This window comes from Rhizobium indigoferae (assembly GCF_034554815.1).
In the GTDB taxonomy this organism is placed as follows: Bacteria; Pseudomonadota; Alphaproteobacteria; order Rhizobiales; family Rhizobiaceae; genus Rhizobium; species Rhizobium leguminosarum.
This window is the reverse complement of record NZ_CP140636.1, coordinates 513605-571275: the sequence shown is the minus strand read 5'-3', so window position 1 is coordinate 571275 and position 57671 is coordinate 513605. Positions and strand designations below refer to the sequence as shown.

At 61.8% G+C, this 57671-nt stretch carries 47 protein-coding genes (2 of these 47 running past the window's edge); 18 read left to right on the top strand and 29 right to left on the bottom strand.

The window, feature by feature from the left end; all coding sequences use genetic code 11:
* The 3 genes in view from U5G49_RS26500 to U5G49_RS26490 are tightly spaced (at most 21 nt apart) and all read right to left on the bottom strand, a layout consistent with a single transcriptional unit that may run on beyond the window.
* Nucleotides 1-380, bottom strand: the 5' portion of a protein-coding gene (locus U5G49_RS26500) for an NAD(P)/FAD-dependent oxidoreductase (RefSeq protein ID WP_193443865.1). 847 nt of this gene lie to the left of the window's left edge; the window shows 380 of its 1227 coding nt (coding positions 1-380); the start codon lies at nucleotides 378-380; its stop codon lies off the left edge, out of view.
* 11 nt (nucleotides 381-391) lie between these two features.
* Nucleotides 392-706: a MocE family 2Fe-2S type ferredoxin gene (locus U5G49_RS26495; RefSeq protein ID WP_193443863.1), complete on the bottom strand. Its 315-nt coding sequence runs from the start codon at nucleotides 704-706 to the stop codon at nucleotides 392-394.
* 21 nt (nucleotides 707-727) lie between these two features.
* Nucleotides 728-1816 (bottom strand): fatty acid desaturase family protein, encoded by a 1089-nt coding sequence (locus U5G49_RS26490; protein ID WP_193443860.1) that lies wholly within the window; start codon nucleotides 1814-1816, stop codon nucleotides 728-730.
* Between the two features lie 131 nt (nucleotides 1817-1947).
* Between U5G49_RS26490 and U5G49_RS26485 the strand changes: the two genes are divergently transcribed.
* Nucleotides 1948-2976 carry a LacI family DNA-binding transcriptional regulator gene (locus U5G49_RS26485; protein WP_130748260.1) on the top strand — a complete coding sequence of 343 codons (1029 nt, stop codon included), beginning with the start codon at nucleotides 1948-1950 and terminating at the stop codon, nucleotides 2974-2976.
* Between the two features lie 162 nt (nucleotides 2977-3138).
* A complete protein-coding gene (locus U5G49_RS26480; RefSeq protein WP_193443858.1) occupies nucleotides 3139-3951 on the top strand; it encodes a TIM barrel protein in 813 nt (270 codons plus the stop codon).
* Nucleotides 3952-3972: 21 nt separating this feature from the next.
* On the opposite strand, the gene cobM is transcribed toward U5G49_RS26480, so the two are convergent.
* Both cobM and cbiE read right to left on the bottom strand, forming a co-directional pair.
* Entirely contained in the window at nucleotides 3973-4731 is a 759-nt protein-coding gene (gene cobM, locus U5G49_RS26475; protein WP_193443855.1) for a precorrin-4 C(11)-methyltransferase, read from the bottom strand.
* A 4-nt stretch (nucleotides 4732-4735) separates the two neighbouring features.
* On the bottom strand, nucleotides 4736-5968 hold the full coding sequence (cbiE, locus tag U5G49_RS26470; RefSeq protein WP_130653826.1) for a precorrin-6y C5,15-methyltransferase (decarboxylating) subunit CbiE: 1233 nt from the start codon (nucleotides 5966-5968) through the stop codon (nucleotides 4736-4738).
* On the opposite strand from cbiE, the gene U5G49_RS26465 reads away from it, so the two are divergent.
* The gene (locus U5G49_RS26465; RefSeq protein WP_193443853.1) at nucleotides 5967-6737 is read left to right on the top strand and encodes a cobalt-precorrin-6A reductase; all 771 of its coding nucleotides are present in this window, start codon (nucleotides 5967-5969) and stop codon (nucleotides 6735-6737) included. The two genes, cbiE and U5G49_RS26465, sit on opposite strands and share 2 nt — an antisense overlap.
* Here the strand turns inward: U5G49_RS26465 and U5G49_RS26460 are convergent.
* From U5G49_RS26460 to cobF, 5 genes are all read right to left on the bottom strand, one after another.
* The gene (locus U5G49_RS26460) at nucleotides 6701-7465 is read right to left on the bottom strand and encodes a precorrin-3B C(17)-methyltransferase (RefSeq protein ID WP_193443851.1); all 765 of its coding nucleotides are present in this window, start codon (nucleotides 7463-7465) and stop codon (nucleotides 6701-6703) included. The genes U5G49_RS26465 and U5G49_RS26460 overlap by 37 nt on opposite strands.
* Nucleotides 7462-8193 carry a precorrin-2 C(20)-methyltransferase gene (locus U5G49_RS26455; protein WP_130653823.1) on the bottom strand — a complete coding sequence of 244 codons (732 nt, stop codon included), beginning with the start codon at nucleotides 8191-8193 and terminating at the stop codon, nucleotides 7462-7464. The genes U5G49_RS26460 and U5G49_RS26455 overlap by 4 nt, the downstream gene beginning before the upstream one ends.
* Nucleotides 8190-8822 carry a precorrin-8X methylmutase gene (locus U5G49_RS26450; RefSeq protein ID WP_018517795.1) on the bottom strand — a complete coding sequence of 211 codons (633 nt, stop codon included), beginning with the start codon at nucleotides 8820-8822 and terminating at the stop codon, nucleotides 8190-8192. Before U5G49_RS26450 ends, U5G49_RS26455 begins: the two co-directional genes overlap by 4 nt.
* A gap of 2 nt (nucleotides 8823-8824) precedes the next feature.
* On the bottom strand, nucleotides 8825-10207 hold the full coding sequence (gene cobG / locus U5G49_RS26445; protein ID WP_130748253.1) for a precorrin-3B synthase: 1383 nt from the start codon (nucleotides 10205-10207) through the stop codon (nucleotides 8825-8827).
* A 73-nt stretch (nucleotides 10208-10280) separates the two neighbouring features.
* Nucleotides 10281-11045 carry a precorrin-6A synthase (deacetylating) gene (gene cobF, locus U5G49_RS26440; protein WP_130653821.1) on the bottom strand — a complete coding sequence of 255 codons (765 nt, stop codon included), beginning with the start codon at nucleotides 11043-11045 and terminating at the stop codon, nucleotides 10281-10283.
* Nucleotides 11046-11248: 203 nt separating this feature from the next.
* Between cobF and repA the strand changes: the two genes are divergently transcribed.
* From repA to U5G49_RS26420, 4 genes are all read left to right on the top strand, one after another.
* Nucleotides 11249-12445: a plasmid partitioning protein RepA gene (gene repA / locus U5G49_RS26435; protein ID WP_065276215.1), complete on the top strand. Its 1197-nt coding sequence runs from the start codon at nucleotides 11249-11251 to the stop codon at nucleotides 12443-12445.
* On the top strand, nucleotides 12442-13437 hold the full coding sequence (gene repB / locus U5G49_RS26430; RefSeq protein WP_065276214.1) for a plasmid partitioning protein RepB: 996 nt from the start codon (nucleotides 12442-12444) through the stop codon (nucleotides 13435-13437). The genes repA and repB overlap by 4 nt, the downstream gene beginning before the upstream one ends.
* 154 nt (nucleotides 13438-13591) lie before the next feature.
* A complete protein-coding gene (repC, locus tag U5G49_RS26425; RefSeq protein ID WP_193443849.1) occupies nucleotides 13592-14806 on the top strand; it encodes a plasmid replication protein RepC in 1215 nt (404 codons plus the stop codon).
* Nucleotides 14807-14986: 180 nt separating this feature from the next.
* The gene (locus U5G49_RS26420; protein WP_130653817.1) at nucleotides 14987-16120 is read left to right on the top strand and encodes an RHE_PE00001 family protein; all 1134 of its coding nucleotides are present in this window, start codon (nucleotides 14987-14989) and stop codon (nucleotides 16118-16120) included.
* Nucleotides 16121-16343: 223 nt separating this feature from the next.
* Here the strand turns inward: U5G49_RS26420 and U5G49_RS26415 are convergent, their stop codons facing one another.
* The 3 genes from U5G49_RS26415 to U5G49_RS26405 are packed head-to-tail and all read right to left on the bottom strand — an operon-like array spanning nucleotide 16344 to nucleotide 18367.
* Nucleotides 16344-17054 (bottom strand): Bax inhibitor-1/YccA family protein, encoded by a 711-nt coding sequence (locus tag U5G49_RS26415; protein ID WP_018246224.1) that lies wholly within the window; start codon nucleotides 17052-17054, stop codon nucleotides 16344-16346.
* 19 nt (nucleotides 17055-17073) lie between these two features.
* Nucleotides 17074-17841 (bottom strand): anti-sigma factor family protein, encoded by a 768-nt coding sequence (locus tag U5G49_RS26410; RefSeq protein ID WP_018246225.1) that lies wholly within the window; start codon nucleotides 17839-17841, stop codon nucleotides 17074-17076.
* The gene (locus U5G49_RS26405) at nucleotides 17828-18367 is read right to left on the bottom strand and encodes a sigma-70 family RNA polymerase sigma factor (RefSeq protein WP_018246226.1); all 540 of its coding nucleotides are present in this window, start codon (nucleotides 18365-18367) and stop codon (nucleotides 17828-17830) included. The genes U5G49_RS26410 and U5G49_RS26405 overlap by 14 nt, the downstream gene beginning before the upstream one ends.
* Nucleotides 18368-18549: 182 nt before the next feature.
* Here U5G49_RS26405 and U5G49_RS26400 point away from each other — a divergent pair, with 182 nt between their 5' ends.
* Nucleotides 18550-18858, top strand: a complete 309-nt coding sequence (locus tag U5G49_RS26400; protein ID WP_065276211.1) for a hypothetical protein — start codon at nucleotides 18550-18552, stop codon at nucleotides 18856-18858.
* A 19-nt stretch (nucleotides 18859-18877) separates the two neighbouring features.
* Here the strand turns inward: U5G49_RS26400 and cueR are convergent, their stop codons facing one another.
* From cueR to U5G49_RS26375, 5 genes are all read right to left on the bottom strand, one after another.
* Nucleotides 18878-19267, bottom strand: coding sequence for a Cu(I)-responsive transcriptional regulator (gene cueR, locus U5G49_RS26395; RefSeq protein WP_065276210.1), 390 nt, complete (start codon nucleotides 19265-19267; stop codon nucleotides 18878-18880).
* A 9-nt stretch (nucleotides 19268-19276) separates the two neighbouring features.
* Nucleotides 19277-21802, bottom strand: a complete 2526-nt coding sequence (locus tag U5G49_RS26390; protein ID WP_113541701.1) for a heavy metal translocating P-type ATPase — start codon at nucleotides 21800-21802, stop codon at nucleotides 19277-19279.
* A gap of 107 nt (nucleotides 21803-21909) precedes the next feature.
* Entirely contained in the window at nucleotides 21910-24519 is a 2610-nt protein-coding gene (gene treY, locus U5G49_RS26385) for a malto-oligosyltrehalose synthase (protein WP_193443847.1), read from the bottom strand.
* A 136-nt stretch (nucleotides 24520-24655) separates the two neighbouring features.
* A complete protein-coding gene (gene pbpC / locus U5G49_RS26380) occupies nucleotides 24656-26734 on the bottom strand; it encodes a penicillin-binding protein 1C (protein ID WP_193443844.1) in 2079 nt (692 codons plus the stop codon).
* Nucleotides 26731-32199, bottom strand: a complete 5469-nt coding sequence (locus tag U5G49_RS26375) for an alpha-2-macroglobulin family protein (RefSeq protein ID WP_193443842.1) — start codon at nucleotides 32197-32199, stop codon at nucleotides 26731-26733. The genes pbpC and U5G49_RS26375 overlap by 4 nt, the downstream gene beginning before the upstream one ends.
* Before the next feature lie 199 nt (nucleotides 32200-32398).
* On the opposite strand from U5G49_RS26375, the gene msrA reads away from it, so the two are divergent.
* The 4 genes from msrA to U5G49_RS26355 all read left to right on the top strand — a co-directional run bounded on the left by msrA (nucleotide 32399) and on the right by U5G49_RS26355 (nucleotide 36571).
* Nucleotides 32399-33100, top strand: a complete 702-nt coding sequence (msrA, locus tag U5G49_RS26370; protein ID WP_193443840.1) for a peptide-methionine (S)-S-oxide reductase MsrA — start codon at nucleotides 32399-32401, stop codon at nucleotides 33098-33100.
* Between the two features lie 651 nt (nucleotides 33101-33751).
* Nucleotides 33752-34198 (top strand): hypothetical protein, encoded by a 447-nt coding sequence (locus U5G49_RS26365; protein WP_193443838.1) that lies wholly within the window; start codon nucleotides 33752-33754, stop codon nucleotides 34196-34198.
* Nucleotides 34199-35425, top strand: coding sequence for an HlyD family secretion protein (locus tag U5G49_RS26360; RefSeq protein ID WP_018246236.1), 1227 nt, complete (start codon nucleotides 34199-34201; stop codon nucleotides 35423-35425).
* Nucleotides 35426-36130: 705 nt separating this feature from the next.
* Nucleotides 36131-36571: a response regulator gene (locus U5G49_RS26355; RefSeq protein WP_026188739.1), complete on the top strand. Its 441-nt coding sequence runs from the start codon at nucleotides 36131-36133 to the stop codon at nucleotides 36569-36571.
* A 27-nt stretch (nucleotides 36572-36598) separates the two neighbouring features.
* Here the strand turns inward: U5G49_RS26355 and U5G49_RS26350 are convergent, their stop codons facing one another.
* The gene (locus U5G49_RS26350; RefSeq protein WP_193443835.1) at nucleotides 36599-37339 is read right to left on the bottom strand and encodes a TetR/AcrR family transcriptional regulator; all 741 of its coding nucleotides are present in this window, start codon (nucleotides 37337-37339) and stop codon (nucleotides 36599-36601) included.
* Between the two features lie 271 nt (nucleotides 37340-37610).
* Here U5G49_RS26350 and U5G49_RS26345 point away from each other — a divergent pair, with 271 nt between their 5' ends.
* Nucleotides 37611-38810 (top strand): multidrug effflux MFS transporter, encoded by a 1200-nt coding sequence (locus U5G49_RS26345; RefSeq protein WP_193443832.1) that lies wholly within the window; start codon nucleotides 37611-37613, stop codon nucleotides 38808-38810.
* A 142-nt stretch (nucleotides 38811-38952) separates the two neighbouring features.
* On the top strand, nucleotides 38953-40242 hold the full coding sequence (locus tag U5G49_RS26340) for an MFS transporter (RefSeq protein WP_193443829.1): 1290 nt from the start codon (nucleotides 38953-38955) through the stop codon (nucleotides 40240-40242).
* A 33-nt stretch (nucleotides 40243-40275) separates the two neighbouring features.
* Here U5G49_RS26340 and U5G49_RS26335 read toward each other — a convergent pair whose 3' ends face one another.
* From U5G49_RS26335 to U5G49_RS26315, 5 genes are all read right to left on the bottom strand, one after another.
* On the bottom strand, nucleotides 40276-41313 hold the full coding sequence (locus tag U5G49_RS26335) for a LacI family DNA-binding transcriptional regulator (RefSeq protein ID WP_112908820.1): 1038 nt from the start codon (nucleotides 41311-41313) through the stop codon (nucleotides 40276-40278).
* Between the two features lie 135 nt (nucleotides 41314-41448).
* The gene (locus U5G49_RS26330) at nucleotides 41449-42489 is read right to left on the bottom strand and encodes a LacI family DNA-binding transcriptional regulator (RefSeq protein ID WP_193443826.1); all 1041 of its coding nucleotides are present in this window, start codon (nucleotides 42487-42489) and stop codon (nucleotides 41449-41451) included.
* Nucleotides 42490-42708: 219 nt separating this feature from the next.
* Nucleotides 42709-43023 carry a hypothetical protein gene (locus U5G49_RS26325; RefSeq protein ID WP_193443824.1) on the bottom strand — a complete coding sequence of 105 codons (315 nt, stop codon included), beginning with the start codon at nucleotides 43021-43023 and terminating at the stop codon, nucleotides 42709-42711.
* A 199-nt stretch (nucleotides 43024-43222) separates the two neighbouring features.
* Nucleotides 43223-45121: an ABC transporter ATP-binding protein gene (locus U5G49_RS26320; protein ID WP_193443822.1), complete on the bottom strand. Its 1899-nt coding sequence runs from the start codon at nucleotides 45119-45121 to the stop codon at nucleotides 43223-43225.
* 91 nt (nucleotides 45122-45212) lie between these two features.
* Nucleotides 45213-47174 (bottom strand): ABC transporter ATP-binding protein, encoded by a 1962-nt coding sequence (locus U5G49_RS26315; RefSeq protein WP_193443820.1) that lies wholly within the window; start codon nucleotides 47172-47174, stop codon nucleotides 45213-45215.
* A 123-nt stretch (nucleotides 47175-47297) separates the two neighbouring features.
* On the opposite strand from U5G49_RS26315, the gene U5G49_RS26310 reads away from it, so the two are divergent.
* From U5G49_RS26310 to U5G49_RS26300, 3 genes are all read left to right on the top strand, one after another.
* Nucleotides 47298-47915 carry a flavodoxin family protein gene (locus U5G49_RS26310; RefSeq protein WP_193443818.1) on the top strand — a complete coding sequence of 206 codons (618 nt, stop codon included), beginning with the start codon at nucleotides 47298-47300 and terminating at the stop codon, nucleotides 47913-47915.
* Between the two features lie 362 nt (nucleotides 47916-48277).
* Nucleotides 48278-49684 (top strand): FAD/NAD(P)-binding protein, encoded by a 1407-nt coding sequence (locus U5G49_RS26305; RefSeq protein WP_193443816.1) that lies wholly within the window; start codon nucleotides 48278-48280, stop codon nucleotides 49682-49684.
* A gap of 70 nt (nucleotides 49685-49754) precedes the next feature.
* Nucleotides 49755-51683 (top strand): hybrid sensor histidine kinase/response regulator, encoded by a 1929-nt coding sequence (locus tag U5G49_RS26300; RefSeq protein WP_193443813.1) that lies wholly within the window; start codon nucleotides 49755-49757, stop codon nucleotides 51681-51683.
* 52 nt (nucleotides 51684-51735) lie between these two features.
* Here U5G49_RS26300 and U5G49_RS26295 read toward each other — a convergent pair whose 3' ends face one another.
* From U5G49_RS26295 to cyoA, 5 genes are read right to left on the bottom strand one after another with little or no spacing between them, the layout of a single operon-like run.
* Complete coding sequence (locus U5G49_RS26295; protein ID WP_193443811.1) at nucleotides 51736-52545, bottom strand: SURF1 family protein; 810 nt, start codon at nucleotides 52543-52545, stop codon at nucleotides 51736-51738.
* Nucleotides 52542-52943: a cytochrome o ubiquinol oxidase subunit IV gene (cyoD, locus tag U5G49_RS26290; RefSeq protein WP_018246250.1), complete on the bottom strand. Its 402-nt coding sequence runs from the start codon at nucleotides 52941-52943 to the stop codon at nucleotides 52542-52544. Before cyoD ends, U5G49_RS26295 begins: the two co-directional genes overlap by 4 nt.
* On the bottom strand, nucleotides 52940-53560 hold the full coding sequence (gene cyoC / locus U5G49_RS26285; RefSeq protein ID WP_018246251.1) for a cytochrome o ubiquinol oxidase subunit III: 621 nt from the start codon (nucleotides 53558-53560) through the stop codon (nucleotides 52940-52942). The genes cyoD and cyoC overlap by 4 nt, the downstream gene beginning before the upstream one ends.
* A gap of 6 nt (nucleotides 53561-53566) precedes the next feature.
* The gene (gene cyoB, locus U5G49_RS26280) at nucleotides 53567-55570 is read right to left on the bottom strand and encodes a cytochrome o ubiquinol oxidase subunit I (RefSeq protein WP_018246252.1); all 2004 of its coding nucleotides are present in this window, start codon (nucleotides 55568-55570) and stop codon (nucleotides 53567-53569) included.
* Between the two features lie 42 nt (nucleotides 55571-55612).
* Nucleotides 55613-56797 carry a ubiquinol oxidase subunit II gene (gene cyoA / locus U5G49_RS26275; protein ID WP_193443809.1) on the bottom strand — a complete coding sequence of 395 codons (1185 nt, stop codon included), beginning with the start codon at nucleotides 56795-56797 and terminating at the stop codon, nucleotides 55613-55615.
* 378 nt (nucleotides 56798-57175) lie between these two features.
* Here cyoA and U5G49_RS26270 point away from each other — a divergent pair, with 378 nt between their 5' ends.
* Nucleotides 57176-57671, top strand: the 5' end (the start) of a protein-coding gene (locus tag U5G49_RS26270; RefSeq protein ID WP_018246254.1) for an MFS transporter. The gene runs 836 nt beyond the window's last position; 496 of the gene's 1332 nt are visible here — the first part of the coding sequence; its start codon is at nucleotides 57176-57178; its stop codon lies off the right edge, out of view.

Here is a 57671-nt window from a genome sequence, read left to right as displayed (position 1 = left end):
GTCCGCAGCGAACGAATATGCGGGCTGCCTTCCGGTGCGCCGGGGAATGACCGCGCGGCGGCACCCGTCGCAAGCAGAAGCTTGTCGTAGGAAAGCACCGTCCCGTCCGAAAGCATGACGGTTCTGGATCCGGTGTCGAGATCCCTTGCCTCCAGGCCGGTCAGCAGCCGGATGCCGTTTTCGATATATTTTTCCGCCGCGGCGATGAATTTCGGATCGCTTGCATGGGTGGAGCCGGCCTTCGAAAGCGGCGGCCGTTCATAGGGCGGAAGCGGCTCGGCACCAACAAGCGTTATCTCGCCGGCAAAGCCCTTTTCCCGCAAGGCGAAGGCGGCGCGCGCACCGCATTCGCCCGCGCCCAGGATGACGAAATGAGCCACGTCCACCTCCCTTAGACGGAGATGAAGACGGCGCCGTCTTCGATCTTGACAGGATAGGTCTTGAGATTGACGCAGACCGGCGCACCCTTGGCTTCGCCCGTCTTGTAGTTGAAGCGGCCATTATGCTTTGGACATTCGATGATCTCGTCCATGACAAGCCCGTCGGCAAGGTGGATATGTTCATGCGTGCAGAGGCCGTCGGTCGCGAAGAATTCGTCGTCCGGGCTGCGATAGACCGCGAAGGTGCGCCCATCGTGATCGAAGCGGATGACATCCTCCTCGTCGATCTCGTCCTTGTCGCAGACCTGGATCCAATTTCCGCTCATCTTGTCCTCCCTTGATTGTCGTTATTGCGCGGCCGGGGCCAGCTCGTTGTGGAATTCCCCGCGATAGGGCCGCGCGGTGGCCGGCAGTTCGCGCTTCAGGAAATAATCCTCGTTGCGCAGCTGGCGCAGGAAGGCCGGGATCATCTCGCGATAGCCGGACCAGATCGATGGGTTCGGCGCCGGCAGGTCGTGCTTGATCATCGCGTGCAGCTGGGGCAGCGCGTGGTAGGGCACCATCGGAAACATGTGATGCTCGACGTGGTAATTCATGTTCCAGTAAATGAAGCGGCTGATGGGGTTCATATAGACCGTGCGGCTGTTCAGCCGATGGTCGGTGACATTGTCGGCGAGGCCGCCATGCTGCAGCAGACCGGTCAGCACATGGTGCCAGGCGCCATAGAGGCGCGGCAGGCCGATCAGCATCAGCGGCAGGATCGAACCCATGACGATCGCGACCGCGATCGTCGCGATATAGATCGCCAGCCAGATGCGGGCGATGCGGATGGCCTTTGGCTGCTCCATCTCCGGGATGAAGGTCTTTTCCGCCGCGCTGACGCCGCCGAAGGCATTGCGCAGCATGTCGAAGATCGCATGCCAGGCGTCGAGGATGCCGAAGAAATTAAGTACCAGCCGGAAGAGATCAGGCGGCCGCATGACGGCGATCTCGGGATCGCGGCCGACGATCACCGTATCGGTGTGATGGCGCGCATGGCTCCAGCGCCAGGTCACCGGATTGCGCATGATCATGAAGCAGGCAATCTGGTAGACGACATCGTTCATCCAGCGCGTCTTGAAGGCGGTGCCATGGCCGCATTCGTGCCAGCGGCTGTCGGAGGCCGAGCCGTAGAGCACGCCATAGGCGAGGAAGAAGGGCAGCGCGATCCATGAGCCCCAGAAATAAATGCCGAGCCCGGCAAGGACGACCATGCTGCCCAGCCAGAGGGCCGTGTCGCGGATCGCCGGCGCATCGCAGCGCTGCATCAGCGCCTTCATCTCCTTGCGGGGAATGTCGGTGTGATACCATTCGGCTGCCGCCAGCCCCGTCTCGACGGCGGTGCGGCCGCTTTCGCCGAGAAGGTCGTAGTCGCGCTTCTTTGTCTGGGTCGCCATTATCCGCCTCCCGTTGCCCTTGTCTGGGAGAATAGGTTGACTTTGGAAAGCGCTCAATGCAGGCTTGATATATTCTATCAAAAGCCATCATGAATGGCTTGCATTCATGATTGAATCCATCAGGAACGCCCATGCGCCGTCCCACCATATCCGATCTCGCCCGCGCCTCCGGCGTCAGCGTCGCCACCGTCGATCGTGTTCTCAACGCGCGCCACCGCGTGCGCGAGGAAACGGCGCGAAGGGTCTATGATGCGGCGCAGTCGATCGGCTATCACGCCGTCGGCCTGATCAAGCAGCGCGTCTTCGAGGATCTGCCGCAATACAGGCTCGCCTTCCTGCTGCAGAAGCCGATGCAGCCCTTCTATCAGAGCTTCGTGCGCGAGATCGAAACCGCCGCGCGCGCGCTGACGAGTGCGCGCATCCAGACGCAGATCGACTTTCCGTCAGCCGCGACACCGGCTGCGATCGTCGAAAAGATCAAGACGCTCGGCGCCCGCAACCAGGCCGTGGCTCTCGTTGGCCCGGATTATCCGGCGGTGACGACGGCGGTCGAGGAGTTGAAGGAGCGCGGTATTCCGGTGTTCTCGTTGCTCTCCGATCTCGCCACGGGCGTGCGCGACGCCTATGTCGGTGTCAACAACCGCAAGGTCGGGCGTACTGCCGCCTGGACGATTGCGCGCACGGCACACACGCCCGGCAAGGTCGCCTGTTTCGTCGGCAGCCACCGCTTCCACGGGCATGAGCTGCGCGAAATCGGTTTTCGCTCCTATTTTCGCGAGAATGCGCCTGAGTTCGATGTCGTCGACACGCTGATCAATCTCGAGACTGCCGAGATCACTCATGAGGCGACGTTGACGCTGCTGCAGAAACATCCCGATCTCGTTGGCCTCTATGTCTGCGGCGGCGGCATGGAGGGGGCAATTTCGGCATTCCGCGAAGAAGGCGTCGGCGGCAAGATCGTCCTCGTGGTCAACGAGCTGACGCCCGACAGCAAAGCCGGCCTTGCCGACGATATCGTCGCCATGGCGATCGGCACCCCCCTGCCCGCACTCTGTAAGGAGTTGATGGTCCTGATGACCGGCGCCATCGAAAACGGCGAAACGGCTGTTCCCGGACAGCTCTTCCTGCCTTTCGATATTCATATTTCCGAGAACATCTGAGGCGTGATGGAATTCCATCATTCCGTTCGAAATTCTCTCAGCAATGAAAGCCGGGCACCGGCGATGACGGATGGATTGCGACGCGAATTCCGATAGAGATTCGCTGACCCATTCACGAGGACCGCTCCGCCCTGACGCGGAGATCAGGAGGAAATACCTATCATGACTTCGATCCGTTTTGCGCTCAACCATATGGCCGCGCCGTTGCTTGCCATCGACGATTTTTTTGCTCTGGCCCGATCGCTCGGCATCGATGCCGTCGAGATCCGCAACGACCTTTCCGGCAATGCCATCCTCGACGGCACCAAAGCTGAAACGATAAAGGAGGCTGCTGCCCGCCATGGCGTGACGATCATCTCGATCAACGCCCTGCAGCGCTTCAACGAGTGGAATGCGACCCGGGCCGCCGAAGCGCAGGAACTGATCGATTATGCCGGCGCGTCGGGCGCCAAGGCGCTCGTCCTCGTTCCGAAGAACGACGGCACCGGCTGCGCCGATGGCGAACGGCAGGCCAATCTGCGCCAGTCTCTGGTTGCGCTGAAGCCGATGCTGGAGGAAGCCGGCATTATCGGTCTCGTCGAGCCGCTCGGTTTCGAGATCTGCTCGCTGCGCTCGAAGACCGAGGCGGCCGAGGCCATCAAGGAACTTGGCGCGGAATCGACCTTCAGGCTTGTCCACGACACCTTCCACCATCACCTTGCCGGCGAAGCGGCGACCTTCCCTGAGCTGGCCGGCCTCGTACACATTTCCGGGGTCAGCGATCCCTCCGTTTCCGTTGCCGATATGCGCGATTCCCATCGCGTGCTCGTGGACGGCGACGACCGGCTCGACAATGCCGGACAGGTCAGGGCGCTGCTGCAGGCCGGCTATACCGGCCCGTTCTCCTTCGAGCCCTTTGCAGCGGAAGTTCATGCGCTGAAGGATCCGGCCGGTGCGCTGCGCGCCAGCATGGAGTATCTCAGCGCGCGGGTCTAAAAGCCGCGCGGTCGCTTGACGCTACTCTCTACCTCTGAACCGGCGCTGATAGGCCGGATCGTAGAGCGAGCTTTCGCGGAAATCTTCCGCTGCCAACGAGGGGCCGACGAAGATGATCGCCGTGCGTTCGATCGGTTCGGCCCCAACCTTTGCCTCGATATTGGCGAGCGTGCCGCGCAGGATGCGCTCGTCTGGGCAGGAGGCCTTGACGACGATCGCGACCGGGCAGTCGACGCCGTAAAGCGGCGTCAACTCTTCGACCACCTGCTTCAGCGCGTGGATTGCCAGATGGATTGCCAGCGTGGCACCCGTCGCGCCGAATTTCGCCAGTGTCTCGTCGTTCGGCATTGGTGACGCGCGGCCGGAAACGCGGGTCAGCACCAGGCTTTGCGCCACGGCCGGGATCGTCAGCTCTCGGCCGAGGGCTGAGGCTGCGGCGGCAAAGGCCGGAACGCCTGGCGTCATCGTATAGTCGATGCCGTGTTTTTGAAGCCGGCGCACCTGTTCGGCGACCGCACTCCAGACCGAGAGATCGCCGGAATGCAGCCGGGCGACATCCTGGCCCGCCGCGGCAGCGCGAAGATATTCTGCCTCGATCTCGTCGAGCGACATCGGCGCCGTATCGACGATGCGCGCGCCCGCCGGACAATATTGCAGCAGTTCGGCCGAGACGATCGAGCCGGCATAAAGGCAGACCGGGCACCGGGCGATGAGATCGCGGCCACGCACCGTGATCAGATCCGCAGCACCTGGTCCCGCGCCGATGAAATGCACCGTCATCTCGTCATCCTTTCGTCCAGCGCCACTGCGTTACCGGCATGGACGGCCGCCAGCCGGTCATGCCGCCGACGGGCTGAGCGCGCGATATTTCGATCCGCGTGAGGAAGCCGCCGCGTTTGGCATGTTCACTGAGCAGCACCGCTTCCATCTCCAGCGTCACGGCATTGGCAACAAGCCGCCCTCCCCGCTTCAGCGCGGCAATTGCAGTATCGACAACACCCGGCTCGCTGCCGCCGCCGCCGAGGAAGATCACATCCGGTTCCGGCAGGCCCTTCAGCGCGTCGGGCGCCGTACCTTCAATGACGGCGAGATGCGATACGCCGAAGGCGGCTGCATTGCGGGCGACCCGTGCGGCCCGTTCCGGCGATTGTTCGACGGCGATTGCCTTCAGGCTGGGATCGGCCAGCATCCATTCGATGCCGATCGAGCCCGAGCCTGCGCCGATATCCCAGAGCAGTTCGCCGTGACGCGGCGCGAGTGCGGAAAGCGTCATCGCCCGGATTTCACGCTTGGTGATCTGTCCGTCATGCTCGAACTGCTCGTCTTCGAGCCCGGCGGCAAAAGGCAGGATGCGAGCCCCCTCCCCTGCCGCAACATCGACGGCGCAGACATTCAGGGGATCGATGTCCAGGAGATCGAAATCCGCAGCCACCGAACTTCTCTGGCGTTCCCGAGCGCCGCCAAGCGCCTCGAGCACCGTAAGTCGCGACTGACCGAAGCCAGCGGCAGTCATGAGGGCAGCCAGTTCGCCGGGCCCATTCTCGTCTGAGGTCAGCGCGATGATGCGCCGCCCGGGGTGCAGATGCGGCCGGATCAGGTCGATCGGCCGTCCATGCAGCGAGATCGTCGCGACGTCCTGCAGTGGCCAGCCAAGGCGGGAGGCAGCAAGGCTGAAGGCCGAGGGTCCGGGAATGGCGCGCATCTCGTCTGCGGCCACGTAGCGGGAGAGCGTTGCGCCGACGCCATAGAGAAAGGGATCGCCAGAGGCGAGCACGACAACAGGCGTGCCGCGCCTTTCAAGGATGGCCTCGACCGAGCGCTCGAACGGGCTCTGCCAGGAAAGCCTTTCGCCTGTGATCAGCGAGGCAGCGAGTGCGTGGTGTCGCGCACCGCCGAAGACGGCGGGTGCGGTCGCGATCAGCCTCTTCGCCGCCTCGCCCAACCCTTCTGGACCATCTTCGCCGATGCCGATAATAGTCAGCCAGCGCTGGCCGGACGGAGGAGCGACATCAGACATGGGACGACCCCGCATCTTGATCCTCGGCGGCACCAGCGAGGCGCGGCTGCTGGCCGAGGCGCTCGCGGCGCGGGATGATTGCGATGTTTTGTTGTCGCTTGCCGGACGCACCGAAAAACCGGCCACGCAGCCTGTTCCGGTGCGCATCGGCGGTTTCGGCGGCGCTGCCGCACTTGCCGATTTCCTGAAGGCCGGCGGATATGACCTTTTGATCGACGCCACGCACCCTTTCGCCGAGCGCATTTCGGCCAATGCCGCTTTCGCAGCTGGGACCACCGGCATTGCTGCCATCGCTCTGCGCCGTCTCGAATGGCAACGCCGGCCGGGCGATCGCTGGCGGGACGTGCAGAGCATTCCGGCTGCCATCGAAGCGCTTGGCCCCTCCCCCCGCCATGTCTTCCTGGCGACGGGCCGGCAGGGCGCGTATCATGCGGAAGCCGCACCGCAACATCACTATCTCATTCGCAGCGTCGATCCCGTCGAACCGCCGCTTGCGCTTGCGAATGTCGACTACATCCTCGATCGGGGTCCGTTCACGCTGGACGGTGAATGCGATCTGCTGAGACAGCACGATATCGACATCATCGTCGCCAAGAACAGCGGCGGTGCCGCCACCTATGCGAAGATCGAGGCAGCCCTCCTGCTCGGTATCGAGGTGATGATGGTGGCGCGCGCTCCGGCCTCGATCGTCAAAACGGTCGAAACTGTCGAGGCGGCGCTGGCGGCGATCGATCACCTGTTTCCTCCCGCCATGAAACGCGGCGTATAGACGAGGTCCAGTCGGCCTGGCCGCGTGACGATGCGTGTCTCGGCCGAGCCGATGATGATGCAGGTCGCCATATCCGCAATCGACGCATCTGCCTGCGACAGCGGCTGGACGGCGATGCGCTCGTCCGGGCGCCCGGCCGCGCGCCCGAAAATAACCGGCGTTGCTGGGGGCAGATGGTTGCGCAACAGCTTGAAGGCGTCGCCGAGCTGCCACGGCCGCGCTCGGCTGATCGGATTATAGAGCGCGATGACGAAACCCGCTTTTGCCGCCAGTTCAAGGCGGGTTTCTATTATATTCCAAGGCTTTAGATTGTCAGATAGCGAAATGGCGCAGAAATCGTGGCCAAGCGGGGCACCGGCTCTTGCCGCCACGGCCAGCATCGCGGTGATGCCGGGCAGAATGGTGAGATCGACCGAGCGCCAGGCGGCCGGCCCGTTCTCGATTGCCTCGCAGACCGCGGCAGCCATGGCGAAGACGCCGGGGTCGCCGCCGGAGACGACGCAGACTTTCGCGCCGTCAGCCGCCATGGCGAGGGCTGCCCCTGCCCTGTCGAGCTCCTCGCGATTGTCCGAGGCATGGCGCAACTGATCGTCGCGGAGCTGCAGCCTGTCGAGATAGGGTCCGTAGCCGAAGAAATCCGTTGCCTGGTCGATGACGGTCAAAGCCTCCGGCGTCATCTGCTCGGGATTGCCGGGACCGGTGCCGATCACGAAAAGCCTGCCGCTCATCGGTTGCCCTCCCAGCCCGGGACCAGCACCAGCGAAAAATACGGCGCGTCGCCATCGGTCCTGTCGGCGAGCTTTTCCATCGCCGCATTCGCCATGGTGCCGCGCTCGACATAGACGGCTTCAGCAAGCCGGCCGGCCGCTGCCAGCGCCCGGCGGATCTTCGGCAGATTACGGCCGACCTTCATGATGACGGCGGCTTGCGTATCGGCGAGGCGGCGCGTCAGCTCGGTCTCAGCCATCGTACCGGGCAGTACGGTAAGCACGTCGTCGCCCTGGACGATCGGCATGCCGGCAAGTGACCAGCAGCCTGACATGGCGCTGATGCCGGGGATCACTTCCGTCGGGTAGCGCTGGGAAAGCCTGACATGCAGGTGCATATAGGAGCCGTAGAAGAGCGGATCGCCTTCACTGAGAACGGCGACGGTCAGCCCGGCATCGAGATGCCCGGCGACCGCTTTGGCAGACAGATCGTAGAATTGGGTGATCAGGCTCTGGTAGCGTTCGTCGTTCTTGTCGATCTCGGTCGTCACAGGATAATAGAGCGGCAGCAGCGTCACCGTGGATTTCAGCAGCGGCTCGACGATCGCCTTGCCGTTGCCGCCCCTGCCCTGCTTGGCGAAATAGGCAATCACATCAGCACCTTCGATGGCGCGCACGGCTTTGAGGGTGAGGAGCTCCGGGTCGCCAGGACCCGTGCCAACGCCGATGAGACGGCCGCTTGTCGTCATAGGCCTGGCCTCGCCAATGCATTGATGGCGGCTGCCGTCATGGCGCTGCCGCCAAGCCGGCCGCGGACGATGGCAAAGGGTACGCCGTAGGAATTTTCCGCCAATGCATCCTTCGATTCCGCCGCGCCGACGAAGCCCACAGGCATGCCGAGGATCGCCGCGGGTTTTGGTGCGCCGTCGCGCAGGAGTTCAAGCAGATGGAAGAGGGCGGTCGGCGCATTGCCGATCGCGACAACGCTGCCGCCGAGCCGATCGAGCCAGAGATGCATGGCGGCGGCCGAACGGGTATTGCCGGTCTCGCGCGCAAGCTCCGGTGTCGCGGGATCGCGCAGCGTGCAGATCACCTCGTTCAGCGCCGGCAGCCGCGCCCGGGTGACGCCCTGGGACACCATTTCCGCGTCGCAGAAGATTGGCGCGCCACCCTTCAGCGCATCGCGCGCAGCGCTGACGAAATCGGCGGCAAACAGGAAATGTTCCGCTGCCTCGACCAGCCCGCAGGCATGGATCATGCGCACGGCGATTTCGGCTTGATCGTCGGTGAAGCGCGAAAGATCGGCCTCGGCACGGATAATGGCAAAGGAACGCTCGTAGATCGCATCGCCGCTGCGGATATAATCGTAGTCTGGCATTCCTATTCCTGTCGCAGCGCCTTCGAAACACCGGTTGCGCCGAGCCGTGTAAGGCAGGCGGCGGTCGATTCGCCAGCGTCTTTGTTGTCTTCGATGGACCGGGCGAGCCTCTCTATAGCGAAATCGATCCGACCGCCAGCGATCCGTTCGTCCGGCTGATCCGCCGCAAGCCCATTGAGGATGAGCCCATAACCTTCCGCTGAGCCCGTCAGGGTCAGCGCCGGCCGGGCATGAGCGCAGCCCTTGGCGCAGCCGGATAGATGCAGCGTCAGCGAACCGTCGAAAAGGGCAGGTGCTGCGGCAATGAGACGGCGCGCAAGGGTCCGCGTCTCGTAGAAAGCGGAACCGCAGGCGCCGGCGCCGGCACAGGCGGCGATATGCTCGGTATTCTCGCCAGGCTGGCTGCTGAAGCCATGTCTGGCTGCGGCGATCTGCATAGCCAGCACTGCATCGTCGGAAAGCCCGATGAGGAAGAAACCGCGACCGGGCGCAAGCCGGATGGCTGTTGCGCCACGGGCCTTTGCCAGATCGAGCAAAGCGACCAGATCGGGCGCTCTCATCTGCCCGAATTCCGGCCTGACGCCGAGTATGATTTTGCCGTCGTCAAGCCTGTGCGAGCCGGCAAGCGGCATGACTGCCGCGCGAGACGAAATGAATTGAATGCCATCCATCGCGGGAAAACGCGCCCGCAGAAGCGTCGCGTCGATATCCTTTGCTCGCCTGCCCTGCCCGAGGGTCGCCAACAAGCTCAGAATTTCGCCAACGGCTGATATCGCCGCCTCCGCAGGACCGATCGCGACTGGGATTGCAGTTTCACCGTCGCCATTGATCGCGACAAGCCAATCCGCGCCGAATTGCGCGACGACACGAATGTCGGCGGACAGTGCTGACAATCCGAAGGAACCGCCGCCGTCGACGATAAGCGAGAGCTTCGGCGCGAGCCGCGGCGAGGCAAGCAGATCGTGGAGCGTAGCACGCAAGGCCATTTCCATCACGGCCGGATCGCTTATCTCTTCCGGGTCGATGCCGTGCAGCGGCGATGTCTCGATTGCCGGCCCTTCCGGCACGGTGATACCGGCGGCATCGATATCGGTCGCGAGCTGTCCGACGGTCTCGGCCCGAAGGCCTCGGATCTGCAGATTGCCGCGGGCGGTGATTTCGAGAATGCCGTTTCCATGTGCTGCGGCGGAGCGGGCAAGGCTTGCGAACTGCGACAGCGTCAACGTGCCGCCGGTCGGCCGCAGCCGTACCAGCAAACCGTCGCCGGTCGGCATCGGCGCGGCAAGGGCGGGGCAGGCGCCGCGTCTACCCATCTTTGCCGCCGGGCGACCGTGCAGATCCGCCTCGCCTGTCCTGTCGCTTGCCTTTGCGGCCTTAATGCTCATTCTCGATCCTCTGGCCACTTCTTACATGATCGCAGCCGGGCCGGCAAAGCATGCTGGAAAGGCTTCGCACTGGCTAATCGTCGAAATCCCGTCCCTTGCGCAGAAGATAGATGTCCATGATCCAGCCGTGCCGCTGCCTGGCCTCGGCCCTGAGCGTCAGAATGTCGGTGGCGATGTCGCCAAGTCGTCCTGATCTGACGATCTCGTCCTTGGTGCCGAGATAGGCGCCCCAGAAGATCTCGGCATCGGGATCGTCGATCTTCGCAAAAGCCTGTTCGCCGTCAAGCATGACGACGGTGGTGTCGGTTAGAAGTCCATCCTGTGCCAGCCTGCGCCCTGTGGTGATCTCGATCGGTTTGCCGACGAGGTTGACGGGGATTCTGTGGCTGGCCGCCAGCGCCTGGATGCTGGTGATGCCGGGGATGACGCTGTAATCGAAATCCAGGCTGCTTTCCTGCCGCACGCGTTCGATGATGCGGATCGTGCTGTCGTAGAGACTGGGATCGCCCCAGACGAGAAAGGCGCCGCTGCCATCATCAGGGAGACCGGAGATCAGTTCTGCATAGATGCCGGCGATCTCACCGTGCCAGGCGTCGACGCTCCGCACATAGGTCTTGTCTGCCGTCTGCCTTTGCGGCACCGCGAACTCTGAAATCCTGCCGGCCGGCCGTGTGAAATAGCGGTCGCAGATATCCCGCCGGATTTCGGCGAGCTCTTCCTTGCCGACGCCCTTGACCGGCAGGAAGACCACGTCGGCTGCGTTCATAGCGTTGATGGCCTGTATGGTCAGGTGCTCCGGGTTGCCCGTGCCGATGCCGATGATATGGATATGCTTCAAGCGGATGCTCCCCGTTGAGTCCTGGCGGTCATGCCGAAAAAGCTTGGACGTCGCAAGGGCTGAACGATGAGTTGGCCGCGGCCAACCGGGCCTGTGGATAGCGGCTTAGCCCTATTGTTGCTGCGAATCCCGAATCGTGTCACTTTTGATACGCTTTTTGACGCTATGTTGACAGAAAAGCGCATCGAAAAGGATTGGGTGTTTTGGACAACATTAGCGTATCGACGACAGATGTACGGATCGAGCGGCATGCGAACCAGCTTTCGCGGCAACTGAAGCTCCTCCGCGACAAGCTGTTTCCGCCGCTCTCGCAAAAGACGCTACGAACATTCTCCTCCGGCGAGGCTGCCCAGATGATCGGCGTCTCCGACGGCTATCTTCGCCAGCTTTCACTGGATGGCAAGGGACCGCAGCCGGATCTTGCCCAGAATGGCCGGCGTTCCTACACGCTCGGCCAGATCAACGAATTGCGCCAGTATATGGCGAAGCTCAAGCCGAAAGACGCGCTTTCCTATCAGCCGTGGCGCCGTCCTGGCGAAAAGCTGCAGACGGTTGCCGTGACCAATTTCAAGGGCGGCTCGGCCAAAACAACAACGACGCTCTATCTGGCGCAGTATCTGGCGCTGGCGGGTTACCGGGTGCTTGCGATCGATCTCGATCCGCAGGCTTCGCTTTCCTCAATGCTCGGAGTTCAGCCCGAATTCGATCTTTCCGAGGGCGATACGCTCTATGGCGCAATTCGTTACGATGAGGGCCGCAAGCCGCTGAAGGAGATCGTCCGCAAGACCTATTTCGACGGACTGGATCTGGTGCCGGGCAATCTCGAGCTGATGGAGTTCGAGCACGAGACGCCACGGGCACTGAACGATCGGCAGCGGGCGGGTGAGCTGTTCTTCCGTCGCGTTGGCGTTGCCATTGCCGAGGTAGAGGCCGATTACGATATCGTGGTGATCGACTGCCCTCCGCAGCTCGGTTACCTCACGCTTGGCGCCGTTTGCGCCGCCACATCGCTGCTCATCACCATCCATCCGCAGATGGTCGACGTCGCTTCCATGTCGCAGTTCCTGCTGATGACTTCGGATCTGCTTTCCGTCGTACGCAAGGCCGGCGGCGACCTGCAGCATGACTTCATCAAATATGTCGTCACTCGTCACGAACCCTTCGATGCGCCGCAGTCGCAGATCGTTGCGCTGCTGCGCAGTCTCTTTAGTGATGACGTGTTGACGGCGACCATTCTCAAATCGACGGCAATCGCCGATGTCGGTCTGACCAAGCAGACGCTCTACGAGATCGAGAAAGGGCAGGTGCGCCGCTCGACCTATGACCGGGCGTTGGAATCGGTCAATGCCGCCAACAGCGAGGTTCTCGCCGGTATTCACAAAGCCTGGGGCCGCACATGAGCAGACGCGATCGCCTGAAAGGTCTTTTCGACGATACGGCGCAGGAGTTGGCCGCGGCCAACTACGAGGAGCCATCTTCGCGCGGATCGGCCGGGCCGGTTCGGACGATGGCGCTGACTCTTGGCCGCATGGAGGAAGAGAGCAGGGCGATGCAGGAGGCCTTGCTCTCCGGTGAACGCATCGTCGAACTCGATCCTGATCTGATCGATTCCTCTTTCGTCCGCGACCGCCTTGCCGACCAGCCGCTCGATACGGAAGACGAGCTGGTGCAGTCGATTGCTGAGAACGGCCAGGAAGTGCCGATCCTCGTTCGCCGCCATCCCAATGATGAGGACCGCTACCAGATCGCCTACGGCCATCGCCGCCTGCAGGCGGTCAAGCTGCTCGGGCTCAAGGTTCAAGCGATCGTCCGTAAGCTTGACGATACCGATGTCGTCATCGCGCAGGGCATTGAGAATTCGGCGCGTCGGAACCTTTCTTATATCGAGCGCGCGGTCTTTGCCCTCAATCTCGAGCTCAAGGGTTTTGAGCGTCCCGTTATCATGAAAGCGCTGTCGACGGATAAGACGGAGCTATCGAAGCTGATATCCGTCGCAAAAGCCATCCCCGCCGAAATCGTCAGGTCGGTCGGAGCCGCGCCTGGCATCGGGCGACGCAGGTGGATGGCGCTTGCCCAGGACTGGAACGGGATGACGGCCGCCCGGCTTGCCAAGCTCATTGCTTCGGGAAGTTTCCTGGGGGAAGAGAGCGATCGCCGATTCGAGCTTTTGGTTGCCGAGCTCGCCAAGAAAGAGGCGAAGCCCGAAACCACGGAATATGACTGGAAGCCGAAAAGCGGCGGCAAGATTGCCGGCCGAATCAAGAGCGCCGGCAATTCCTTCACGATCGCGTTGAAGACCGGCGATGCGCCGGATTTCGGCGCTTACATTTCACGCCGTCTCGATGAGCTTTACGAAGCCTATCGGGCCGGCAAATTGCAAGCAGGAGAATAGGCCGCAAAAGAAAAAAGCCTCCGAACGTTGCCGTCGCGGAAGCCTTTCTCATATCTGGACAATCTGAGAATCGCACTTCCTCGAATCACTGTCAAGCATCTTCGGCATCCTTTTGGGTGGTAGCTTTCTTTTGCCTTGAGAAAAGGTGAGGGACATGGAGCCTCAATATGTATCGACGCCCTTTGGGCGGCGATCGATGACGCTTGGCATGCTGGCAAGCCAGGAAAGCGCCAGCAAGGTCGATCCGGACGCATCGGTCGACAAGTGGAAGATCTTTCGTGCGCTCTGCGAAGCAAAGGACATGGTCGGCGTATCGGACCGTGCCCTGGCTGTTCTCAATGCGTTGTTGACCTTCTATCCGAAAAACGAGATTGCCGAGGCCAACGGCTTCGTCGTCTTTCCGTCGAACGAGCAGCTGTCGCTGCGCACGCACGGCATGGCTGGCACGACGTTGCGGCGGAATCTGGCGAATCTGGTCGAAGCGGGCCTGATCATCCGGCGGGATAGTCCGAACGGGAAACGTTTTGCCCGCCGCAACGGCGAAGGCGGGCTTGGTGAGGCCTTTGGCTTCAGCCTGGCGCCACTCCTGGTGCGCGCTCGCGAGATCGAGGCGCAGGCGGCTCAGGTGATGGCCGCCAAACTCGAATGGAAGCGACTGAGGGAGCGCCTGACACTTTGCCGGCGTGACATCACCAAGCTCATCGAAATCGCGCTGGAAGAGGAAATTGCCGGCGAATGGATCGAGATGCAGAAGCATTTCAATCTGCTTTCCGCAAGCCTGCCGCGCCGCCCGTCGGCTGCCGAGATGGAAAGCCTACTGGCTGATCTCGAAGCTTTCCGGGAATTGATCGTCAAGACGCTGGAATCGAAGTCGAAAACAGAAAAAACAGACGCCAATGATAACCAAAACGGTCGGCACATACATAATTCAAACCCACACGCTATATCTGAACTTGAACCAAGCTTCGAACCGAAGCAGGGCGCAAAGTCGGAGGAAGAACCGCAGGCGTGGCGGGAGCCGCCGAAATCCTTCCCCCTTGCCATGGTGCTGCAGGCTTGCCCGGAGATCATCGCTTACGGACCGGGCGGCGGCATTGGCAGCTGGCGCGATCTGATGGCCGCGGCCGTCATCGTCCGTTCCACTCTTGGCGTCAGCCCCAGCGCCTATCAGCTGGCCTGCGATGTCATGGGGCCGGAAAACGCCGCCACGGTGATCGCCTGCATTCTGGAAAGGGGCGGACATATCAACTCGGCCGGCGGCTACCTGCGTGACCTGACGCGGCGGGCGGAGCGTGGCGAATTTTCGCTCGGACCTATGCTGATGGCGCTGATGCGGGCAAATGGTCCGAAGGCGAGGAAAACCGGATGAACGGCTATAAAAAAGCTTCGCGCCAGCTGCGACGGCTAGAAGGATGTGCCGCCGGTCGATCTGCCATCTCAACGGCCTCCTTCCCCCGACTTTTGTTGAAATACACCATTAACCATGTCATACATGGCGGAAGGAAACACCCATTTGGCTTCCATTTGTGAAAAACCGTAAAGCTTAACAATGCGCTACGATCTCGACGGTGCAATGCTTCAAACCTTGCTTCCCTCCATTGCCGCGGCGGAGGATGCGGTAGCGCGGCTGGACGAGCGGGTGTTGCGCTCGGTGGTCGGCGAGGGATTTGCCGAACGCAGCCATTTCTTCGACGCCGCCGGCGCGCTCTGGGTGGCCGGCGAACTCGTGCATGTCGAGGATCTCGTTTTACATGATGCCCATATGGATAGCCGCGCTCCCACCCACGAACTGACGATCGCTCATTCCGTGCTGCGGGCACGTCGGCGCATCTGGACCGGCGACCCCTCCTGGGCACTCGGCGTCTCGGGCCTTGCGACGCTGACTGCGACTGGCGGGGAAGGGGAGGGGAAAGCACAGGAAGCAAAAAGCCTGGGAGTTCCACTCGAGACCGACGGAGAGGGCGAGGATGAGGACGGGCCGCTCGCTGCCGAGATGGCGGAGATCGATGCGCTTCTTGCCCGCTCGCAGAAGCTGCTCGATGTCCATGCTGGGAAAACGCCGGCAAGCGAGACGGTGGCCCTTGCTCCAGCAAAACGCAACGAAGATCCTCTCGGCTTGCTCGGTGACGACGAGTGGGACGAGGAACAGCGGCTTACCGAATGGCGAATCGTCCAGCCATTGGCCGATAGCTTGCCGCCGGTTCTCGGCGCCATCATCCTCTTCGAAGCCTGGGAAAGGATCGAGCCGCTGCGGCGTCAGCACTGGCTCGGCGGGCTTCTGGTCGCAAGCCATCTACGCGCCCGCGGCAAGGTCGCCTCGCATCTGTTTTCTTTTTACGGCGGCCTGAAGCTGGTGCGCCATGAGCGTCGTCGGGCGCGCGATCGGGCCACGCGGTTGCAAGCCTTTCTGGAGGCGGTGCATCTGGGTGCCGTGGCCGGCCTCAAGGAAATCGATCGCCTGTCGCTGGCGCGCACGCAGATGGAGCTGCGCTTTCGCGGCCGCCGTTCAAACAGCAGCCTGCCGGAACTTGCCGATTTCATCCTGTCGCGGCCAATGGTCTCGGCGGCGATGATCGCCCGTCATCTGCGCATCACGCCGCGCGGGGCGCTGAACCTAGTCAACGAGATCGGCATTCGTGAAATTACAGGCCGAGGCCGCTATCGCGCCTGGGGTATCATCTAATGCATGTCGCCCCAAAGTGTGCATGCGGCTTTGGGACAGCGACATGCATAAAGCAAAGACCTAAAGCGCGTCGCATGATTCCGATTTGACGCGATGCGCTTTAAACGAAAACGGCCGGGCGTTGGCCCGGCCGTTTTCGTTTAGGCGAGCACCCAGTCCGCCATCCTGTCACAGACTGCAGACCAGGCGCTCTTGCGCTTCCTTTGCCCCCAGAAGCGCAGTCCTATTCCCGCTCGCCGGTGAAGTTGAGCAGAAGCTGGAAGATGTTGACGAAGTTCAGGTAGAGCGAGAGCGCACCGAAGACGGCGAGCTTCTGGTTCGATTCCTGATCAAAGTTTTCCGAATACTGTTCCTTGATGTTCTGCGTGTCGTAAGCGGTGAGACCGACGAAGACGACGATGCCGATCACCGAGATCGCAAACTGCAGCGCGCTCGAACCCAGGAAGATGTTGACGACCGAGGCGATGATGACGCCGAAGAGGCCCATCATCAGGAACGAGCCCATGCGCGAGAGATCGCGCTTCGTCGCATAGCCGTAGAGGCTGGTGGCGCCGAACATCGTGGCGGTGATGAAGAAGGTCCGCGCGATGCTCATCCCGGTGAAGACTAGGAAGACGGAAGCGAGCGACAGGCCCATCACGGCGCAGAACGCCCAGAAGGTGATCTGAGCGGTGCTGGCCGACATCGTCTGGATCTTGAACGAGAAGAAGAAGACGAAGGCGAGCGGGGCAAGCATCACCACCCACTTCAGCGGCGAGCCGAAGATCGGGACGTAGAGTGCCGGCGTCGAGCCGACGACAAAGGCGACGAGGCCTGTTATGACGAGGCCGAGAGCCATATAGTTGTAGACGCGCAGCATATGCTGGCGCAGGCCTTCGTCGAAGAGGGCCTGGGAGCCGGCGACGGCACCGTAGCGGGGATTGATCGGGTTCATGCTGATCTCCTCGGTTTGATTAATAGAGCGAGCGGGCGAGCCGTTCGGCCGCCTGGTCGAGATTGAGACCGCTATCGTCAGCGATCAGCGCATAAGCGACCTCGCCGATCTGCCAATAGGCGGCTTCTGCTTTTTCCAGCGTGAGATGACTGACCGGCTTGACCTCGAAGGCGCCCGGACGGACGGCAAAAAGCGACAGTCGCTTTCCATCTGCTTGTTCGATCGCCATCTCGACGCTGGGGCCGAATTCGGACGGGAAGATCTGCACGTCGGCGACCTTCCAATCCCTAGGCAGTTCGGGCATCACGATCGCGGTGGCGGCGCGAATATCGTCAGCGCTATAGCTGGCCGGCGTCTGCGGAGGCATCGATTGGCGCAGAGCCGCGGTCTGATAGGCGCGGACGGCATCCTCGACATAGGCGGGTGCCGGAACCGATGCCACCACCTCAGTCGCCGAGAAGGCGCCGAAGGAATTGTGCGCCACCCAGCCGGCGGCGATCAGAATGCCGACGGCGGCAACGCGCTGCATGGAATGGAAGATGCGGCCATAGGAAAGGCCACGTTCCAGCCGCCGGGCGGCATCGCGGGTCTCGGGGCGGCCAAAGGCACTTTCGCCGGCAAGCGCCAGACGCAGTTCGCCCCTCACGCTGAGGTCGGCCATGACCTTGGCGGCAATCGCCGGATTCTCGGAAAGATAGGATTCCACCTGGATGCGACGGGCGACATCGAGCTCGCCATCCACATAGGCGTTAAGATCGGCATCGAGGATCGGATCAATTGCTTTCATTGCCGTTCCCTCCGATTATTCTCAGATGCGAAACCCGCGGCGTCTTCTCCTCGAATTCGCGAAGCTGAGCGCGCGCGCGGGAGATGCGCGACATCAGCGTCCCCACGGGAATGCCGAGCGCCTGGGCGGCTTCCTGGTAGGAAAGGTCTTCGATCGCGACGAGATGCAGCGCCTCGCGCTGTTCCTCCGGGAGGTCGAAGAAGGCGTCGCGCACCTGCTGCAGGCGCACGGCGTGTTCCTGGCCGGCCGGAAGCGACTGCTCGGCTTCGACAGCCGCCTCATCGTGGCGGCGCGTCAGCGATCGGTTCCGGCGAAGACGATCGATATGGGCATTGTGCAGGATGGAGAGCAGCCAGGTGCGCAGGTTGCCGCCGCTGCGGAAGCTCTTTCGCTTCTCGAAGGCGCGCACCAGCGCATCATGCACCAGATCCTCCGCCTCGTCCGAATTGCGCACCAGCGAGCGAGCGTAGCGCCTCAGCGCTGCAAGCTGTCCGATGACGTCGAAGGGGCGTTCTTTGCGTTCCATGATTGAGTATACGCAAGTGAGGCGGGTTTTATTCCCGCGGCCGTAAAAAAATCAAGCGGACCGAGACCGTCGCTGGATTCATCAAATATCCTTCCCCAGCGGAGGGCGCCTCAAATCCGCGATTGTTTATGACAATTACATGACAGATCATGACGCCGCCGATTTGCGGGGGAAAATAAAGAATGAAGGAAAAGAAGCGGGTCTACGAAGCTCTCGTGGACGGCGCCATGGAAGGGCTGACGGATGAGGCGCTCTATGATTTCGTCAAGGCGCGTTGTCCGAAGGCCACCAGCAAGAAGATCGTCCGGGCCTCGCTTCTCGCCCTGATGGATCCTCATCTCAGAGACCGCAATATTCTCGACGTGATTTATGCACTGGCGATCAAGCATCGGCTGGATGACGGCGTGCTGGACGACGGCGAAGACGAGGAGCCCGACGAGCGGGCTCAACCCTCGCCGGCAGCCAACCAGAACATGCCGCAGCTTTCCTGATGCAGGTCGCCTGAAATGGTCAGCCGCCGTCCGAAAGCTCTTCGAGGATCGGACAGTCCGGCCTGTCGTTGCCGTGGCAGGCATGCACGAGGTGCTCAAGCGTCCGGCGCAGCTCCGTCAGCTCGCGGATCTTGCGATCGATCTCGGCAAGCTTTGTCTGAGCGATATCCTTGACGTCGGCACTCGCCCGGTCCTTGTCCTCATAGAGTGCCAGCAATTGCCGGCATTCTTCGACGGAAAAGCCGAGGCCGCGCGAGCGCTGCAGGAAGCGCAGCTTGTGAACGTCGGTTGCGGCATAGTCGCGATAGCCGTTTCCGCCCCTTTCGGGGCGGATGAGGCCAATATCCTCGTAGTAGCGGATCGTCTTCGAAGGCAGGCCGGACCGTTCCGATGCTTCGCCGATATTCATCGCCATCTCCTATAATTTTGCAAAGCGCAGTCTCAGCGCATTTGATATGACCGAAACGGACGAGAGGCTCATTGCTGCTGCGGCGATCATCGGCGAAAGCAGCAGCCCGAAGATCGGATAGAGCAGGCCGGCCGCGATCGGCACGCCGAGCGCATTATAGCCGAAGGCGAAGCCGAGATTCTGGCGGATGTTTTGCATCGTCGCCTCCGCCAGCCGCCGTGCCCTGACGATGCCGTTCAGGTCGCCCTTCACCAATGTGATGCCGGCGCTTTCCATCGCGACGTCGGCGCCGGTCCCCATGGCGATGCCAACATCGGCGGCGGCGAGCGCCGGGGCGTCGTTGACGCCGTCGCCGGCCATGGCGATGATGGCGCCCTTGCTACGCAATTCGTCGATCAGCGCCTTCTTGCCTTCCGGAAGCACATCGGCGCGAACCTCGTCGATGCCGAGGCTTTTTGCCACCGCACGCGCCGTGCGCTCGTTGTCGCCGGTCGCCATGATGATCTTCAACCCGCTGTCGTGCAGTGCCTTGATGGCGGCTGTTGTCGTCGGCTTGATGCGGTCGGCAACGGCGACGAGACCGGCAAGCGCGCCATCGAACACCACGAACATCACCGTCTTGCCGTCGCCGCGCAGGGCCTCGGTCTTCTCGGCAAGTACCGCCGGATCAATGCCGAGATCGGTAAGCATCGCGGCATTGCCGAGCGCCACCGTCGTGCCGCCGGCACGGCCCTGAACGCCCTTGCCGGTCTTTGCCTCGAAACCGGTGACCTCCACGAAGGGGACGCCGCGCTCCTCGGCGCCGGAAACGATCGCTTCGGCCAGCGGATGTTCGGAGCCGCGCTCCAGGCTTGCCGCCAGCGACAGCAGCCGGTCTTCGCCGACCCCACCGAAGGCGATGACATCGGTAAGCTTCGGCTTGCCTTCAGTCAGCGTGCCGGTCTTGTCGACGATCAGCGTGTCGACCTTGGAAAAGCGCTCAAGCGCTTCGGCATCCTTGATCAGCACGCCTTCCTGCGCGCCGCGCCCGGTGGCGATCATGATCGACATTGGCGTTGCCAGGCCGAGCGCACAAGGGCAGGCGATGATCAGAACGGCGACGGCGGCTAGCAGTGCATTCGCCATGCGCGGCTCGGGCCCGATCGCGGCCCAGACAAGGAAGGCAAGGATGGCAGCAGCGACCACCGCCGGCACGAAGACGGCCGACACCCGGTCGACGGCGCCCTGGATCGGCGCCCGCGAGCGTTGCGCCTTGGCGACCATGTCGACGATGCGCGACAGCACCATATCTGCGCCGACCTTTTCGGCGGCCATGACGAAGGTGCCGTTCTTGTTGATCGTGCCACCGGTCAGCGGGTCGCCTTTCGACTTCTCCAGAGGCAGGGGCTCGCCTGATATCATCGATTCGTCGACGGTCGACTGGCCTTCGAGGACGGAGCCATCCACCGGCACCCGCTCGCCAGGGCGAACGCGCAGCTGGTCACCGGTCTGGATATCGCCAACAGGCACGTCGCGCTCGCTGCCGTCGGCATCGATGCGCCGCGCCGTCTTCGGCGCAAGGTCGAGCAAAGCGCGGATTGCCGAGCCGGTACGTTCGCGCGCTTTCAATTCCAGCACCTGGCCGACGAAGACGAGCGCGACGATGACGGCTGCTGCCTCGAAATAGACGGGCACGGCCGCGCCGTGGCCATGGAAGCTCATCGGGAAGATGCCGGGTACAAGCGTGGCGACGACGCTGTAGACATAGGCGGTGCCGACGCCGAGACCGATTAGCGTCCACATATTCGGGCTGCGGTTGACGAGAGACGCCCATGCGCGGCGGAAGAAGGGCAGGGCTGCCCAGAGCACCACCGGCGTTGCTAGCAGCAGTTCGATGTAGGTGGCCTGCGGCTCGCCGATCGTTTCGCGAAGCGGCAGGCCGAACATCGGCCCCATGCTCAGCGCCAGCAGCGGCACGGCAAGGATGGCGCTGACCCAGAGCCGCCTGACGAAATCGACGAGTTCCGGGTTCGGACCTTCGTCAGCAGGCGGAATGCCCATCGGCTCCAGCGCCATGCCGCATTTCGGGCAGTCGCCGGGACGGTCGCTGATGACTTCGGGATGCATCGGGCAAGTGTAGAGCGTGCCCGTCGGCGCCGGCTTTGCCGGCGGGTGCTTGCCGTCGCGATAGGCTGAGGGGTCGGCTTCGAATTTCGCATGGCAGGCGGCCGAGCAGAAATAGAACTTTTCACCGTCGACTTTCAGAAAGTGTTTCGCCGTCGAGCGATCGACGGTCATGCCGCAGACGGCGTCCTTCGCGGCCAGATAATCCGCAGGTGCCGCCGCAAACTTCGTCCGGCAGCCCTCGGAGCAGAAATGATAGGTGCGGCCGTCATGCTCAAGCGATGGCTTGCCGGCTTGCGGATCGACGGTCATGCCGCAGACAGGATCACGGATCACGGCATCGGCAGCCTTCTCCTGATCATGGCCGCAATGGCAATGATCATCGCCATCGTCGTGGCTGTGGTGGTGGTCGTGCTGGTGCTTGATATCCATGACTATCTCCTGTGCCCCGGAGGGCCGTTGGATAGGCTTATCCACCTTCCAGCGACTGGAAGGTCAAGCACTATTTTCATGGACTCGATTTTAGCGACGGCTGGTCCTCAGATCGGGGTGATCAGCCCGACCGGCTGGCTCCCGAGCAGGGCGGCGACCGAGATGCTGCCCCCGGGCTCGATCGTCTTTCCGGTCAGCAGGTCCGCCTTTAGACCGTGAAGCGGGGAGGGGACGGCGATCGCCGTATCCTCCCAGAATTCCGGGCCGGCAAAGAGCACGCCGGGGTCGAGCCAGCCGAACATCAGCCGTGGCGCTGCGATGATGGCGAAATCATCCTTGTGCACCCGGGCATAAGCGAGGATGTGGTCTCGCCGGGCGCCCGTCACCTTCAGGGGCAGATAGTCGCCTCTGGAAAAGAGGTCCGCGTGCCGCTGGCGCAGCTGCAGGCCGATCCCGACGATGCGCTGCTTCAACGCCGCCGCCTGCAGCTTGGCGATCGGTCCGGCTTCATCAAGCCATGCCTTCAGCCGCTCATGATCGACCGGTCGGCGGTTGTCTGGATCGACGAGGCTGAAGTCGAAGCTTTCGGCACCCTGGTAGATATCGGGAATGCCGGGGGCCGTCAGCTTGAGCAGTGTCTGCGACAGGCTGTTGAGATACCCCGCCGCTATGAAAGGCTGCAGCACCCTTTCGAAATCCTCGAGGAAGACGTTATTGTCAGGCGAAACCAGGGCCGCGGCATAGGTCGCGACCGCTTCCTCGTAAGCGGCATCCTGTTCCGTCCAGTCGCTGCGCAGTTTCGCCTCGCGCACGGCCTTGACGGCGTAATCGGTGAAGCGTTCGCGGAGTTCTTCCGTCTGTCCTCTATCGAAATCTTCCGGCCAGATGCCGGCCAGAGCCTGATAGAGCATCCATTCGACATTTGGCTCCGGCGCTGCGCCATCTGCCAGATCCTTCAGCCACGGCCGGTTCATGTCGCGCCACCGCTCGACCGCCTGTGCAAAAACATCCGCGCCCTCGCTCAGCGCATAAAGCCTTGCACGCCCATCCTCGCCGCGTTTGGTGTCGTGGGTCGCGCTTGTCGAAAGCCCATGCGGCTGCAGTCGCGCCCGCTCTGCCATGCGGCGGTGGAATTCCTCCGGGCCGCCAGGCGCTTTGCCCGGTTCACCGCCCACTTCGTTTGCGGCAAGCAGCCTGTTATAGCGGTAAAAAAGCGTATCCTCGGTCGCCTTCGCCATTACCGGCCCGCTCAATTGCTGGAAGCGGATACGGAACTCGTGGGCCGCGTCACCCTCGACCTTGCCTTCGAGAAGCTTCAGCACATGGTCGACGGCGTGTCGATCGTCGAGCAGCGCCATGGCTTGCGAAGCGGTCGCCGCAAGCACCGCTGAATCCTGCCAGGAAAGCGGGCCACCGTCGCCATAGGTGCGGTAGACGGGAAAGGTGATCAGCAGTTCGCTGAGCGCGGTGGCGATCTCGTCTCTTTTTGCCTCGGGAAAGATGCCTGCGGCGATCGACACCAGCCTATTGGTCTCGCCGGCGAAATTACGTTCGACCATCAGTCGCTTGGCAATTCGCCGGCCCGCCTCGAGATCACCCGCGTCGGCGGCGATCCTGCGATAGGCATCGTCCAATATGCGCAGGCCTCCGGCGTCGATGAACAGCTCGCTTAGCGCGGCGATGAATTCATATCCCGTGGTCCCGGCAACCGGCCAGCTCTCCGGCAGGACCTCGCTGGCCCCGAGGATCTTTTCGACGACGATATAGGTGTCCGGTCCCACCGCCTCCCGCAACCTGTCGAGATAGGCCTTAGGCTCGGCGAGCCCGTCGACATGGTCGATGCGCAGGCCCTGCACCTTGCCATGGCGCACCAGCTCAATCACCAGCCGGTGCATGTCCTCGAACACCGGGGGATCTTCGACGCGGGTGCCGACCAGTCCGGTCACCTCGAAAAAACGGCGATAGCTCAGATGTCGCGCCGCCGTCTTCCAGTGCGTCAGCCGCCAATGCTGTCCCTCATGCAGGCTTCTCATGAAATCGCGATCGGCCGAGACGTCATTGAGCTTCTGCTGGAGGGCGGCTCGATCGCCGCCTTCGAAGAGGATATCGCGCATCGCGCGGTTGAAGTTCTCGCCGGAGGTGACGGCCGCAGCCTCCGCCATTCTGGTGGCAACCGGATCGTCGAGCCGATCTGCGATCGCTCCGTAACTCGCCGGGTTCAGCGGCAACAGCGTCTCAAAATAACCGAACGCGAAGTTACCGTGCGTTTCGTCGAGCGCGATGCGAAGCTCGCCACCGGCGAGTGCTCCCTCGAAGTCCTGAACGAGCTGCGGCAGGGTCAGCGGCTCGCTCCAGTCGATGTCGAAGTGGCTGAAATAGGCGCTCTGTCGCCCAAATATCAGCACGTCGCGCCACCAGCCGTTTTCCGGCGAGGCCGCCATGTGGTTCGGCACGATGTCGAGGATCAATCCCATGCCTGCGGATGCAAGGCTTTCCGCCAGCCGCTCGAATCCGGCCCGGCCGCCGAGCACCGGGTCGATTTCGTTGGCGTCTGTCACGTCATAGCCGTGGGTCGAACCGCTCACGGCGGTGAAGATCGGCGAGGCGTAGAGGTGGCTGATGCCGAGCGTCTTGAGATAGGGGACGAGGTCGCAGGCGCGATCGAAGGTCATGCCGTTGCGGAATTGTATCCGGTAGGTCGCTGTCGGGAGTGTCATGAGGCCGCTGATGTTGGAAAGGGACCTTCCGGAACGGTTGCAGCCGGGTTTTTGTTCCTTGCAACGCCGCGCGTCTTTTGACACGCCTAAGGGACGTTGCAACATTTTGAATTGGTGGGTCGTGCGTTCGGATGTTCTAGTCGATGAAAACGCCGACGCTTGCGGCGCGTCCGGCCGAGTCGATGACGGTCAGTTTCGAGTAGCCGCCGCCATCAGGCAGCCATTGCTGAATACGCCGGCGGGACAGATCAGGCAGCGGCTTGCCATTGGCAAGCCAGCGGAAGGGGGCTCGGCCACCCTGGAGCTTCAGCATCAGCGGTGACAAGTTCCCTTGACCAGCGCCGAGATCGACATGCGCGCCCTCGGGCGGATAGATGATCTCAGGCGCGGCCTCGCGGCCGGAGGCGAGCAGCCCGCTGGCATTGAGGGCGAAGCGCCGCTGGCTGATCGGCAGCTCCGACTGGGCGATGCGCACGGCGCCCGCAGGCGGGCGGGGCAGCGGCGTCGTCGCGAGGCCTGACTTGGCGAACCCTTCGAAGAGGATGGGCGCGGCGGTGCCATAACCGGTCAATCCCGGCACGGCGCTGTTGTCAGGTCGCCCGACCCAGACGCCCAGCACATAACGCCCATCATAGCCGACCGACCAGGCATCACGGTAGCCGTAGCTCGTGCCGGTCTTGTAGGCGATGCCGCGCTGCGGTGCGCCTGAGGGAGGAATGACGCCGGAGAGAATATCGGCGACGTTCCAGACCGCGACCGGTTCCAGCAACGGTTCGCCGTCGAGCTTGCCCGGTGCGCCGCTGACGCCGTCGCCGAGCCTTGCCGGCTGGCCGCGATTGGCGAGGGCCGTATAGAGTTGCACCAGATCCTTCAAAGTGATGCCGACGCCGCCGAGACCGATCGCCAGTCCCGGCGTCTCATTCGGCGGCAGGACCGGGCGTACCTCGGCGCGGCGGAAGCGCACCATCAGCCGCGACGGCCCCACGGCATCGAGCAGCTTGACGGCCGGCACGTTCAGCGAAAGTTGCAGCGCCTCGCGCACGGTGACGTCGCCCTGGTAGCTCATGTCGAAATTGCGCGGCCGGTAGCCGAAGAAATCAGCGGGCCGGTCCTCGATGATCGTTTCCTGGGACACCAGGCCCTGTTCGAAAGCCAGCCCATAAATGAAGGGCTTCAGCGTTGAGCCCGGCGAGCGGTTGACGCGCGTCATGTCGATCCAGCCAGAGCGGCTGGCATCGAAATAATCGGCCGAGCCGACCTCGCCGACAATCGCACCGGTTTGCGCATCCGCCATCACCATGGCAAGCGAAAGCTTCGGCCCGAGCTTGAACGCCGCTGCCCGCGCAACCGCTTCCAGCCCCTGCTGCACCTGTTTCTTCAAGGTCGTCTGATGCTTGAGGACATCAGGCTCCTTGCGCAGTGCGGCTTCGGCGACATGGGCGGCAAGTGCCGGCAATTGCATGCGCCGCGACGGGACCGCGACGCCTTCAGCCCGCTCCGCTTCGCCGTCACCAACGGCTCTAGCGACCGCTACGCGGCCAAGCACACGCTCGCGTGCAGCTTCGGCCGCCTTGAGATTGCGGTCCGGCCGGCGCCGTTCCGGCAATTGCGGCAGGGCGACGAGCAAAGCCGCCTCGGCGACCGTCAGGCGTCGCGGTTCCTTGCCGAAATAGGCAAGGCTTGCGGCGCGCACGCCTTCCAGATTGCCGCCATAGGGCGCGTGCGTCAGATAGAGGTCGAGAATCTCTTCCTTCGACAGCCGCCGCTCGATCTGTACGGCGCGCACCAACTGCAGCAGTTTTGCCGAAAGCGAGCGTCCTTCGCGCGGCTCGATCAGCCTGGCCACCTGCATCGACAGCGTCGAGGCGCCGGAGACGATGCGGCCATTGCTGACCAGTTGCACGGCAGCGCGCCCGATCGCGAAGGGGTCGATGCCGCCGTGATCATAGAAACGCTGATCTTCATAGGCGATCAGCATACGCAGGAATTGCGGATCGACGTCGGAGACCGCCGTCTTCAGCCGCCAGCGGCCTTGCGACGTCGCAAACGCACGCAACAATTGCCCGTCGGCATCGAGAACCTCGGCGGAGACGGCATTTGCCCTGTCCAGCGGCGGCGGAAAGGCCCTGTCGGCGGCATCGAGCGCAAAGAGAGCCGCGCCGGCAAGAACGATGCCGGCTGTGGACCCGATCGCAAACTTGTGCCACCGCCTCATTGTTGCGCCGTCACGACCTCCATCTTGCCGGTTGCCGTGCGGGCCGAAAGCTCCGGCCGGTACATGTTCTCGACGTTTGCGGCCGGATGGTCGTAGGTGCCGGGGGTGACGGCACGCACGACATAGGCGACGTTGAATTCGCGCTCATCGCCTGCTGCGCGGTTGAAGGCGGCGACGAAGCGGTCGTAGCGGAATTCGGTATGGGCAGCGGAGATCTCGCCGATCCAGTCGAAATTCGTCATCTGGGCGCTGTCGACGAGATTCGGATTGTCGATCTCGAAGCCGGCCGGCAGAAGGTCGGTGATGACGATGCGCGACGGCCAGTCGTTGGTTTCGCGCACATGGATGACGACGACGTAGCGTTCGTTCTGCTTCGCCTCGCTGACATTCGCTTCTTCGCCGTCGAGCGTGTAATAGGTCCGCTCTATGACGAAGCCGTCGCCGCCGGCCGGCAGCGGCACCGTGGGGGCGGCAACGGTGGTGACCACAGCTGAAACCGTGTCGTCTGTCTGGTTGGTCAGCGTCAGCGGATGGTCAGCCAGGGCGTCGCCGGTCATGCGTGCCATGTAGGCACCGGTGTGCGCGGCCCCATTGACATCGACCTTCATGCCGTCGTCACCGCCCTGGATGGCTCGCGCGGCAAGCAGCATCCAGGTTTCTTCCTGTGTGCTCTTATATTTGCTGCGCTCCCATTCCTTGCCGACCGCCTTGGCGAGTTCCGGGATGACCGGCGGTACCGGCCGGCTTTCGGCGGCGAGCGCCAGGATCGCCGCGCCGTCGCGCAGGATCGTGCCATAGTCGGTACGCGACAGGTTCACGCGTGACACCATCGATTGCTCCGACATCTGCAGCGCGTCGAGGAAGATATTCTTCGAGCGCTGCGCATCACCGTAGAGCGCCAATGCGGCGGCGATATGCGCCTTGGCGAGCGGCGTCGGGAAGTCATTGATCATCGTATCGGCATAATAGCGCAGATCGCTGATCGCAGCCTTCTTGTTGCGAGCAAGGACGTAGATGGCATAGGCGATCTGATCGCCCTGGCCCTTGATGTCGGTGGTGTAGGACAAGGTATTCTGCAGGTTTTCGAGCGCCTGCACGAAAGCCCTTTCCGGCACGTCGTATTTCATTTCGCGGGCCCGCGTGAGGAAATCGGTGACATAGGAATCGAGCCAGACATCGCCCGAATCCGGTCCCCAGAGGCCAAAACTGCCGGCCGAGGCCTGATAGGAAAGCACCCGGTAGATCGCGTCCTGTACGCGCTTATGCACGTCGTCGTCGTTTTCCATACCCGCCTGCTTTGCGACTTCGGCGAGATAGAGCAGCGGCAGCGCTCGGCTGGTGGTCTGCTCGGCGCAGCCAAAGGGATAGCGGTCGAGCGTCATCAGCAGGGCGGGAATATCGAAGGCGGCCGAACGGGTGACGTTGACGCTGATCGAGGCACCCGGTAGCACGCTGTCGGCCAGCAGGTTCTTGTCGACGGTGAGCTTTGCCCCCGGCTTCAGCGCCAGCACCCTGCGTTCGGTGATCGGCAAGGAGGCCGGGCGCACCGGCACATCGACCGTCTGGTCTAGTGAAAGGCCGGAAGCGTCGGAGAGGTTGATCGAGACGCTGCCGGCGCCCGGCTGTTTGCCGATGAGCGAAAGCGTCAGCTCGGATTTCGCGCCGGCCTCGAGGCGGATCGTCTGCGAGGCAGAAGCTTCCTCGATGCCGACCGCGTCATTACCGGTCAGTTGCAGCTTGTAGTCGCCAGCCGGCGCATCGGTATTGGCAATGTCGAGGCGCAGATTGGCCTTGTCGCCGGGGGAGAGGAACTTCGGCAGACTTGCGGTCACCACGACAGGATCGCGGATGATGACATCCTTGACGCCGTGGCCGACGCCTGATTTCGACCAGGCGACGGCCATGACACGCGCCGTGCCGTTGAACTGCGGAATGTCGAAGGAGACATTGGCCTTGCCTTCGGCGTCGAGCTTCACCGGCCCGGAGAAGAAGGCGACGAGCTTCTGCGTCGGCGGGCTTGCCTGTAGCGCAACGGCACCGCCATCACCGCCGGTCCTGAGCTTGCCGGTCGCACCCAGCGAGCCGTCGATCAGACGGCCATAGAGGTCGCGGATTTCAAGACCGAGCTGGCGCTGGCCGAAATACCAGTCCTCCGGGTTCGGCGGTTCGTAGCGCGTCAGGTTGAGAATGCCGACATCGACGGCAGCAACCGTTACATAGGCATCCTCGTTGGCGCCGGCGCCCGCCACCTGCAGGCCGATATTCAACGGTCCGCGCGGCAGCATCTTTTCGGGTGTTGCAAGCGTCACCTGCAGCGCGCGCTGTTCAGGATCGACTTTCAGCCATTTGATGCCGATCGAGCGCATCGGCATGTGGTTGTCCTGGGCGTCGCCGGGGCGGAAGAGCGTGGCGGTCACATAAGCACCGGCACCCCAGTCAGATGTAACCGGGATATCGACCTCGCCGCCGGTCTCGCCGATCGTGGCGTTCTGTACGGCAACCAGCTTTTCGGTTCCGGCCGTCACCATCAGCTCGCCGCCATAGCGCGAGGTGACTTTCAGCTTGGCCGTTTCGCCGATCTTGTAGCTGTCCTTGTCGAGGGCGATCTCAAGCCCATCTGGCGTTTCCGTCGAGGTCGAGGTCACGAACCAGCCGGCGTCAAATTCGACGCTTGAGGTCGGGCCGTCGGCATCGGGGCTTTCCACTTCGAGGCGATAGCGACCCCAGGTCACCGGCACGGAGATCTTGCCGCCGTCCATCGTCGCGTCGACACTGCCGTTGGAGACCTGCTCGGCGGTGTAGACCGGCTCGTATTTCCAAGCCGTTCCCTCGCGATACCATTGGTATTCGCGGTTGAGGCTGTAGAATTTCCAGCGCAGGCCCTTCGCCTCCTGCTTCTGTCCGTCGGCCTTGACGCCGATCACCGTAAAGTTCGCAATCGAATTCTCCGGCAGATCGTCGGAAAATTCCGGCTTGATGCCGATCGAAGCGCGCTCGTTCTTCACCGGAATAGTCAAGGAGCGCTCGATAGCGCGGCCGCCCGCCTCCTGCATGCGGATATAGACAGTCGCGTTGAGCAACTGTGTCGTGGCCGGCAGGTCGCTGATGGTCAGGTCGGTCGAGGCTTCGCCGTTCTCGTCGAGTTCCGGCAGGCCGTCGATCGGCAGGCGCGAATCCTCGCTGGCCTCTTCGTCGGCGAGGCCGAAGAGGAAGCCCTTATAGGCCGCACTCTCGCGCGTCGGTTTGACGACGACGTCGCCTTCGAGCGTCAGGCCGGCGGCCGGGGCGCCGTAGAGATATTTGCCCGAAACGGTGATCGTCGCAGGCGTGTCCGGACCGACTTCCTTAGCCTCGGTCTTGATCTCCATGTCGGTGCGATCGGGGACGAAATCGTCGACGAGGAAGCTCTTGGTGGCGATCGCGCTGCCCTTGGGATCGGTATAGATGTTCATCGTCCAGGTGCCGCGCATGGCGTTTTCCTGGGTCGGGAAATCGATGGAGTAGCCGCCGAGATTGCTGGTCTGGCTGACGATCCGCCGGTCTTCGACGCCATCGGGGCGACTGAAGATGAAGGTGAGCGGCAGGTTGTCGATGGCGTTGCCGTCGGTGTCGCGGGCAAGTGCCTGCGCATGAACCGTCTCGCCGGCGCGGTAGATGCCGCGTTCGGTGAAGGTCAGCACGTCGATCGCGCCGGGTGCGGCCCGGCCCGTTACGCCACGGTCGGAAAGATCGAAGCCGGCGCGCGTCATGTCGAGGAAAACGTAGTCCGACGAGCCGTTTTTGGCGGTAATGACGGCAGGCGTCAGCGCCGCCGTACCGCGTATCAGGCCGGCGGTGAAGGTGGCGCGGCCGTTTTCGTCGGTCGTTGCAGTGCCGAGCACTTCATTATTCTTGGCGAGCAGCTGCAGCTCGACGCCTGCGATCGGCTTGGCCGATGCGAGCGAGCGGGTGAAGACGTTGAGCCCGTCCGTGCCGGCGTAGGTGGTGACGCCGATATCGGAGACCAGGAACCATTGCGTCGCCTGCGAATCCCACTCCTGCGCGGGGCCGTTTGCCGCCGTTGCGGTCATCACATAGATGCCGGGCTTGCGCTCGGGCAGCGCCTCGTCGACCGGGAAGCTGGTGACGATGTCCTTGTTGAGTTCGTTGGCGATGTCGATCGAGCCCTGCCAGACGAGTTCGCCGCTCTGGTCCTGGATGTTCTGGGCGCTGTAGCCGTCGAGTTGGGACAGGAACTGCGAATTGGTCAGCAGCGGCGCGATGGCGCGATCGCCGATGCGGTAGAGTTTCAAGTTGGCCGAGGTCATATTGACCGAGACGATCGGGATGCCGCGGCGCGCAGTCGAGGGCAGCACGAAGCTGTCGCCGGTGAAACGCACGATCTGGCTACGGTCCTTGATGTAGACATCGACGCTGACAGGTGCTTCCAGCACCTCGTCGACGGCCGACGGCAGGCCGGTGCGGAAGGCGATCTTGTAGGTCTGGCCATGCGTCAGCCCCTCGACGCAGATCTGCTTGTCCTTGGCCTCAAGCGCCTTTGGTGCTTCGCCGTTCAGCGTCACGAAGGGCGTGTAGTCGGTGGTTTTGACCAGCGCCTCGGAGAAGGTGACGCAGGCACGCGGCGTGGCGCTGTCGGCATCGACCGTGTGTTCAGTGACGCGGAAGCCCTGCGTTGATTTCAGCTGCAGGTAGGCCGCCTGCACATCCTTGGCGCCGACAAGCGCCAGGCTCGCCTTGTAGGCGTCGAGCGCCGGGCGGTAGTTGGCATTCCGTTCCAGTGCAGTGGCGAGCACGGCCAGCGCCTCGGCGCGTTTGGCGGTGGTGCGCGTCAGCTCGTAGCCGTTCAGCGCGTCGAGCACGGCTTGGCCGGTCGTGTTGCTCTCGGCGCTGCCGAGCGAGGCTGCGGCGCGGGCGGTTTCGAGCCAGAGATCGGCGTCGTCAGGTGTGATCGACAGCGCGCCATGGAAGGACTTCAGCGCGTCGGCCAGATTGTTGCCAGTGAGGTCGATGCGGGCATTGGCCGTCAGGCTGTCGGCGCCCTGGCCCTGCTGGTCGTCGGCAAGGGTCAGATTATCCTTGAAGTCGTGGGCCTGCTGGATGAGATCGTTCGTCAGGAAGGTCAGCCGCGGCGCAGCGCCAATATCCCGCTCCTGTTGGGCGGCCGTTTCGACGATCTTGCCGGCGATGGCGCCGGGGAAAGCGTTCATCGTCTTGAAATCGGATTTCAGGAAACACCATTTCACCTTGGGATTGTAGGTGAAGGCCTTGCAGCTCTTGTCGCCGATGCAGGATGTCTTGCACTGATCGAGCGAAACGTTCTGTTCGGTGCGAAGATCGAAGCCGAAGAAATCGGCGTCCTTGATCGTCTGGATGTCGCGCCTGGTCTCCGCAGCGGCGGCGGGAAAGCTGATGGCGATCGTGGAAAATGCGATTGTCGCGAAAGCGAAGAACGAGCGCACGGACATAGGTTCCCCCCGGAAATGCTGGCTCTGACCGGCGGGCACTCTCCTCACTCCTCGCGAGATTGTCAACTCAAGTTGAGCGCTGTTTCATCTTCGCACAGGCGCTTTCGTCCAGCTGTCACATCGGCGTGAGTGACCACCTTGTGATTTGCGGCTTTTGCAAGGATGAGCAAGGATTTGGGCGATCGCAGGAGGTAGCGCCATGTCCACGTCTTCCCACCGCAGGAGCATTGCCGCGCTCCTTGCTGCCACTCTATTCTCGTTCGGCGTGTGTGCTGCGGCCGCGGCCGAGGATGCCGTCGTCATCCCGCCGCCGGCCATTGACGAGGTGGCCGGGTCAGGCACCGAGACGGCCATTTTCGCCGGAGGTTGTTTCTGGGGCGTCCAAGGCGTCTTCCAGCACGTGAAGGGCGTTGAGAGCGCCGTCTCCGGTTATGCCGGAGGCAACGCCAAAACGGCGCAGTATGAAACCGTCAGCACCGGCTCGACGGGGCACGCCGAATCCGTCCAGGTGAAGTTCGATCCGAAACAGGTGACCTACGGCAAGTTGCTACAGATCTTCTTCTCTGTGGCGCATAACCCGACGCAGCTGAATTTCCAGGGTCCGGACCAGGGAACGCAATATCGTTCGGCGCTGTTCGTTTCCGATCCGCAACAGCGCAAGGTCGCCCTGAGCTATATCAGCCAGCTCGACAAGGCGCATGTCTTTGCGCAGCCGATCGTCACCAAGGTGTCCGACGCCGCCGGCTTCTATCCCGCCGAGGCCTATCATCAGGATTTCCTGACGCTCAATCCGACCTATCCTTATATCGTCTACAACGACCTGCCGAAAATCGAGAACTTGAAGTCGCTGTTTCCGGCCGACTACCGCAGCCAACCGGTACTGGTGAAGGCCAAGGGCTGATTGATACGACCGCTTATAGCGGCCGCATATCTCCGACTGCTCATTGGCAGCCCGGCGACTGAGAGAATCGCCGCCGTCCCGCGCAGCAATGGATGCGAATGGTGCGGTTGATCAAAGGGAAACTGCAGGGTTCGGCGCCGTTATGGCCGCTCTGGCGCCGACGGCATAAGGAACCATCGTCCCCGCCTTGCGACCAATAACGCGCTCAAGATCGGCGGGCTGCCAAGTCGGCATCTGCAATTCCGCGAGGACATTGAGCGGGAAATCAGGTCGCATTCCAACGAACTCCCGGCCGTCGCGGTGCCTCTCGGCGCTCCCAATCCCCCTGGAGACAGTCATTCGAACCCGTATGATACAGTAACATACTCCACAACCACGCCATCGTCTCCCTACATCAGAGAAGCAAACGTGTCCGTGTCGTCGCCTTGGGAGTGAAATATGGACGAAGGCGTGGCCGCTGCTGCGCGGCAGTTTCCGGCTCATAGACTTTGCAGAAGCAAAACCCGAGCTCGCCAGGCGGGAGGCCTCGATAGATCCGCCGCGTGGCGAGCGCCATAGCATGGACGAGGAGTTGGTCGCGGCACTGGCAAAAGAAATCGAAGACGCACTCGACGACTGCGCATTTCACTCTTTTTCTCTTAGGTGGTAGCAATGGAGCAATCAGTTCATCCAGCGGCAATCGAGCACCTGCCGATTTTCATCACTTCGCCCGGACAGACGGACTACCTTTTCGTTGTCGTCGTTGTCTTTCTGCTGGTGGCCGTGCTCGCGGTTGGAAATCTGTACTTCCAATTGCACGCCCTTCCCGAACGCAGAGCCCACCGTACGAACAAGGTGCAGATGGAGATCGTGGCCGTCCTGGCGCTCATCTCACTGTTCACCCACAACCACCTTTTCTGGATTGCCGGGCTGCTTCTGGCCTTTATTCAGATTCCCGACTTCTCCACGCCGCTCTACTCAATCGCCCAGTCTCTCGGCAAACTCTCCGGCCGTCAGGCTGAAACGACAGGCGATGCTGCTCTGATAGCGGAAGATACTGCGGAAGCAGAGCCAATACCGTCACCGTCCAAGACCAGCGTACATGGAGAGGATATCTGAATGTTTGAGTTGCTTCTCTGCTCCATGCTGACGATCCTCCCCGACTATCTGTTCCGGCGTTACGGTCAGGGAAAGCGGATCGGCCGCGACATTACGCTTTATACGGTGTGGTACGAACTCCGATGGGGGATCACCGCCTGCCTTCTTCTGACCGTTTCGCTGATCACGATGATTTTCTACTTCCATCCATCAGCCCAGACTGCCACCGCGATTTTTCGAACCGTCACGATCATGCCGGAGGCAACCGGACGTGTAGAGGAAGTTTTCATCGGGCTGAACCAGAAGGTCGAGGCTGGATCGCCACTGTTCAGGCTCGATAATTCCGAACAGCAGGCGGCGCTGGAGACGGCCCGTCGGCGCGTCGCAGAAGTCGAGGCCGGAATAAAGGTGACCCAGACCGAGCTTATAGGGGTCGATGGCCAGATCAAAGAGGCGCAGGGTGCCTACCAGACGGCAGTCGACGAATACGAGATGAAGGCGCAGCTCCTGACGAACAACGCTGTCGCCAGGCGCGAGGTCGAACGCCTTGCAACGACGATCGACGGCCGCAAGGGAGCGCTGGATGCAACGGTCGCGAAAAAGCTGACCTTGGAGACACAGATCGCCGTGCAGTTGCCAGCTCAAAGAGCAAGCGCCGAAGCGGCCCTGGCGCAGGCGCAGGTCGAACTCGACAAAACCATCGTAAGGGCTGGCGTCGCGGGTACTGTGCAACAGTTTACGCTGCGTCGCGGGGACGTCGTCAATGCAATGCTGCGTCCTGCCGGGATCCTTGTGCCAGAAGGGGCTGGACAAAGCACACTGATCGCCGGCTTCGGCCAGATCGAAGCGCAGGTCATGAAAAAGGGGATGATCGCCGAAGCAACCTGCATCGGAAAGCCGTTTACAATCATTCCGATGGTCGTGACCGACGTGCAGGAGGTTATCGCGGCCGGACAATTGCGCGCGACGGATCAACTCATCGACGTTCAGCAGACGGCGCAGCCTGGCACCCTGACCGTCTTTCTGCAGCCACTTTATCCGGGAGGGCTCAATGGCGTGCCGCCTGGAAGCAGTTGCATCGCCAACGCATATACCAACAATCACGACGCGCTCGCCGATCCAAACATTGGCAAGGTCAGGTGGTTTGCCCTTCATATGGTCGACGCCGTTGGACTTGTACATGCGATGATTCTGCGAATTCAAGCGCTGCTCCTGCCGGTTCAGACGCTCGTTCTGTCGGGTCATTGAACGCAGAACAATACGGGGATCGTTTCATTGACGACGACGAGAAGAGACTTGGTGTGGGTGACTCGTCGGGCGGATGGATCACCCTCGTCGTTCGGTTGTCGATCCACATCTTCGTCGGCGTCCTTCGAACTGACGCTGAGGGAGGCGGACCCACACGCGCCGAAAGACCTGCTCGGCGGCCATGCAATTACATGCATTAGAACATCACAAGCGCGCACATTCGTCCCGCAGGAGACGGGAGGTTGGAATACGCCCGGCGGGCTTGGCCCGACCGTTTTTAGAAGAGCTCCGATTTTGCCGCGCACTTACATTGATTTCAGTAAATGACGATCGCGCAAGAGCTGGCATGCAAACGTTATTTTTCTATCATCCAGTGATGTATTCCCAATATGATTTCGAAAATACTACCAGAGAATTAGTATCTACCGGCAATGCGCTTCAGATTCTGGCCCCAAAAAGGGAGAAATAATTATATCGTCTTGCAACTCTCCCATCGAGTCGGCTCATGTGAGATTGAGCACGATTCAGTTTTTCCTCAGCCACTTTAAGAATTTATCAACGTTAACAATATCTTAAATCCAAAGAATCACGTTCCACCGCGGAACATATTGTGGAATTGGCCGTTCCCACCATGAGTTTCGCGTGGGATAGGCTGTCGGAGCGGATCCCTCCTTAGAAGTATCGGCGTAACCAAGGGGACGTATCATGGCCACCAATGTCGTGCGGCGCTGGCAACGAGATGATCTCATGAAACAGAGAGTATTGATCGTCGAAGATGAATTCCTGATCGCCCTGGATCTCGAGGCGACGGTGGAAGCCATGGGCATGCAGGTCGCCGGCCTTGCGAATGATTGCGAACAGGCACTGCGGCTGGCGCCGCTTGCCGATATCGCCTTCGTCGACGTCAATCTCGCCGACGGCCCGACCGGACCCGAGATCGGCCGACGGCTGGCGCAGGAGCATGGCATTGCCGTTGTCTTCATGACGGGCAATCCCGAAGTGGTCGCCGATGGCGTCAAGGGCGCGGTTGGCGTGGTCCAGAAGCCGGTCATGCCTTCGGTTGTCGAGCAGCTGGTGAAATATCTTGCCGCGCGGCGCGTCGGCATGTTCGCGGTCGTACCCTCACAGATGACGGTCTTTGCCTGATCGGTCGGCTTGATCGGAAAGGCCTGATCAGCCTGATATGGCTGCGAGCTGCGGGAGATGGCCGGTCGTTTCTACCTCCGGCCTGCCATAGGCCTTGAGAAAGGTGCGAACCGCGTTGCGCGCCGCCTTTTCGAGTTCTTCATCAGTGGGCGTGCCCCCGAGAAGGATCATCATCTGCAGGTCGGCATTGCCGAGTGCCACGAACTGCCGGGCGGCGACGTCGTAGTCGTCAATGGCGAGCGCCGCATTATGGGCAAGCCGTGCTAAAAGTGCTGACAGTGCGGTGATCAGCTTGCCCGGCCCCTGCTGGCGCCAGCTTTCGAAGAGGTGCGGATATCGCTCGCCTTCCGTCTGCACCAGCTTGCGCAGAAATTTTCCGTCGTGGTTGCAGATGCAATTCTTATTGAGGCGCACGGCGAAGGCCGTCAGGTCATCCTCCAGATGGTCGGCGCGATCGGGAAAGGTTGAAAGCACGGAGAACAGCATGGCGTTGGCGCGGTTCATGACGTCTTCGACGACGGCGACGAACAGCGTTTCTTTCTCGCGATAGTGATTGTAGATCGTCTGGCGGGATACGCAGGCGACGGCAGCGATCTCGTCGATGCTGGCGCCGGCAAAACCCTGGCGGCAGAATACGTCGGCCGCGGCATCGAGGATCGACATGCGCTTGGCGCATTGTCCGCGCTGCGTATGCCCTGTCATTCGGGCAGCCGGTGTCGTGCGATCTTTCATGATAGCGAAGATAAGACGTCTTGACGTTTTAGACAATGGCGTCTAGTTTTACATCTGTGTCCAAATTTGTTGACAGTCCTGGTTGCACTGAAGATGTGAGCTCCCAACTTCGTCTTCGCGCGAACGATCATCATTGAACCCCAGCGCATCGGCTCGAAAATCGGCTCCGATTTCCGGCAAGCACGATGCGTAAATTCAAAGAGTTGGAGTGTCCTGGTGCATCCGAGAGGACGCACGGCGCTCTAAGAGCAATGTAGCGGAGCGACGATCCGGTATCTCCGCCGCGCTTTTATGAAAGATCACCATTATGACGGCTCCCTTCTTTCGCATTGCCCTCATTCTCGGCCTTCTGTCGGCCATCGGGCCCTTTGCCATCGACATGTATCTGCCTGCACTGCCGTCCATCGGCCAGGACCTGCATGCCGATAATAACGTCACACAGCTCACCCTTCTTGCCTTTTTCATCTCCTTTGCGCTCGCCCAGCTTGTCTATGGGCCGCTGTCGGATATGTGGGGCCGCAAGCTGCCGCTCTATCTTGGCATCGGCCTCTTCGCCGTCGCCTCGGTCGGCTGTGCGTTGGCCACCGATATCGAAACGCTGATCGCCTTCCGTTTCGTTCAGGGTATTGGCGGCGCCGCCGGCATGGTCATTCCGCGCGCCATCGTCCGCGACATGCACACCGGCGTGCAGGCCGCGCGCCTGATGTCGCTGCTGATGCTGGTCTTCTCGATCTCGCCGATCCTTGCGCCGCTGACGGGCAGCGCCGTCATCGAGTTCTACGGCTGGCGCGGTGTATTCTGGGCCGTGACGATTGCCGCCTTCATCGGCCTCGTCCTGCTTGCGACCCAGCTGGAGGAAACCCGTTCGGCGAACGAACGCAGCGGCAGCGGTCTGAGCAGCGCCATGGCGGCCTATCGCCTGCTGCTCACCGACCGCAATTTCCTGACCCTGACATTTATCGGCGGCCTCGGCATTTCGAGCTTCCTCGTCTATCTCGCCAACTCGCCCTTCGTGTTGATCCAGCATTACGGGCTGACGCCGACGCAATACAGCTTCGCCTTCTCGATCAACGCCGTGTCCTTCTTTGCGGTATCGCAGGCCACAGGCTGGCTCGGCGAGCGTTTCGGCCTGGTGCGCGTCATGCGGATTGCGGTCAGCGCTTATGCGCTTGCGATGGTGGTGATGGCGGTGGTGATGGCCTCTGGCTTCAATCAGCTGCCTGTCCTGGCGACCTTCCTGTTCATCGGCTACGGCTTCCTCGGCCTCGTCATCCCGACGAGCGCGGTGCTCGCTCTTGAGGATCACGGCGAGATCGCCGGCACGGCCTCGTCACTGATGGGCACGCTGCACTTCGTGATCGCCGCCGTCGCCATGGTCATCTCAAGCGTCTTCTTCGACGGTACTGCTGTTCCGATGGCCGCCGGCATTGCGCTCTGCGCCTTCTCAGCCTTCGCGCTGACCCAGGCAACGATCGGCCGCCGCGCGGCTGTTGCCGCTGCTGAATGATTTAAAGACAGGCCGCACCCGGCGTGCGGGTGCGGCCATTGATCCCGTCGCGGCTCCTCCCAGAAAATGCAACGCGCAATTGATTATCGGCTGGCCGCTCTATCTACGCCGTGACGAAGCATGGTCATATCGGAGGATACTTATGGTCGACGAGAAGCGGCTGATCTCGAAAATCACCTGGAAGCTGATGCCGTTTCTCGGCATCCTTTATCTCATCGCCTATATCGACCGGCAGAACGTCAGTTTCGCCAAGCTGCAGATGGTCGATGCCCTCGGAATGAGCGAATATGCCTACGGTCTCGGCGCCTCGCTCTTCTTCATCGGCTATTTTCTCTTCGAGGTGCCGAGCAACCTCTTTCTAGACAGGCTGGGCGCCCGTGTCTGGTTCGCACGCATCCTGGTCTCCTGGGGCATCGTCACCATCGCGCTCGCCTTCACACAGAACGCGACGATGTTCTATATCCTGCGTTTCCTGCTCGGTGTCTGCGAAGCCGGCTTCTTTCCCGGCGTCCTCTATCTGCTGACGCTGTGGTTTCCCTCTGTCTATCGCGGCAGGATGGTTGGGCTGTTCATGATTTTCAGTGCGATCGCCAATGCCGTCGGTGCGCCGCTCGGCGGCGTGCTGCTCGATCTCGACGGTCTCTACGGCTTTGCCGGCTGGGAGTGGGTATTCCTGGCGACGGGTGTTCCCGCAGTCATCGCCGGCATCGTCACCTTCTTCTATCTTCCCGGCCGGCCTGAAAACGCAAGCTTCCTCAGCGGCGAGGAGAAGCAGTGGCTGGAACGAAGGCTCGCCTCGGAAAATGCCGGCATGGGCGAGAATGCCGGAAACGGCTTCAAGGCGCTCATCGACCCACGCGTGCTGCTAATGGCACTCTGCTATATCGCCTTTCCGCTTTCGGCCTATGGGCTGAGCTATTGGCTGCCGACCATCGTCAAGGCCTTCGGCGTCAGCAACACGGTGAACGGGTTCCTCAACATCATTCCCTGGGTTCTGGTCGCGATCGCGCTCTATGTCGTTCCCGCCATGGCCGACAAGGCGCAATCGAAGACGCCCTATATTGTCGTTCCTGCCTTCATCGGAGCTGCCTGCCTGCTGCTCTCGGCGCTGATCCCGAACCACAGTTTGCAATTCGCCTTCCTGTGCGTCGCTGCTGCCGGGATCTTCGCTCCACAGCCGGTGTTCTGGAGCCTGCCCTCACGGTTCCTCAAGGGCGCGGGTGCTGCAGCAGGCCTTGCCGCCATTAATTCGGTCGGAAATCTCGGCGGTTTCGTCGCCCAGAACGTCGTGCCCTGGATCAAGGAAGCGAGCGGCAGCACGATCGCGCCGATGTTCTTCCTGTCCGCCTGCCTGGCGGCCGGAGCCCTGCTGGTCTTCTTCGTCACGCATCAGCTGTCGAGCAGGGAGCAGGCTGCTCCAAGCCGGGTCTGATGCAAGCCGCGAAAAATATCTACGCGGTCGGCTTCAGGCCGTCAGGGTGAAAGCGTCGCTTTCGCCCGGAACGAGTTCCAGCGGCCAGATCCTGTTGCGGGCGCCCTGCGGATAATGATCGGCATAGGCCGGCATGGTGGCGAGCAGGGTTTCGCCGAGCTGGGCGCCGAGATCGCGCAGCGACATGCGGAAGGACGTCAGCGTCGGCTGCAGGAAAAGCGTTCGCGGCTCCTCGCGGAAACCGACGACGGCGAGGTCGCGGCCGGGCACGACGCCGGCCTCGGAAAGCCGTCGGTAAAGCCCGATCGCCATCAGTTCATGGATCAGGATGATCGCCGTCGGGCGCTGCTCGATCATCAGCAATTCGTGGCCGGCCTGATAGCCGCCCTGTTCGCTCGACTTGACCCGGATGACGAGAGCCGGATCAAAGGCAATGCCGTGCCGTTTCAGCGCCTGGCGGTAAGCGTCGAGGAAGAGGTAGCCGAGATTGATGTCGGAAGAGGGTACAGCCACAGCGATCCGCCGATGGCCTTTGGCGACCAGCCGGTCGACGCCGCGCGACGCCACGCCCTCGAAATCGAGGTCCATCCAGGTGTAGCTGCCGCCCGACGCGCTGCGCCCGAGCGTCACGAAGGGGATGCGGGCCTTTTCCAGCAGCTCGATGCGCCGGTCGGTGCGTCGCGTCGCCGAGATGATCAGCGCGTCAACAAGCCGGCGCGCCACCATGCGCTTCAGATATTCGTGCGGATCCTCGTCATCGGGGCAGGGCAGCATGACAAGATCGAGCTTGTGACGGGAAAAGACGCTCTGCAGCCCGTCGGTGACGCCAAGGAAGAAGTCGTCGCTGTTTTCGACCGTCTCGCGGCTCACTTCGAGCATCAGCCCGATGACATTTGTCATGCCCTGGCGGAGGCTGCGGCCCGACTGGTTGGCGACGTAACCGAGCTCTTCGGCGGCGGCGAGCACGCGCCGGCGCGTTTCATCGTTGACGTCGGGCTTGCCGTTCAGCGCACGGGACACCGTTCCGATCGAAATATCGAGATGCTCGGCGAGCTGGCGGATTCCCTTCATCTCAGGCGATCTTCCTCCCCCAATGCATGTCGCCCAAAACTCTGCAGCGGTTTTGGGACAACGACATACGGCAAATATAGCGTCATGCCCCTTCTTGCCACAGGTTGGCGCCTGCGAAAAGCCGTGGGGCAAGTGTCAGGGTCTGAAGCTCTGGCGGATGATGAGTTCTGGAATGACGCGTTCGTAACCAGGAGGCGCAGCGGGATTTTCAAGCCGCCGCTCCATCAGCTTGACGGCGCGCAGCGCCATGGTCAGCGGGTCCTGGCGGAAGGTGGTGAGCTTGTAGCTCAGCCAGGAGGATTCCGGCACGTCGTCGAAGCCGATGACGGCGACGTCCTCGGGGATGCGCAGCCGCGCTTCCAGGCGCACGACATCCATCAGTCCGAAGGCGATCTGGTCGTTGGCGCAGAAAACGGCGTCGGGCTTTATTGTCTCCGAAAAGAGTGCGCGCGCGGCGGCAACACCGCCGTCATAGTCGGAATCGCCGCCGCGTCCGACGACCGCGGATGCACCGAGCGACTCAGCGGCCGATAGGAATGCGCTTTCGCGCTCGATGATAGCGGGCGTTCCCGTGTTGGAGCCGATGACCGCCAGCCGCCGCCTACCGCTTTCGTAAAAGGTCGTCGCCGCCTTGCGGGAGGCTTCGGAGTTGCCGGCGCGCACATGGTCGGCGTCGGGTTCCGAACGGCCGATGACGACGAGCGGTTGGCCGTTTCGCTGTGCAAGTTCGAAGAAACTCGCCGGCGGCGAGCCGGACAGGATGATGATCGCCTCGGCACGGTGGCCGATCAGCATCTTCTGGGCAGCGAGCAGCTCGTCTTCCGTCTGGCCGGTGTTGATCAGGATCGGAATACTGCCGCGTTTGATTAAGGCTTTGGCAAGTGCTGCCGCCAGATGCGCGCGAAAACCCACTTCCGGCCGGGTCGCGACGATGCCGACAAGGCGGCTCTGGTTGGCAAGCACGCCGCGCGCCAGGTCGTTGACGTGGTAGCCGAGTTCTTGCGCCGCCCTTAGCACCTTTTCGCGCGTCGTCGGAGCGACGCTGGCACCCGGCGTGAAGGTGCGCGAGACCGCGGAGCGCGAAACGCCTGCCAGTTGCGCGACCTGCTCGGCGCTGACAAACCGCATGCGTTCTTTTTTCGGCGCCTTGCCGCCATTCACTTGATCATCATTCATCGGCCTTCAGCTATTCATCGTCTCCGACAGCCGGATGACAAGCTATTGCATGGCAACAAGTTTTTTTGAAAATCGGAAAACCGCAGCGCGCGGGCAAATGATTGCCGAGGCCGCTGGACGCAACCTCGGCTGAGGGGGACAAACATGAGCGGTGGCGAGCGATGATCAGCACGCCGCTCCCGGAAGTTCGGCCTCCCGGCAAAACGGGTTTACGAACCGTTATTCGCAGACGCGTACAGTTTCGGCATGATAGCCGCCGTCATAGCGGTTGCGGACATCGCGGTCCTCATACCAGCATCTCGGCGCCGGTTCGACATAGCGAGGGCCATCGACATAGCGGGGACCATCGACATAGCGGGGGCCGCTATTGGCGATTGCGCCGCCAAGGAGACCCCCGACAACCCCTGCGGCAACGCCGCCGGCGATGACACGGCCGGTATTGTTGTGATGATGGTGATCGCGGGCCGCAGCAGGCTGAATGGCCGATGCAACAAGGGCCGTGGCGATCAACAGGCTGCTTATAATTCTCTTCATAACATTCTCCTCAGTGGCACTCGCCCCGGATAAGAGAGAAATGCGGCAGCAAGGCGTTGGTTCGTTCAATCTTTGCGACAGGCATTAATGCAGGCCTTGATTAGGAGCATCATGCGTCCTTAGGGACACACATAGAACGCTCTAACAGTTGAAACTACTCATGTTTTCCGAAAACCATTCCGATGCTCGGGCCAAAGCGCTAGGTCGCAGACTCCGCAGCCGTCGTCTCTTCCAGCACATCTTCGGGAATGTCGTCGAAGGAGGCGTAGTTGAGATTATAGAGCTTGGAATAGAGCTTTCCGTTCTTCATCAGCTGACGGTGGTCGCCGCTTTCGATGAGCTCGCCGCTCTGCAGCACGATGATTCGGTCTGCCTCGCGGATCGTCGCAAGCCGATGGGCGATGACGAGGCCAGTGCGATTTTCGAGCAGTTTCACCAGCGCTTTCTGGATCAGCATCTCGGTATAGCTGTCGATATTGGCCGTCGCTTCGTCGAGCACGAGGATCTTCGCGTCCGCCACCAGCGCACGGGCAAAGCTCAAAAGCTGGCGCTGGCCGAGCGAAAGATTGCCGCCGCGCTCGCCCAGAACGCTATCGTAACCCTCCGGCAGACGCATGATGAAGTCGTGCGCGCCAACGGCTTTGGCCGCCTCGATCACCTGTTCGCGCGTCGCCTCCAGCTTGTGGTAGCGGATGTTCTCGAAAACGGTCCCGGTGAAGAGGAAGGGTTCCTGCAGCACCATGGCGATCTGTGCACCGAGCGAATCCTGCGTCAGTGCGCGCACATCGTGGCCGCCAACCAGCACCTGGCCTTGCTGTACATCGTAAAAGCGATGGATCAGCGACATGCAGCTCGATTTGCCGGACCCCGTCGGCCCGACCAGCGCCACCGTCTCGCCGGGATTGACCTTGAAACTGACATGCTTCAGCACCGGATGCTTCGGATTGTAGCCAAAGACGACGTCCTTGAATTCCACCGAGCCGTCCATGTCGGGCGATAGCGCCGTGGCACCAGGCGCATCCTTGATGTCGACTGGCACGTCGAGCACTTCGGTCAGCCGCTGGCCGGAAGCCATGGCACGCTGCATCACCGAATATTGCAGTGTCAGCGAACGGATTGGGTCGAAGAAGCGCTGAATGTAGAACAGGAAGGCGACGAGCACGCCGACATCGAGCGCCTGGTTGAGAACGCGGGCGCCGCCGACGACGATGACGAGGGCCATCGCCACGCCGGTCAGACTGTCGACGATCGGCACCATCACCTGCGCATAGCGCGCCGCCGTCAGATGCGTCTTGAGGTTGGCACGCGCCTTGTCGTCGTAGAGCGTGAAGTTGACGCCCTGCCTGTCCATGCTCTGGACGGCACGCACGCCGTGGATCGCTTCGGCGAGTGCGCCGGCGGCAATCGAATTGGTCTCGTGCGCCGCCATGAAGGATTTGCGGGCGAGCGGCAGCCAGAACAGCCGGACGATGAAGAGCACCGGCAGCACCGACAGCGTCAGCAGCCCCAGCTTGAAATCGAGATAAAGCATTACGAAAATGATGCCGAAGAGCAGCACGATGTCGCCGACTGACAGTACCGAGGTTTCGAGAAATTCCTGCATCGAGTTGACGTCGCCCTGCAGGCGCGACATCAGCCGGCCGACCTCCGTCTTGTCCATGAAGGAGAGCGAAACGCGCTGGAGATGCGAAAACATCGCCTTGCGGATATCGAAGAGCACATCTTCCGCCACGCCGCCGACCAGCGTTTCCTGCGCGTAGCTTGCCGCATAGTTGATGAGGATGGCAACAGTGAAGGCGGCGATCGACCAGGCCAGTGCCGAATGGTTGCCGCCCGGCGACATGCCGTGATCGATGGCATAGCGGATGATCAGCGGGATGGTGAGCTGCATCATCGTGAAGGTCAGAACGGCGACGACGGACCAGAGGACCTGACGGCGATAGGGGTGGACGAAAAGCCAGATGCGCTTGACGATGTTGCCGTCGAAGGCCTTGCCGAACATCTCCTCCTCGACGCGATGCGAACCGACCACCGCTCGTGGCGGGCGGCGTCCATCCTCGCGAACGTCGGGGCGCTCGGTTTCCAGTTCCTCGGCCATGTCATTCCTCCCGCGGCCATCACTTCCGGTGGCCTGCATAGTCACTACCGTTCGCCTCTCCTACCGGGGGAAGAGAAGAACATCTTGATTGCTACGCGCTCAAGGCCTCGTCACCCGGCCGCACCTGAAGGTCGTAGAGCGCCTTGTAGCGCCCGCCGAGCGAAAGCAGCGCGGCATGCGTGCCGCGCTCGACGATCCGGCCGTCTTCGACGAACAGGATCTGGTCGGCATGCATCAGCGAGCTCAGACGGTGGGCAACGATGATCGTTACGCGGTCAGCAGCATAGCGGCGCATGGCGCCGCGGATGCGCTGCTCGGTGGCCGCATCGATCGCCGCCGTCGAATCGTCGAATACCATCACTGCCGGTTTCAGCATCAGCGCGCGGGCGATCGAAAGACGCTGCCGCTGGCCGCCGGAAAGCGAAACGCCGCGCTCACCGACGACAGTGCCGTAGCCTGTAGGAAGGCCTAGTACATAATTGTGCAACTGGGCGCTTTCGCTGGCGCGCTCGATGCGGCCTTCCTTCGCCCACGGGTCGCCATAGGCAATGTTGTTTTCGATCGTCGTGGTGAACAGGAAGGAATCCTGCTGGACGACGGCCACGGCCCGACGCAGCGATTGCAGCGTCGCCTTGCGGATGTCCTGACCGTCGATCGTGATCCTGCCGCCGCTGACATCGTAGAAGCGTGGGATCAGATGCGCGATCGTCGACTTGCCGCTGCCCGGAGGCCCGACGATGCCGATCGTCTGGCCGCGGCGGGCTTCGAAGGAGACATGCTGGAGCACGGTGCGCTTTTCGGAACCCGGATAGGCAAAGCTGACGTTTTCGAAGCGCAGCACGCCGTCGGTGAGGTTCAGCTCCTTCGCATCCGGCGCATCCTTGATCGCGATGTCGAGGTCGAGAAGGGCAAAAAGGCGTGAGCCACAGGTGGAGGCGCGGGCAAAGGCGTTGACCATCAGGCCAAGCTGGCGCACTGGCATCTGCAGGATGGTCATGAAGGTCAGGAACGAGGCCAGCGTGCCGACGGTGATCTCGCCCGACATTACCTTGCCGCCCCCGACCCAGAGCACCAGGCCCATCGCCGCGAAGAAGGAGAAGGTCATGGCGCTGGTATTGGTGACGCGGATGCCGACGCGCTGATGCGCGAGCGCGAGCGCGCTTTTCGACGCCGCCTCGAATTTCGAAATCTCATGTTCGTGGGCGGCAAAGGCGCGTACGACGCGGATGCCGCCGAGGTTCTCTTCCATGATGCGGGTCAGCACCGAAAGCCGCTCCTGCAGGTCGAGCCAGGTGGCGCGTAGCCGCAGTTGCGTCACCGAAGAGCGCCAGCCGACGAAGGGAACGAAGCTCAGCGCCAGGAGGCCGAGCACAATATCGGTCGACAGCAGCATATAGGCGCCGATACCGATCAGGATCGACAGCAGGATCATCCGGACGAGCGCGGTGGAAAAATACATGCGCACGCCTTCGAGATCGAGGAGTCCGACGGTGATCAGGTCGCCGGAATGAACGGTGTCATGAAAGCTGAAGGAGAGCCGCTGGATCTTCTCGTAGCAGGCCAGCCGCAACTCGTAGCCGATGTGATGGCCGACGGCTTCGCTGTAATAGTTCTGGACCATGGTGAAGAGGCCGCGCAGCACGCTGGCGCCAAGCAGCAGCAATGCCGTGGTCAAAAGCGCATCCTGTGCCGCCTGACCCGCCGCACCGCCGCTCATCGCCATCTGCGTGTGGTCGACGGCCTGGCCGAGAAGGCGCGGGATCATCAGCTGGAAGGTGGAGGCGACAAGCGTGGCGCCGATCGCAAAGCCGGATTGCCAGGGGTGGCGGAAGGCCATCATGGTGATGCGCACCAATGTGTAGAGGCCTCGGCCCCAGCCTGCCGCAGTTGCAAGCGCCATCGAAGCCGAAGGCTTCGTCGCGCGTGTTAACGCATCGCTGCTCACGGTATTTTTTCCAATAGATATGTGGTCGGACGCTGGCCCGAAAAGACGGCAAATCCATGAAGGGATTGATAGCACCTTCACTTTTGCCGATTCCATTTGGGGGTTCAAGTAAAGAATTCACCAGTTGGTTATTTTTACGTGAGGTCTCCTCGCATCCGGGCGGGAACAATCTGTGGGCGAACGGGTTGCAGCAGGCGAATGCTCACAGCCAACCGCTCTACGGAGAGATCCATGCCGCTGAAAGCTCTCGCCCTCAATGCCACTCTGAAGACCAGCGAATCCAAGGACGCCTCCTCGACCGACCGGATGATCGGCCTTATCGACAAGGCGATGTCGGCACATGGCGTCGAGACCGACGTGCTTCGCCTTGCGGATTTCAACGTCAAGCCGGGCGTCACCTCCGACGAAGGCGCCGGCGATGACTGGCCGGATATCCGCGCCAAGGTGCTGGGCGCCGATATCCTGGTGATGGCAACGCCGATCTGGCTCGGCCAGCCGTCCAGTGTCTGCAAGCGGGCGCTCGAGCGCATGGACGCCTTTCTCGAGGAGACTGACGATCAGGGCCGCATGGTTTCCTTTGGGAGGGTCGCGGCCGTTGCTGTCGTCGGCAACGAGGACGGGGCCCATCATGTGTCGGCCGAGCTCTTCCAGGCGCTGAACGACGTCGGCTTCACCATTCCGGCGAATGCGGTCGCCTATTGGGTCGGCGAGGCAATGGGTTCCACCAATTTCGTCGATCTCGACAAGGTGCCGAAGATGGTGACGAAAGCCGTCGACATGCTGGCGCGTAACACCGCGCATCTGGCTGGCCTGCTGAAGGCGAAGCAATATCCGGGCGAGGGTAACTGAGGTCGAGACAGCACCGCCGAACTGATGTTTCCAACTTCAATCCCGTAGTCTTGGGTGCAAATTTCGTCTGGGATTTCTGCGGGAAATCTCAAAAGCCTGTTTTGTTTCAACGGCTTGAAGAGATATGGCAACAAAGCTCTTGCCACCTGCTCCATTTAGCGCTTTCATACACTACTAGTTTGATAGACTATGGGCGGGCGTGATTGCTCCCCTAGTTCCCTTGCGGGGCCGCTGGTTCGGACCCCGATGCCGCGGCAGATGTTGTGAATGGCCGCATGAACCTCGTCAACGCGTGAACCGGTGTTTTATGCGTTGAAACCTCGATCGACCCACGGTGCGGATCAAGCCGCAAAGGAGTTGCGATGACGGTTCAGGGACTTTTTTCCGCGAGAGCCAATGCGGCGGCGCAGATATCCGCCGTACCGCGCATTGCGATCGTCGGGCGCGGCTTTTCCGGCATGATGACGGCCATCGCGCTGATGAAGACGGTACGCGCGCCCTTTCACCTGCAGCTCTTCGATCCGAATTCTTCGGTCAGCGGTGGGCAGGCGCTGGCGTCAGCCCGCTCCTCGACGATCCTCAACACCCGCGTGCGAGATCTCTCGGTTTCGGTCGGCGACAACGACGATTTCAACGACTGGCTCTGCAGCAACGCCGCCTTCCGCGCCGCCGTACCAGCCGCAATTCCCGGATTCCGGCAGATCTTCGTGCCGAAGGAAATCTTCAGCGATTATGTCTACCAGCGCTTTTCGGAAGCGCTTGCCGCGCGCAGGGACATCACCGTCCAGGTCTGCAACGATCCGGTCGTGGCGATCCGCAGGAGCCACGGCAACCGCTTCCTGCTGGAAAGCGCCAATCCCGCCAATCCGTTGTTCGACACCGTGATCCTCGCCACCGGCTACGGCCTGACTGCCCCGGATGCCGGCGAACAGCACGCTTCGCCGGTCAGGGCCCAGCGTCTTATCGCGCGGCCGCATGCGGTGCTGCTCGGTAGCGGCATCCGCGTCGTCGACCAGTTGCTACAGCTGCGCGATTCCGGTTACACCGGCCAGGTGACGATCATTTCCCGGCGTGGCTTCCTGCCCCAGAGCCATACGCCGAATTCCGCCGATCCGGTCTTCCCGGTCGAAGCGCTGCCGCAGAGCCTGCCGGAGATCGTGCGCTTCATCCGTCAAGCTTGTCGCGAGGCGGAGGAAGAGGGGCGAAGCTGGCAATCAGTGATGAACGGTTTGCGAAAACACGCCCGCTCGCTCTGGCGCTCGCTGCCGGCCCGGGAAAAGCATCAGTTCAACCGCCACCTCAGGGCAATCTACGACAGCCATCGCAACCGCCTTCCTGAGGCCATGCACCTGCGCCTGAAACGCGAGCTTGCCGAAGGCCGCACGGTTCTGCGCCGTGGCCGCGCCGGCCGCCGGGGCCTGAGCGGCCTTTTCTTCACGCCGGCCGGTTCTGCCGCCGAGGAGGTCATCCATGCCGAGCGCATCATCGACTGCCGCTGTCAGGCGCCGGATCTTTCGGCGCCCGTGATCCAGAGCCTGTTTTCTGCCGGCCTCGCCATGCCTGACGAGCTCTCGCTCGGCCTGGCGGTCAACGCGCGCGGCGAGCCCTTCCTCGAGGATGGTTCGACGGTCGCCGGGCTCTTTGCCGTAGGACCGCTCGGCCTTGGCAGTCTGCCGGATATTGATCTCGTGCCGGAGATCGTCTCACAGGCCTATGCCGCTGCCGAGCGTGTCGGCGAGAGGTTCTATCCGCAGGTCAAGGCCGTCTGAAAATTTGAGCCTGAATCGGAACCATCCCACCCCTGCTGCGTTATAATGCGCTGGTGACTAAGAGGGGCCGATGGAAGTGCTGAATAGACATGATACGTCTCTAGATGAGGAGGGACGCTTTCGCCTTCTGGTCGATGCCATCACCGACTACGCCATTTATATGCTGAGCCCCGAAGGTATCATCACCAGCTGGAATACCGGCGCTCAGCGCTTTAAGGGTTACAAGCCTTCCGAAATTCTCGGCCAGCATTTTTCCCGTTTCTATTTGGAAGAGGACCGCGCCGCTGGAATTCCGGCGCGCGCGCTGGCCACCGCGGCGGAGCACGGTCGCTTCGAGGGGGAAGGCTGGCGCCAGCGCAAGGATGGAACCTGCTTCTGGGCCCATGTGATCATCGATCCGATCCGCCATCCCTCCGGCGAGCTCATCGGCTATGCCAAGATCACCCGCGACCTGACTGAACGCAGAGCAGCTGAACAGACGATCCGCCAGAGCGAGGAACAGTTCCGACGGCTGGTCCAGGGCGTCTCGGACTATGCGATCTACATGCTCGATCCCGCCGGCAATGTCAGCAGTTGGAATTTCGGTGCCGAGCGGATCAAGGGCTATCGACCGCAAGAAATCATCGGCCGGCATTTCTCGACCTTTTATACGCCCGAGGATCGCGAAGCCGGCTTGCCGGAGACCGCGCTCCGGCTCGCGCGCGCCGAGGGCCGGTTCGAGCGGGAAGGTTGGCGTGTCCGCAAGGACGGCAGCCGTTTTTGGGCGAGTGTTGTCATCGACGCCATTCGGGACGACGACGGCGATGTGCTCGGTTTCGCCAAGATCACCCGCGATATCACCGAGAAGATGGAGACCCAGCGGGCACTGGAGCAGGCGCGCGAAGAGCTCTTCCAGTCGCAGAAGATGGAGGCGATCGGTCAATTGACCGGCGGTATCGCCCATGATTTCAACAATCTGCTGATGGCTGTCCTCGGCAGTCTCGAAATCCTGAAGAAGCGCATGCCGCAGGATCTCTCACTGACATCGTTGGTCGACAATGCCATGCAGGGTGCCCAGCGCGGCGCCGCCTTGACGCAGCGCATGCTTGCTTTTTCTCGCCGGCAGGAATTGCACATCGAGCCGATCGACGCCTCCGGGCTGGTCCGTGGCATGATGGATATGCTGAGCCGTTCGCTCGGCCCTCTCACAGTGATCGAGACTTCTTTCCCCGTCAGGCTGCCAACGATCCTTACCGATCCGAACCAGCTGGAGATGGCGATCCTGAACCTCGTCGTCAACGCCCGCGATGCTATGCCATCCGGCGGCCGGATCCTGCTTCGCGCTTCCGAGGAATCGGTACCGTCTGGCAAGGGGCCTCTGCCGCCCGGCCGATATGTCCGTATCGCGGTGATCGATGAAGGCGAGGGCATGGATGCAAAGACGGTGGAGCAGGCAATTACGCCGTTCTTCACCACCAAGGGTGTCGGCAAGGGCACCGGTCTCGGCCTTTCGATGGTGCAGGGCCTTGCGTCCCAGTCCGGCGGCCGCCTCATACTGAAGAGCAGCCTCGGCGAAGGCACGACGGCTGAATTATGGTTCCCCGTCGCCGTTGTCGAACAGGGGACCGAGACCGCTGCCGAGCGGCCGATACAGGAGGAAAACGTTGCGCGCCGGCTGCGTATCGTCGCCGTCGATGACGATGGTCTGGTCCTGATGAATACGACGCTGATGCTGGAGGATCTCGGCCATACCGTGTTCGAAGCGATGGCGGGTCCCGAGGCGCTCGACATCCTGCGCAAGCAGCAGGTCGACCTGGTGATTTGCGATCATGCCATGCCGCGCATGACGGGGGCGCAGCTCGCCCAGGCGATCCGCAACGAATGGCCCAATATGCCGATCATCCTCGCAACCGGTTACGCCGAGATCCCCGAAGGGGCCGGCATCGTCGACCTGCCTCGTCTCGGCAAGCCCTTCTCGCAGGCACAGCTCGCCGAGGCGATCAGCCGCATTGCCGCATAAGCGTGCTCGATGAGAGCTGATGTCGACACGTGTGAGCGGCTTTCGGATGACATCATTCGGATCTAGATGAACGGCCTGGCTGACCTCGGTCACCTTTCTCACCGCGAAGAATGAACACCAGCAATGCAAGCACCATCGCCGCTAGCCCGTACCAGGTGATCGCGTAGACGAGATGGTTATTGGGGAAATCGATCACCGTCAGGCCGCCGACGGGCAGGCCGCCGGGATTGGCAGTGGCATCGGCGTCGATGAAGTAGGGCGCGATCGTATCAACGCCGCGCATTTGCGCGATCGCTGCGACGTCGCGCGAATACCAGCGGTCGGCCGCGACGTCGTTCGATTGCAGCAGCGATCCCTTCGGCTCCGTCATCCTTATCAGACCGGTGATCTCGACCGGTCCTGACACTTCACCCTCGCGGCGCGAGGCCGGGTCGCGCCTGTCGGTCGGCACGAATCCGCGATTGACGAGGATCGATGAACCGTCGGCAAACGTCAGCGGCGCCATCACCCAGTAACCCGGACCGAGCGCGGTCGAGGCATAGACCAGCGTTTCCTTGTCGTTCGCCAGCGTCCCGGACACGATCACCCGCCGATATTCGTCATCAGCGGCATTGATCTTGTTCCAGTCGGGACGTGCTGGGGCTGGCACGGGTGCCGCATGCACACGCTGGTCGACGCGCACGATCAGATCGCGTTTCCAGGCCAGGCGCTCAACCTGCCAGGTGCCGAGTGCCGCGAGTGCCGCAGCAAGCAGCACCAGACAGACGGCGAAGATCGCTCGTTTTACCCGATAACGCTGTCTTTCCGACTTCTCCGCGTGAGCCTGCGGGTGACGCTGCCGCCGCCCTCTCGTGACTGTCACGGCATGTTCTTCATCATTTCGGGGCTCATCGGCATCATGTTGGTGTTGAGATGATGCATGACCCAGAGGGATCCGGAGAGCGCGATCGCGACGATGATGAGGGTGAAGATCAGCGCCATGATCGTCCAGCCGCCCTCGCTCCTGGTATTCATGTGCAGGAAGAAGACCATATGGACGACGATCTGGATCGCGCCGAGGCCCATCACCAGCACCGCCGTCACCGCCGGACTGTCGAACACGCCTGACATGACCAGCCAGAAGGGAATGGCGGTCAGGATAACGGAAAGCGCGAAACCCGTCATATAGCTGCGGAACGTGCCGTGGCCGGCCTGATGGCCGTGGCTGTGGCCGTGATGAGCCTCGTGGGCATCCTCATGTGCAGGTGCTTGCGAACTCATCCGAGAACTCCCAGCAGGTAGACGAAGGAAAAGACGCCGATCCAGACGACGTCGAGGAAGTGCCAGAACATTGAAAGGCACATCAGGCGGCGGCGGTTGGCCTCGATCAGACCGTGCATCGACACCTGTACCATCAGCGTGATCAGCCAGATGATGCCGAAGGTGACATGCAGTCCGTGCGTGCCGACCAGAGTGAAGAAGGACGAGAGGAAGGCGCTGCGCGTCGGCCCGGCGCCTTCATGGATCAGGTGGATGAACTCGTAGAGCTCAAGCCCGATGAAAGCTGCACCGAACAGGCCGGTAACAGCAAGCCAGAACAGCGTTTCCGCTTTTGCGTTCCGCTCCATCTGCAGCATGGCGAAGCCGTACGTGATCGAGGAGAAGAGCAGCATCGAGGTATTGAGGGCAACGATCGGCAGATCGAAAAGATCGGCCGGCGACGGGCCGGCGGCATAGTTGCGGCCGAGCACGCCGTGTGTTGCAAACAGCACCGCGAAGATCAGGCAGTCGCTCATCAGGTAGAGCCAGAAGCCGAGATTGGTGCTGTTTTCCGGATGATGGTCTTCGGTCAGGTAGAATTCAGGCTTTTCGGCCGTGTCGATGGTCTGATCGCTCATGGTCTCTTACACCTGCTCGGCAAGCAGCGCAGTTCGCTTGCCTTCCGTTTCGGTTACCTCTTCGGCGGGGATGTAGAAGTCGCGTCTGTAGTTGAAAGTGTGGCCGATCGCGACGACGAGCATGGCGACAAAGGAGACGACCACCAGCCACCACATATACCAGATCAGGCCGAAGGCGAGTGCGACACTGATGCCCGACAAGATCGCCCCGGTGCCGGTATTCTTCGGCATGTGAATAGGCCGGAAGCCTTCCAGCGGACGCGCATAACCGCGGTTCTTCATGTCGTACCAGCCGTCATGATCGTGCACGACAGGCGTCAAGGCGAAGTTGTATTCCGGCGGGGGCGAGGAGGTCGACCATTCCAGCGTGCGGCCATCCCAGGGATCGCCGCTGTCGTCGCGCAATTCCTCGCGTTTCATGAAGCTGACGACGATCTGGATCAGGAAGGCGGCAATGCCAAGCGCAATCAGGCCGACGCCGAAAGCGGCGATGATGAACCAGATCTGTATCGACGGGTCCTCGAACTGGCTCATGCGGCGGGTGACGCCCATCAGGCCCAGCACATAGAGCGGCATGAAGGCGAACCAGAAGCCGATCTGCCAGAACCAGAAGCTCATCTTGCCCCAGAAGGGATCGAGCTTGAAGCCGAATGCCTTGGGGAACCAGTAGTTCACGCCGGCGAACATGCCGAAGAGAACGCCCCCGATGATGACGTTGTGGAAGTGGGCGATGAGGAACAGTGAATTGTGCAGTACGAAGTCGGCCGGCGGCACGGCAAGCATGACGCCGGTCATGCCGCCGATGACGAAGGTCACCATGAAGCCGACCGTCCACAGCATCGGCACCTCGTAGCGGATGCGGCCGCGATACATGGTGAAGAGCCAGTTGAACATCTTCGCCCCGGTCGGAATCGAGATGATCATTGTGGTGATGCCGAAGAATGAGTTGACCGAAGCGCCCGAGCCCATCGTGAAGAAATGGTGCAGCCAGACGATGTAGGACAGGATCATGATCACGCAGGTCGCATAGACCATCGAGGCGTAGCCGAAGAGGCGCTTGCCCGAGAAGGTGGCGACGACTTCCGAGAAGATCCCGAACGCCGGCAGCACAAGGATGTAGACCTCCGGATGACCCCAGATCCAGATGAGGTTGATATACATCATCGGATTGCCGCCGAGGTCGTTGGTAAAGAAGTTCGTTCCCGCATAGCGGTCGAGCGACAGCAGCGCCAGCGTTGCCGTCAGGATCGGGAAGGAGGCGACGATCAGCACATTGGTGCATAGGGCCGTCCAGGTGAAGACCGGCATCTTCATGAAGGTCATGCCCGGAGCACGCATCTTGACGATGGTGGCGATCAGGTTGATGCCCGAAAGCGTCGTTCCGACGCCGGCCACTTGCAAGCCCCAGATATAATAATCGACGCCGACGCCTGGACTGTAGGCAGCGCCCGACAGCGGCGGGTAGGCGAGCCAGCCGGTCTGGGCGAATTCGCCGATGAACAGCGATAGCATGATGATGATCGCGCCGGCGGTGGTCATCCAGAAAGAGAAGTTGTTGAGGAACGGGAAGGAGACGTCGCGCGCGCCGATCTGCAGCGGCACCACGAAGTTCATCAGACCGGTGACGAAGGGCATCGCCACGAAGAAGATCATGATGACGCCGTGGGCGGTGAAGACCTGGTCGTAGTGATGCGGCGGCAGATAGCCCTCCGAACCGTTGAAGGCGATTGCCTGCTGGATGCGCATCAGGATCGCGTCGGAGAAGCCGCGCAGCAGCATGATGACGGCGAGGATTACATACATGATGCCGATCTTCTTGTGATCGACGCTGCAAATCCAGTCCCGCCAGAGCGGACCCCAGAACTTGAAATAGGTGATGATGCCGAGCACCGCGATGGCGCCGATGACGACGCCGATGAAGGTCACGACCAGGATCGGCTCGTGATAGGGGATGGCATCGAGGGTCAACCGGCCGAAGACGAACTTCAGGAGGTCAGGATTGGAAAACATGGAACAACCCGTTCATTATGTCTTGCGACGCAAAGCGCCAGGTTAATTGTTGTTGTTGAGCTGCGCCGGCGCCGGATCGGCGCCATTGCTCATGCCGGGCATGGAATGGCCCTCATGCTGCATGTCCATTCCGGGCGTGCTAGGCATGCCGGGCATGTCGTTCTGCATGCTGTTGCCGTCGGTACGCTCGGCGGGCTCGCTTCGGGCCGGAGCACCCGTCGCCGGCACGGTGGCGGCGGGCGCCACGATACCTTCGTCGGCGTGACGGGTGTCATATTGCAGCTTCTCGCGGTTCTCGGCACTTTCCTTGCCACCGCCGCCCATCATGTCGATGTGCATCATCTCGCTCATGCACATTTTGCCTGGCGTGGCGCACATATTGAGGATGGCGTTGTAAAGGTCGGCGTCGGCCCCGGCATAATAACGCACCGGTTCCTTCTCGCTCGGCTTCTCGAGCTTCAGATAGGCGTCGCGGTTGAGCATCGTTCCTTGCTGCTTGACCTGCGCCACCCAGGCGTCAAATCCCTCTCGGTTCAGGCCGTGGAACTTGAAGCGCATGTGCGAGAAGCCTGCACCGCTATAATTGGCGGAAAAGCCCTCATATTCGCCTTCCTTGTTGATGACGGCATGCAGCTTCGTCTCCATGCCCGGCATGGCATAGATCTGGCCGGCAAGGGCAGGGATGTAGAAGGAGTTCATCACCGAGGAGGCGGTGATCTTGAAATTGATCGGCATGTCCACGGGGGCAGCGAGTTCGTTGACGGTGGCAATGCCGAGTTCGGGATAGAAGAACAGCCACTTCCAGTCGAGCGCCACGACCTCGACGTTCAAGGGCTTGGTATCAGCCGGAATGGCGCGCTCCGCATCGAGGCGGTCGAGCGGGCGGTAGGGGTCGAGCTTATGGGTGGAAATCCAGGTGACGGCGCCGAGAGCGATGATGATCGCAAGCGGTGCCGCCCAGATCACGATTTCGAGGCGGGTCGAATGGTGCCATTCCGGCGCGTAGGTGGCGGCCGTATTGGAACGTCGGTAGCGCCAGGCGAAGAACAGCGTCAGGAAGATCACCGGTATGATGATCAAAAGCATCAGCACCGTCGAGATGACGATGAGATCACGCTGTTGCATGGCGATGTCGCCGGAAGGCGCCATGACCACCATGTTGCATCCTGCCAGGAAAAGCAGCGGCAAGACGGATAGAAGGCGGGAAAACTTCGCGAGTTTTGGCACGTCTCTAAGCTCTTGTTGTTTCGTTTGTTCCGCGACTAACGCACTGGACCAGATAGCGACATGAGGTGTTTGGTCGCAGTGCAGCAATCATGCCGCACTGCGGCAAGAATCATGTTGCACTACAGCTTTGAAATCCTGATGAAATCAAGAAGGATTCTTCGGCGAGCGCATGTTCCAAACAATATATCCGCCTGAACCGGCCAGGCCAGCATCCCATCGCAAAATCGCGGTCCGGATCACGCTGTTTTTTCCGTCCACGCCTCATTTTGAGCCGCCATGATGAACTATTTACGTCTTACGGACTTGATAAGCCTGCAGGTTTGATCAAGATCAGGCTGAGGCGCCTTGCCGAAAGCGCTTCAACGAGGGAGGCGTTTTATGGCTACAACATCGCATTACGGACCGTCGTCGTCGTCGCTGGAACGCGACGCGCGGCGCATTCACGACGACAAGCCGGTTTCGCCGGGCAGCATCGCCATCGGCGTGGTGATCGGCCGCATGTCGGAATTCTTCGATTTCTTCGTCTATGGCCTTGCCTCGGTCCTGGTCTTTCCACAGCTGATTTTCCCCTTTGCTCCGGACAGGCTGACGGGAACGCTCTATTCCTTCGCCATCTTCTCGCTGGCCTTCCTGGCGCGCCCGGTGGGCTCCGTGGTCTTCATGACGATCGACCGGCTGTACGGCCGTGGCACCAAGCTGACGATCGCGCTTTTCCTGCTCGGCGGCTCAACGGCCTCGATCGCCTTCCTGCCGGGTTACAACGAGATCGGCGTCTGGTCGATCGCCTTGCTGGCGCTCTTCCGTCTCGGCCAGGGCTTCGCGCTCGGCGGCGCCTGGGATGGCCTTGCCTCGCTGCTCGCGCTCAATGCGCCGG

Bases quoted from the DNA above. Each gene is read 5' to 3' on its own strand.
- U5G49_RS26495 (WP_193443863.1), bottom strand. From the start codon at position 706: ATGAGCGGAAATTGGATCCAGGTCTGCGACAAGGACGAGATCGACGAG.
- U5G49_RS26325 (WP_193443824.1), bottom strand. From the start codon at position 43,023: ATGAAGAGAATTATAAGCAGCCTGTTGATCGCCACGGCCCTTGTTGCA.
- U5G49_RS26355 (WP_026188739.1), top strand. From the start codon at position 36,131: ATGGCCACCAATGTCGTGCGGCGCTGGCAACGAGATGATCTCATGAAA.
- cobM (WP_193443855.1), bottom strand. From the start codon at position 4,731: ATGACGGTGCATTTCATCGGCGCGGGACCAGGTGCTGCGGATCTGATC.
- U5G49_RS26320 (WP_193443822.1), bottom strand. From the start codon at position 45,121: ATGGCCGAGGAACTGGAAACCGAGCGCCCCGACGTTCGCGAGGATGGA.
- U5G49_RS26335 (WP_112908820.1), bottom strand. From the start codon at position 41,313: ATGAAGGGAATCCGCCAGCTCGCCGAGCATCTCGATATTTCGATCGGA.
- U5G49_RS26360 (WP_018246236.1), top strand. From the start codon at position 34,199: ATGTTTGAGTTGCTTCTCTGCTCCATGCTGACGATCCTCCCCGACTAT.
- pbpC (WP_193443844.1), bottom strand. From the start codon at position 26,734: ATGAGGCGGTGGCACAAGTTTGCGATCGGGTCCACAGCCGGCATCGTT.
- U5G49_RS26310 (WP_193443818.1), top strand. From the start codon at position 47,298: ATGCCGCTGAAAGCTCTCGCCCTCAATGCCACTCTGAAGACCAGCGAA.
- cyoC (WP_018246251.1), bottom strand. From the start codon at position 53,560: ATGAGCGATCAGACCATCGACACGGCCGAAAAGCCTGAATTCTACCTG.
- repB (WP_065276214.1), top strand. From the start codon at position 12,442: ATGAGCAGACGCGATCGCCTGAAAGGTCTTTTCGACGATACGGCGCAG.
- U5G49_RS26390 (WP_113541701.1), bottom strand. From the start codon at position 21,802: ATGGATATCAAGCACCAGCACGACCACCACCACAGCCACGACGATGGC.
- U5G49_RS26345 (WP_193443832.1), top strand. From the start codon at position 37,611: ATGACGGCTCCCTTCTTTCGCATTGCCCTCATTCTCGGCCTTCTGTCG.
- U5G49_RS26465 (WP_193443853.1), top strand. From the start codon at position 5,967: ATGGGACGACCCCGCATCTTGATCCTCGGCGGCACCAGCGAGGCGCGG.
- cobG (WP_130748253.1), bottom strand. From the start codon at position 10,207: ATGAGCATTAAGGCCGCAAAGGCAAGCGACAGGACAGGCGAGGCGGAT.
- U5G49_RS26365 (WP_193443838.1), top strand. From the start codon at position 33,752: ATGGAGCAATCAGTTCATCCAGCGGCAATCGAGCACCTGCCGATTTTC.
- U5G49_RS26340 (WP_193443829.1), top strand. From the start codon at position 38,953: ATGGTCGACGAGAAGCGGCTGATCTCGAAAATCACCTGGAAGCTGATG.
- U5G49_RS26300 (WP_193443813.1), top strand. From the start codon at position 49,755: ATGGAAGTGCTGAATAGACATGATACGTCTCTAGATGAGGAGGGACGC.
- U5G49_RS26400 (WP_065276211.1), top strand. From the start codon at position 18,550: ATGAAGGAAAAGAAGCGGGTCTACGAAGCTCTCGTGGACGGCGCCATG.
- msrA (WP_193443840.1), top strand. From the start codon at position 32,399: ATGTCCACGTCTTCCCACCGCAGGAGCATTGCCGCGCTCCTTGCTGCC.
- U5G49_RS26490 (WP_193443860.1), bottom strand. From the start codon at position 1,816: ATGGCGACCCAGACAAAGAAGCGCGACTACGACCTTCTCGGCGAAAGC.
- cueR (WP_065276210.1), bottom strand. From the start codon at position 19,267: ATGAATATCGGCGAAGCATCGGAACGGTCCGGCCTGCCTTCGAAGACG.
- treY (WP_193443847.1), bottom strand. From the start codon at position 24,519: ATGACACTCCCGACAGCGACCTACCGGATACAATTCCGCAACGGCATG.
- U5G49_RS26480 (WP_193443858.1), top strand. From the start codon at position 3,139: ATGACTTCGATCCGTTTTGCGCTCAACCATATGGCCGCGCCGTTGCTT.
- cyoD (WP_018246250.1), bottom strand. From the start codon at position 52,943: ATGAGTTCGCAAGCACCTGCACATGAGGATGCCCACGAGGCTCATCAC.
- cyoB (WP_018246252.1), bottom strand. From the start codon at position 55,570: ATGTTTTCCAATCCTGACCTCCTGAAGTTCGTCTTCGGCCGGTTGACC.
- U5G49_RS26420 (WP_130653817.1), top strand. From the start codon at position 14,987: ATGCGCTACGATCTCGACGGTGCAATGCTTCAAACCTTGCTTCCCTCC.
- cbiE (WP_130653826.1), bottom strand. From the start codon at position 5,968: ATGTCTGATGTCGCTCCTCCGTCCGGCCAGCGCTGGCTGACTATTATC.
- U5G49_RS26485 (WP_130748260.1), top strand. From the start codon at position 1,948: ATGCGCCGTCCCACCATATCCGATCTCGCCCGCGCCTCCGGCGTCAGC.
- U5G49_RS26375 (WP_193443842.1), bottom strand. From the start codon at position 32,199: ATGTCCGTGCGCTCGTTCTTCGCTTTCGCGACAATCGCATTTTCCACG.
- U5G49_RS26405 (WP_018246226.1), bottom strand. From the start codon at position 18,367: ATGGAACGCAAAGAACGCCCCTTCGACGTCATCGGACAGCTTGCAGCG.
- U5G49_RS26450 (WP_018517795.1), bottom strand. From the start codon at position 8,822: ATGCCAGACTACGATTATATCCGCAGCGGCGATGCGATCTACGAGCGT.
- U5G49_RS26460 (WP_193443851.1), bottom strand. From the start codon at position 7,465: ATGAGCGGCAGGCTTTTCGTGATCGGCACCGGTCCCGGCAATCCCGAG.
- U5G49_RS26455 (WP_130653823.1), bottom strand. From the start codon at position 8,193: ATGACGACAAGCGGCCGTCTCATCGGCGTTGGCACGGGTCCTGGCGAC.
- repC (WP_193443849.1), top strand. From the start codon at position 13,592: ATGGAGCCTCAATATGTATCGACGCCCTTTGGGCGGCGATCGATGACG.
- U5G49_RS26410 (WP_018246225.1), bottom strand. From the start codon at position 17,841: ATGAAAGCAATTGATCCGATCCTCGATGCCGATCTTAACGCCTATGTG.
- U5G49_RS26415 (WP_018246224.1), bottom strand. From the start codon at position 17,054: ATGAACCCGATCAATCCCCGCTACGGTGCCGTCGCCGGCTCCCAGGCC.
- U5G49_RS26305 (WP_193443816.1), top strand. From the start codon at position 48,278: ATGACGGTTCAGGGACTTTTTTCCGCGAGAGCCAATGCGGCGGCGCAG.
- U5G49_RS26330 (WP_193443826.1), bottom strand. From the start codon at position 42,489: ATGAATGATGATCAAGTGAATGGCGGCAAGGCGCCGAAAAAAGAACGC.